This window comes from Microbaculum marinum, from assembly GCF_037855135.1.
GTDB lineage: Bacteria > Pseudomonadota > Alphaproteobacteria > Rhizobiales > Tepidamorphaceae > Microbaculum > Microbaculum marinum.
Window position 1 is genome coordinate 114667 of the sequence record NZ_JAZHOF010000005.1, and the last position, 57547, is coordinate 172213.

Genomic DNA, 57547 nt, shown 5'->3' on the forward strand with positions numbered 1-57547 from the left:
AAGAAGTACTGGCGCAATCTGCCGGAGGCGACGCTCATCGACGGCCTGGTGCGCTCGGCTCGGGGCCGCACGGGCGAGATGATCGCCGCCCCACGCCTGCAGCCGCGATGCGCGCAGGGGAACGGACCGGAGATGCCGATGAGACCGAATTCGCCGGATCCGGACGCGAACGCGCCGCCGGAACCGACACTCGCCGCGATCGCCCGCGATCTGCAGTCGTGCCGGCGCTGTCCTCTCTACCGGAACGCCACCCAGGCCGTGCCCGGCGAAGGTCCGGCCGACGCGCGGCTGATGCTCGTCGGCGAGCAGCCGGGCGACCAGGAGGACCTGGCCGGACGTCCGTTCGTCGGCCCGGCGGGCCGGGTGCTCGACGCCGCGCTTGAGGAGGCCGGCATCGACCGGTCCGCCGTCTACGCCACCAATACGGTGAAGCACTTCAAGCACGAGCTGCGCGGCAAGCGGCGCCTGCACAAGCGGCCGAACGCCTCCGAGATCGATCATTGCCGGTGGTGGCTAGACCTGGAACTGAAGCTGGTCAGGCCCCGCCTCGTCGTCGCGCTCGGCGCGTCGGCCGCGCGCGGGGTGCTGGGACGCACCGTGGCGGTCAACGCCTCGCGCGGCCTGCCGATCGAGAGCCCGGACACCCCGCCGGTGCTGGTGACCGTCCACCCGTCCTATCTGCTGCGGATTCGCGACCGCGACGATGCGGAGCGCGAGCGCAGGCGCTTCGTCGAGGACCTGCAGCGCGCCGGCGCCTGGGTCGCGAAGGCGGCCTGACCGGCGACGGCGCGGCGGAGCTACTGGGCGGCCGTCATCTCCAGCCGGTCGGGCTGCCCGATGTCGTTCAGGTCGAACGGCGTCGTCTGGTAGACCTCGTTGATCCAGTTGCCGAACAGCAGGTGCGCGTGGCTGCGCCAGCGGTTCTCCGGCCGCAGCGAGGGATCGTCGCCGGGAAAGTAGTTCGCCGGCAGCCGCCCTTCGCCGTCGCGGGCATATTCCTCCGCCAGCGTGTCGGTGTCGTATTCGACGTGGTTGAACATGTGCAGCGTGCGGTGGCGGGGATCGTGAACCAGGCAGAGCCCGGTCTCGACGCTTTCGGCCAGCACGGTCAGGCCGCTGTCCGGGGGAATGTCTTCGCGCCGGGTCTCCGTCCAGCGCGAGACGGGAACGCGAAAGTCGTCCGAGAAGCCCCGCAGGTAGGGCGACGAGGGATCGAGGTTGCGGTGCTGGAACACGCCGAACGCCTTGGCGGGCAGCTCGTGCTTCGGCATGCCGTGGAAATGGTGCAGGGCCGCCTGCGCCGCCCAACAGATGGTGAGGGAGTTGTGCACGTTCGTCTGCGTCCAGTCGAACACCTCGCACAGCTCGTCCCAGTAGCGCACCTCCTCGAAGGGCAGCCGCTCGACCGGGGCGCCGGTGGTGACGAAGCCGTCGAAGCGCTCGTGCCGGATGTCGGCCCACGGCCGGTAGAACGCCTCCATGTGCTCCGACGGCGTGTTGATCGGCACGTGATCGGTCATCCGCACCAGCGTCAGCTCGACCTGCAGCGGGGTCGCGCCGAGCAGGCGGGCGAGCTGGGTTTCCGTCTTGATCTTGTTGGGCATCAGGTTGAGCAGCCCGATCCGCATCGGCCGGATGTCCTGGCGCACGGCGTCCGTCTCGCGCATCACCATGACGCCCTCGGTCTCGAGGGTACGGCGGGCGGGCAGGTCGTCGGGAATCTTGATGGGCACTTGCGTCAGTCCTCTGTTCGGGGACGACGCTGTGGCTTGATCCGCTTCGTTGCCGGTCGGCCACATCCTCCTCTCGGAGTGCCACCTTGCCCGGACCGGCAGGTTGGCGTTGGGCGTCGTACCCAACTCACGATGCATGCCTCTATTTATGGGGGGCGGCGGCGATTGGCAATCCCGAAGTGCCGCCATCCGGCCGGCATACCGATTGCGTTATGGAATCGGTTATGGCACAACCGAACCGGTTTCAGAATGCAATCACGTGAGGAAACGCGATGTCCAGGGTGCGTGTGGCGGGGTTCACGATCTCTATCGACGGGTTCGGCGCCGGGCCGGACCAGAGCCTTCGGGAACCGCTCGGCAAGCGGGGCGAGGAGATGCACGGCTGGATCGTCGGCACCCGCACCTTTCGCACCCTGTTCGGCCGGGAGGGCGGCGCGACCGGCATCGACGACGACTTCACCGCCCGCTCGCTCGACGGTTTCGGCGCCCACATCATGGGCCGCAACATGTTCGGACCGGTCCGCGGCGGCTGGCCGGACGAGTCCTGGAAGGGCTGGTGGGGCGACAACCCGCCCTATCACACTCCCGTCTTCGTGCTGACCCACCATCCCCGCGATCGCGTCGAGATGGAGGGCGGAACCACCTTCCACTTCGTCACCGGCGGCATCGCGGAGGCGCTCGACAGGGCCAGGGCGGCGGCCGGCGACAGGGACGTCAAGATCGGCGGCGGCGTCGCCACGGTGCGACAGTACCTGCAGGCCGGCCTGATCGACGAGCTGCACCTGGCCATCTCCCCCGTGGTGCTCGGGCGCGGCGAGGCGCTGTTTGCCGGCATCGACCTGCCGGGCCTCGGCTTCACGGTGACCAGCCACGTGTCGAGCGAGCTCGCGCAGCACGTCATCCTGCGCAAGGACGCCGGATGAGCGATCCCGTCGACATCGCGAAGCGTGCGTTCCGCGCCTACGTGGACGACGATCGCGCGGCCATCGAGGCGCTGGTCGCCGAGGACTTCCGGTTCACCAGTCCCTACGACAACGGCATCGACCGGCAAACCTATTTCGCCCGCTGCTGGCCGAACCACGAGGCGATGGCGAAGGTGGATTTCGTCCGCGCGCTTTGCTGCGACGACGAGGTGGCGCTCACCTACGAGGCGACGATGCTGACCGGCCGGGTCGTTCGCAACACCGAGCTGTTCACGATCCGCGACGGCCTGATCGTCGCGGTGGAGGTCTATTTCGGCTGGAACGTCCCCCACGACGCCGAACCGGGCGGCTTCCTCGACCCCGGTTGAGGCGGGCCGGGCGGCTGGCACTTCACTGCTGGCGGACCAGTTTCTGCAGTTCCTGCTTCACCAGCCGCGGGATGAAGATGTAGCCGTCGTCCCAGCATTTGCCCTTGACCAGCCCGTCGAAGATCTCCCGCGACAGGATGACGGGAAGGTATTCCGGCGCGATCTGCGACAGGAGCTGGTGTTCCGTCTCCAGGTCGGAGATGTCGTAGCCGATGATGAGGATGCCGTCCCCGGTCGGCTTGTATCCGAACGAGGCGAGCCGCCGGTAGAACTCCCGGCTGTACTTCTCGACGCCCCGGTCGGACGAGCGGAAGTAGATCCGCCGCCCGTCCGCTGCGTTGGCGATCGTGCGGATCGTTGTCTCGGTCGGGTCGAGGATGGTGATGTTCTCGTACTTCCGCGCAATCGTCGCCAGACTGATCTCGTCGGCCTCGGTGGCGATGCGGCCGGTCTCCGATTCCATGACGAAGTTGCTCTTCTGGTCCTTGTCGCCGACGATGATGATGCGCTTCGGGTCCCAGCCCCGGTCCTTCTCGAACTCGCGGATGCGCCGCACGGCGACGTCGACGCGGTGCGGGGCGATGTCGTAGTCGTGCGGACCGGGCAGGAACAGGTGCTCGTCGCGGACCGGGAACAGCACGAATTCGCCGGCCTCCTCGGCGTTGACCTGGTCGAGCGCCCGGATGAACCCCTCGTCGCCCTCGCCGGTCACGTATTTCCCCCACAGGTTCGTGTAGGCCGGCCGCTTCGAGGAGATCGTCACGCCGATCGCCGGGTCGTCGGCGACGATGCTGCGGGCGATCTGGTCGCCGTCGCCGACGAACAATAGCGAGAAGCCCGGCGGGAACCGGAACCGGGCCGTTCCCTCCTCGATCATGCCGCGCAGCTTGTCCTGCGAGCCGCGCACCAGGTCCTTCCAGTTGTTCCTGTTGACCTTCTTCCAGACCTGGCGGATGCCGACGACGCCGAACGCATACACGATGATGTTCGGCAGATGATACATCAGGTGCTGCTTCTCGACGGGCTCGCCGACGAGACCCCACACGTAGTCGAGCGCCTTGGCCAGCCGCTCCGGCAGCAGGAAGAAGCCCGGCAGGATCTCGATCAGCTTGTCGCCGACCTCCGGAAAGATCACCAGCACCGAGGCGAAGAACAGCGACAGCGCGGCCGCCACCTTGAGCATGAACTTGCTGAACGGCGACAGTTCCTCGAACGTGTGCGCCAGGAACGGCTCGACGGCGGCAATTTCGACCCGCTCGCCGTTCCGGATCGCGGTCGCCACCTGGATCAGGCGGTGCTTGGAGAGGCTGTTGTCCATGGGCGGGTGTCGGCGTGCATGAAAAGACCGCGCGGCGCGCTGTTCAATGGGAAAACCTGAAAAACGGACGGTGGAGCCGGGAGGCCGCTCCGAATGTACGCCGACACAGTGCAGCGGTTCGCGCATTCGGGCAAGGGGCGGTTGGGTTCGGCATCCGCCGCTGAAGACGCGACGCCGGCGAAGCCGAACGAGCACGCCGGCATCCGGACCGCGCAGGCACGAAGTGGCCGCTGCGACTCGGATTGGCAGCTTTTGACGGTTAAATGTCATTGCTGCCAGGCCCGTCAGCGCGGAAACTGCGTTCCATGACGGCCTCGGAAGACCCTGCCGGTATCGCTCCATCGTCGCCCAGGCGGGTCGTCATGCTGACCTTCGACGGCGCCAGTTCGCTCGATACCGTGGGGCCGGTGGACGTGCTGGCCGGGGCGCAGGTGGCGGTGCGATCGCCGCACCCGGTCTATGCGGTCGAATTGGTCTCGCTGGAAGGAGGACTGGTCAGGACGAGCCCGGCCGGCGTGAGGATCGACACCGTTGCCCTCGACGCGCTTCCCGACGGACCGATCGACATCCTGCTCGTCGCCGGCGGCGAAACCGCCGCCGAGGTCGCCCGGGAGGCGCGCGTCCGCGCTGCGGTCCGCGACCTTGCCGAACGGTCCGGACGCGTCGCCAGCATCTGCACCGGTGCGTTCCTGCTGGCGGAAGCGGGCCTCCTGAACCGTCGCAAGGCCACGACCCACTGGAACTGGTCGGAGCAGCTGCAGCGCGACTATCCGGAGATCGACGTCGATGCCGATCGGATCTTCGTGCAGGACGGACACGTGTATTCATCGGCGGGGATCACGGCCGGGCTGGACCTCGCCCTGGCGCTGGTCGAACGCGACTTCGGGTCGCGGATCGCCCTCGCCGTGGCGCAGATGTGGGTGATGTTCCTCAAGCGTCCCGGCGGGCAGTCGCAGTTCAGTTCCTTCCTGCCGCCGAGCGACGCGGCGGCCGATCCGATTCTCGAGATCCTCGACTGGGCGCAGTGCCATCTGGACCAGGAGCTGAGCGTCGAGAGGATGGCCGAGTTCTGCCGGATGAGCCCGCGCACCTTTGCCCGCCGCTTCGTCGAGAGGGTCGGCAGGACGCCGTCGAAATACATCGAGAAGCTCCGCGTGCAGGCCGCGAAGGGCTATCTGGAGTCCACCGATCTGCCGATGGATCTGATCGCCTCCGCCACCGGCTTCCGCAGCGCGGATCGCATGCGCCGGAGCTTCAACAGGGCGCTGAACGTGAACCCGCACGAATACCGGGACCGCTTTCGCATCCGCGACTGAACCAGGGGAGGGCCATATGGCCGGGAACAGGAAAGTCGGAATCTACATCTTCGAGAACATGACCATGATCGACGGCTACGCGCCGCTGCAGTTCTTTGCACTGGCGCCGGGCGTCGACGTGTTCACCTTCGCCAGGACCTCCGAGCCGCTGATGTGCGACGCCGGCGTCCTGCTGACCCCGCACTACGGATTCGCCGATTGCCCCGACATCGACGTGCTGGTGGTGCCCGGCGGCGGCAACGTGCTGGCGCAGATGCAGGACCCGGAGGTCATCGCCTTCATCAAGGCCGCCGGAGAGAAGGCCGACTACGTGACGTCGGTCTGCACCGGATCGCTCATCCTGGCCGAGGCGGGCCTGCTCGACGGGCACAAGGCCGCCACCCATTGGGCGTTCACGGAGGCGCTCGCGAACTACCCGAACGTCGAGCAGGTGGACGAACGGGTCTGCATCTCCGGCAACCGGATCACCGGCGGCGGCATGACCGCCGGCCTCGACTTCGCCCTGACCGTGATCTCCGAGGTGATCGAGGAGCCCGCGGCCCACGTCATGCAGCTCCTGTTCGAGTACCGCCCCGCGCCGCCCTTCGCGTCGGGCGGCCCCGAGACGGCGCCGCAGTTCGCGGTCGAGGCCGTGCGCGGCCAGGTCGGCCAGCTGGCCGGCGACCTGTTCGCCTACACGGCGACCAAGAAAGCCGCCGCATGAGACGCAGCCCCGGCGACGCACGCGCTGCGCCGCCGGTCCATCCATCGGAGAGACGGACATGAACAGAACCGACGAGACCGCCGCGGTCAGGGCGGTGGTGAGCGACTACATCAGGGGCACCGCGGAGTCCGACCCCGCGCTGCTGAGATCGGTCTTCCACGAGGCCGCAGTGATGTCCGGCTATCTCGGCCCCGACCTGTTGCTGGGCGGCCCGGAGCCGTTCTTCGAGGCCGTCGGCGCGCGCAAGGTGGGGCCCGACTACAGCGCCGAGATAACCGAGATTTCCGTTCTCGGACGGACGGCCACCGCCACGGTCGTGGAGGACAACCTGTACGATCTGTCCTTCGTCAACGCCTTCCACCTGCTGAAGGTCGACGGCGCCTGGACGATCACCTCGAAGCTCTTCCATCACGATTGATCGCGTCGTGTTGCATTTGCAGGCGCCCCTCACCCCCGAGGCGAAAACCGCCCCACCAGCTGCCGCGTCGTGCCGGGGTTCAGCAGTTCCACCCAGGTGATCGGCATCCGGTCGCTCCAGGTGCGCCGCTCGACCAGCAGGCAGGCGGCGCGTTCCTCGATCTCCAGCAGGCCGGCGGTCGCCGCATCCGCGTTGACGGCGCGGATCAGGTGCTCGGCGTCGGTCCAGGCGACGTGGTCGAGCAGCCAGCGGCCCGGCGGGACGGCGGCGAAGTCGGCGTGTTCTGCCTCGGGCGCCGCCTCGAGGCTGACCAGCCGGCGCTCGATCTGGATCGGCACGCCGTCGGCCAGGTGGCGGACTGTCAGGTCCAGCACCGGCGCGCCGGCACCGACCCCGAACAGCTCGGCCGTCCGGGTGTCGGCGCGCAGGCCCCGGCGCTCCAGCAGCTCGTGGGCATAGACCTGGCCGGTCCGCGTCACCTCGGCGCCGATGTCCCAGATCTCCATGACCGCGCGCTCGGGCGTGCGGTGCGCGACGAACGAGCCGAGCCGCCGCCGGCGCACGATCAGGCCCTCGTCGGCAAGCGACGACAGCGCCTTGTTGACGGTCATCCGCGAGGCGCCGAACATCTCCATCATCTCGTGTTCGGAGGGGATCCGCGAGCCCGGCATCCATTCGCCGCGCAGGATCGGCCGGGCGACGGCGCGGCGGATCTGCTGGTAGACCGCGCCAGACCCGTCGAGGACGGGCGGACGGTCGCGGGCGGTCACGCGAGGCCCCGCATGGTGGCGGCGAAGCGGGAGGCGATCGCCTCCGCCGCGACGTGCCGGCCGCCGGCGACGACATGCTCGCCGGCCGCCCAGACGTCGGCGACGCAGCCGTTGCCGCCGGCGAAGATCCAGCCGTCGAGCCAGCCGTCGTCGCGCGCCGCCGCGAGCGCCGGATCGGCGGGGTCGAGACGCACCAGATCGGCCGGCGCGCCCTCGACAAGCCCAGTGGCACCTTGCCCGGCCGGCCCGCGCCCCAGCGCCTGCGCGCCGCCGGCGACCGCTGCCTCGAAGACCTGCCGTCCCGTCGAGCCCTCTTCGAGCGCCAGGCAGTTGCGCGCCCTGTCGCGCAGCCGCTGGCCGTATTCGAGCGTGCGCAGTTCCTCGGCGGCCGAGATGCGGACGTTCGAATCCGATCCGACGCCGAAGCGGCCGCCGGCCCGGCGGTAGGCGACGCCCTCGAAGATGCCGTCGCCGAGATTGGCCTCGGTGATCGGGCAGAGCCCCGCCACCGCGCCGCTCGCCGCCATGTCGCGCACCTCGCCCGGCAGCATGTGGGTGGCGTGGATCAGGCACCAGCGGCCGTCGACCGGCTGGTGCTCGAGCAGGAATTCCACCGGCCGCTGCCCCGACCAGGCCAGGCAGTCCTCGACCTCGCGGACCTGCTCGGCGACGTGGATGTGGATCGGCCCGTCCGGGGAGGCGGCGACAACCTCGCCGAGCGCTTCCGGCGTCACTGCCCGAAGCGAGTGCGGCGCGATGCCGACGACCGCGCCGGGAAGATGCCGCGTGGCGGCGCGGGAGCGGTCGACCAGGTCCATGAACCGGTCGGCATCGTTGACGAAGCGGCGCTGCCCGGCGCCGGCCGGCTGACCGCCGAAGCCGCCGGTCTGGTAGAATACCGGCAGCAGCGTCAGCCCGATCCCTGTCGCGCGCGCCGCAGCGGCGATCCGCGTCGCCATCTCGGCAGGGTCATCATAGGTCGATCCGTCGGGGGCGTGGTGCAGGTAGTGGAACTCGCCGACCGAGGTGAAGCCCGCCTCCAGCATCTCGACATAGAGCTGGCCGGCGATCGCCTCGACGTCCTCGGGGCCGAGGCGCGCCAGGAACGCGTACATGGTCTCGCGCCAGGTCCAGAAGCTGTCGGCACCCGTCCCGTCCCTTGCCGGCCCGCGCCGCTCGGTCAGCCCGGCCATGCCGCGCTGGAAGGCGTGCGAATGCAGGTTGGCAAGGCCGGGAACGACGGCGCCGTCGAAGGCGTCCGCGCCGCTGCGTCCGGCATCCGGCGTGACCGAGGCGATCCGCCCGTCGTCGATGCCGATTGCCACTGACCGGGCCCAGCCGTCGGGAAGCAGTGCGTGTTCGAACCAGAGTCGCCTCATGTCCTCCTCCGCGACAATCGAATGCCGCCAATATCGTCGTTTCGTATAGACATAGCCCCGGCTCCGCCGATATGTATAGACAAATTCGCCGCATGGGTATCGCTAGGAGGGAGGCGAGCGGGGATGCAGGTCGACCGTCTGTGGACGAATGGCCGGCTGATGACGATGGCCGAAGGCGCGCCGGGGCTCGGTGCCGTCGAGCGCGGCGCCATCGCCTGCCGCGACGGCCGGATCGTCTTCGCCGGGCCGCTGGCCGACCTGCCGGCCGGCATCGACGCTGCCGACCACATCGACCTCGACGGCCGCTGGGTCGGCCCCGGCCTGATCGACTGCCACACCCATCTCGTTTACGGCGGCAATCGCGCGAAGGAATTCGAGCTGCGGCTTGCCGGCGCCAGCTACGAGGAGATCGCGCGTGCCGGCGGCGGCATCCGCTCGACCGTGGCCGCGACCCGCGCGGCCAGCGAGGACGATCTGGTCGCCTCGGCGCTGCCGCGGCTCGACGCGCTGCTTGCCGAGGGCCTCACCACGATCGAGATCAAGTCGGGCTACGGGCTTGAGACCGACGCCGAGGCCCGCATGCTGCGCGCCGCTCGGCGGCTCGGCGGCGAGCGCCCCGTCTCCGTGACGACGACCTTCCTTGGCGCCCATGCCGTCCCGCCCGAATTCGAGGGCGACGCCGACGGCTACATCCATTCCGTCTGCCGCGAGCAGTTGCCGGCGGTCGCCGCCGAGGGGCTCGCCGACGCCGTCGACGGATTCTGCGAGACCATCGCCTTCTCGCCCGACCAGATGGCGCTGGTCTTCGACGCCGCGCAGGCGCACGGGCTGCCCGTCAAGCTGCACGCCGAGCAGCTCTCCAACCTCGGCGGCGCCAGGCTCGCCGCCCGCTACGGGGCGCTGTCGGCCGATCACCTGGAATATCTCGACGAGGACGGCGCCGACGCGATGGCCCGTGCCGGCACGGTCGCGACGCTGCTGCCCGGCGCCTTCTACTTCCTGCGCGAGACGCAGAAGCCCCCGGTGGAGGCGCTGCGGCTTGCCGGCGTCCCGATCGCCCTTGCCACCGACGCCAACCCCGGCTCCTCGCCGCTGACCTCGCTGCTGCTTACCATGAACATGGCCGCGACCCTGTTCCGGCTGACCGTCGAGGAGTGCCTCGCCGGCGTCACCCGCAACGCCGCAAAGGCGCTCGGCCGCCTCGACGAGATCGGCACGCTGGAGGCCGCCAAGTCCTGCGACCTCGCGATCTGGGACATCGAGGAGCCCGCCGAACTGGTCTACCGGATCGGCTTCAACCCCCTGCACGCACGCGTCTGGAGGGGGAAATGAGCAAGTCCGGTACTCTCCTTTCCCTGTCCCTCTCCCACGTCCTCCCGGACGGCCGTCAGGCCGAGCCGGGATCGCCAAGGGCCGCAGCGCACGTGGTCGCGGCGATTACGGCTCTCCGCTTCGCGAAGCCTGTCCTCGGGCCGGCCCGAGGCCGCACCCGTGGGGCCGGGTTGACGAACGAGAGGCTCGCAGCGCCGTCTCCCTCCCCCCTCGTGGGGGAGGGTCGGGGTGGGGGGCACGTCCGGGCGATCCTCGATGGATCGACCGGACGTCCTGCACCGGTTCCAATGCGACGAACCCGGCCATCGGGGCCGGTCTCGCCGTATTCCCCACCGCCGACCCCTCCCCTCAAGGGGGAGAGGGGTGTCGCACCGGGGTGCACGGCATGACCGACGCCATCGTCCTCACGCCCGGCTCCGTCGGCCTCGCCGCACTGGAACGCATCTACCGGTCCGACGCGCCGGTCCGGCTCGACCCGTCCTGCCGGCAGGCGGTGGAGCATGCCCGGCAGGTCATCGCGGCGGCGGCGGCCGGCGGGGCGGCGGTCTACGGCGTCAACACCGGCTTCGGCAAGCTCGCCTCGACCCGCATCGCGCCCGAGGATACGGCGCGCCTGCAGCGCAACCTGATCCTGTCGCATTCCGCCGGCGTCGGCGAGCCGCTGCCGCCTTCGGTCGTGCGGCTGACGATGGCGCTGAAGCTCCTGTCGCTCGGCCGCGGCGCCTCGGGCGTGCGCTGGCAGCTGATCGAACTGCTCGAAGGAATGATCGGCGAGGCGGTGGTGCCGGTCGTTCCCGCCCAGGGATCGGTCGGCGCGTCGGGCGACCTCGCCCCGCTTGCCCACCTGACCGCCGTGATGATCGGCGAGGGCGAGGCGACCTTCAGGGGCCGCCGCATGGCCGGCGCCGAGGCGCTGCGGCTGGCCGGCCTGGAGCCGATCGCGCTTGGTCCCAAGGAAGGCCTCGCCATGATCAACGGCACCCAGTGCTCGACCGCGCTGGCGCTGGCCGGCCTGTTCGAGACCTGGCGGCTCGGCCTGACCTCGCTGGTCACCGGCGCCCTGTCGACGGATGCCTGCATGGGCTCGGCGGCGCCGTTCCGGCCGGAGGTCCAGGCGCTGCGCGGCCATGCCGGCCAGTCCGACGCGGCCGCCGCCCTGCATGCCCTGATCGCCGGCTCCGAGATCCGCGAATCCCACCGCGACGACGACGAGCGCGTCCAGGACCCCTACTGCATCCGCTGCCAGCCGCAGGTCGCAGGCGCCTGCCTCGACCTGCTGCGCCAGGCCGGCGCGACGCTCAGGATCGAGGCGAACGCTGCGACCGACAACCCGCTCGTCATCGCCGCCGACGGCTCGATCGTGTCGGGCGGCAACTTCCACGCCGAGCCGGTCGCCTTCGCCGCCGACCAGATCGCGCTCGCGATCGCCGAGATCGGCGCGATCGCCCAGCGACGCATCGCCATGCTGGTCAACCCCGCGCTGTCCTACGGCCTGCCGGCCTTCCTGGCGCCGCATCCCGGGCTCAACTCCGGCTTCATGATCGCCGAGGTGACGTCGGCGGCGCTGATGGCGGAGAACAGGCAGCGCGCCAATCCCTGCTCGATCGATTCGACGCCGACCAGCGCCGACCAGGAGGACCACGTCTCGATGGCCTGCCACGCGGCGCGCCGGCTCGGCGACATGAACGCCAATCTCGGCCGCATCCTCGGCATCGAATGGCTGGTCGCCGCGCAGGGCATCGACCTGCGCGCCCCGCTGACGACGAGCGCGCCCCTGCAGCAGGCGATGCGGGCGCTGCGCGCCGAGGTCGCGACCCTGAACGACGACCGCTACCTCGCCCCCGATCTCGAGGCATCGGCCCGGCTGGTCGGGGAGGGCGCGGCGCTCGCCGCCGTCTCCGGCATCGCGATGCCCGATCTGGAGCAGGCCGCATGAGCGACTTCATCGACGTCCGCGAGGGTTCGAGCCCGCTGATCCTGTCGATCCCGCACGGCGGCACCGACCTCGCGCCCGAGGTCGCGGCGCGGCTGAACGAGACCGGGCTTGCGGTGCCGGACACCGACTGGTGGATGGCGAGGCTCTACGACTTCGCCGACGACCTCGATCCGACGATCGTGCAGACGCGGCTGTCGCGCTACGTCATTGACGTCAACCGCGATCCCTCCGGCGCCTCGCTCTATCCCGGCCAGGCGACCACCGGCCTGTGTCCGACTACGACCTTCGACGGCGAGCCGATCTACAGGGCCGGCATGGAACCCGACGAGGCCGAGATCGCGCGCCGCCGCGCCGCCTACTTCGTCCCCTACCACGACACGCTCCAGGCCGAGATCGACCGGGTGCGCAAGCGCCACGGCTACGCGCTGCTCTACGACTGCCACTCGATCCGCTCGGTGGTGCCGCGCCTGTTCGAGGGCACCCTGCCGGTCTTCAACATCGGCACCAACGCCGGCAAGGCCTGCGCGAGAGAGATCGAAGCGGGCGTCGAGGCGGCCTGCGCCGCCGCCAGCCTCAGCCACACCCCCCAACCTCATCCTGAGGAGGCCGCGCCAGCGGCCGTCTCGAAGGATGGGCAGCAGGCCGGGGCCGATCCCACGCCCCTGAGCTACTCCCACGTCCTCAACGGCCGCTTCAAGGGCGGCTGGATCACCCGCCGCTACGGTCGGCCGGAGCACGGCGTGCACGCCGTCCAGATGGAACTCGCGATCCGGGCCTACGCCCAGGAGGCGCCGCCGTGGACCTACGAGCCGGGCCGGGCAGATCCGACCCGGGCGGTGCTGCGGCAGGCGCTTGAAAACATGCTCGCGGCCGCAGCCCGGCTGTACGGAGGAGACCGATGACCCTGCAGTCCCGCATCGACAACGCCCGCGACATCCGCTCGCCGCGCGGCCCGGAGCTCTCCGCGAAGAGCTGGCTGACCGAGGCGCCGCTCCGGATGCTGATGAACAATCTCGATCCCGACGTCGCCGAGAACCCGCACGAGCTGGTGGTCTATGGCGGCATCGGCCGCGCCGCGCGCGACTGGCGCTCCTTCGACCGCATCGTCAAGGCGCTGCAAACACTGGAAGGCGACGAGTCGCTCCTGATCCAGTCGGGCAAGCCGGTCGGCGTGTTCCGCACCCATCCCGACGCGCCGCGGGTGCTGATCGCCAATTCGAACCTCGTCGGACACTGGGCCGACTGGGAGCACTTCAACGAGCTCGATCGCAAGGGCCTGATGATGTACGGCCAGATGACGGCCGGCTCGTGGATCTATATCGGCTCGCAGGGCATCGTCCAGGGCACCTACGAGACCTTCGTCGAGATGGGCCGCCAGCACTTCGGCGGCGACCTCACAGGAAAGTGGATCCTGACCGGCGGCCTCGGCGGCATGGGCGGCGCGCAGCCGCTGGCCGCCACCATGGCGGGGGCCTCGATGCTCGCCGTCGAATGCCGGCCCTCGCGCATCGAGATGCGGCTCAGGACCGGCTATCTCGACGTGCAGGCCGACAGCCTCGACCACGCGCTCGAGCTGATCGATCAGGCCCGCAGGGGCGGCAAGGCCGTCTCCGTCGGCGTGCTCGGCAACGCCGCGCTGGTGTTCCCGGAACTGGTGCGCCGCGGCGTCGTGCCGGACGCCGTCACCGACCAGACCTCGGCGCACGATCCGCTGAACGGCTACCTGCCCGCGGGCTGGACGCTGGAGGAATGGGACGAGAAGCGGGCGAGCGATCCGGAGCTGACGATCCGCGAGGCCAAGCTCTCGATGAAGGACCAGGTCGAGGCGATGCTCTGGTTCCACCGCGAGGGCGTGCCGACCTTCGACTACGGCAACAACATCCGCCAGATGGCGCAGGAGGCGGGCCTCGCCGACGCCTTCGAGTTTCCCGGATTCGTGCCGGCCTACATTCGGCCGCTGTTCTGCCGCGGCGTCGGGCCGTTCCGTTGGGCGGCGCTGTCGGGCGACCCGGAGGACATCTACAGGACCGACGCGAAGGTGAAGGAGTTGATCCCCGACGATCCGCACCTGCACACCTGGCTCGACATGGCCCGCGAGCGCATCCACTTCCAGGGCCTGCCCGCCCGCATCTGCTGGGTGGGGCTCGGCCAGCGCCACCGGCTCGGCCTCGCCTTCAACGAGATGGTGGCGAAGGGCGAGCTCAAGGCGCCGATCGTCATCGGCCGCGACCATCTCGATTCGGGCTCGGTCGCGAGCCCCAACCGCGAGACCGAGGCGATGCGCGACGGCACCGACGCGGTCGCCGACTGGCCGCTCCTGAATGCGCTCCTGAACTGTGCGTCGGGTGCGACCTGGGTGTCGATCCACCACGGCGGCGGCGTCGGCATCGGCTATTCGCAGCATTCCGGCATGGTGATCGTCGCCGACGGCACCAAGGAAGCGGCGGCGAGGCTCTCCCGCGTGCTGTGGAACGACCCGGCCTCCGGCGTCATGCGCCACGCCGACGCGGGCTACGACATCGCCGTCGACTGCGCCCGCGAAAACCATCTCAACCTGCCCTCGCTGGAGGACGAATGATCGAGCTCGACGGCCAGTCCCTGTCGATTTCCGACGTCGCGCAGATCGCCCGCGACGATGCGCCGGTCGGCCTGTCGCCGGCGGCCCGGAAGGCGGTCGCCGAGGGGCACGACTTCCTGCAGTCGCTGATTTCCGAGGGCCGGCCGATCTACGGCATCACCACCGGCTTCGGCGCGCTCGACGGCCATGCGGTCAGTCGCGAGCAGAACCGGGCGCTGCAGCACAATCTTCTCAAGAGCCATTCCGCCGGCGTCGGCGCGCCGATGGCGGGCGACGCGGTGCGCGCGTTGATGGCGATCCGCGCCAACGTGCTGGCGAGCGGCGCGACCGGCGTCTCGCCGGAGACGGTCGATGCGCTGATCGCGATGATCAACGCCGGCGTGATCCCGCACGTGCCTGAGCGCGGCTCGGTCGGCGCCTGCGGCGACCTCGCCCCGCTCGCCCACATGGCGCTGCCGCTGATCGGGCTCGGCCAGGCCCGCCTGCACGACGGCCCGTGGGAGCCCGGCCAGATCGCCATGAAGCGGGCCGGCATCGCCCATCCCGCCGTCGAGGGCCGCGACGGCATCGCCCTGATCAACGGCACCGAGCAGACCACCGGCATCGGCTGCCTCGCCGTCCACGACGCGCGGCGGCTGGTCGAGGTGGGCGAGGCGGTCAGCGCGCTGACCATGGAGGCGCTCGGCGCCGTCGACGACGCCTTCGACCGGCATGTCGCGCTGTGGAAGCCGCATCCCGGCCAGATCGCCACCTCCGACAATCTGCGCCGCCTCACCGAGGGCTCCACCGCCGTCCTGCCGCCGCGGCCGAGCCGCCTGCGCGATGCGCTCAGCCTGAGATGCATCCCGCAGGTAATGGGCGCCGCGCGCGACGCCGTCGAGCACGCCGCGACGGCGCTGGAGATCGAGATCAACTCGGTCAACGACAATCCGCTGTTCGGCGTCGCCGACGATTTCGTCACCTCGAACTCCGGCAACTTCCATGGCCAGCGCGCGGCGGAAGTGCTCGACTATCTGGCCAACGCCATGACCTCCGTCGCGGTGATGAGCGAGCGCCGCTCGGCCCGCCTCATCGACCCGCACCACAATGGCGGCCTGCCGGCCTTCCTGATCCATCCGGCCGCTGCGGCGGGAGCCAATTCCGGCTTCATGATCGCGCAGTACACGGCCGCCTCGCTGGTCGCCGAACTCAGGATGCGGTCCGTTCCGGCCTCGATCCAGTCGGTGCCGACCTGCATCAACACCGAGGACCACGTGCCGATGGCGCCGCTCGCCGCGCGCCGGGCTGCGTTCGCGGTCGACACGGCCTGCACGATCCTGGCGATCGAGGCGCTGCTCGCCGCCCAGGCCGCCGACCTGCGCGGCCTGACGCCGGCGCCGGCGCTTGCGCCGCTCCATTCGGCGATCCGCGACGCCGTCCCGGCCATGGTCGGCGACCGCGTCGTCGGCGCCGACATTGATGCGGTGCAACAAGTGCTTGCCAGGTCGGTCGAAGTCTTGCTGAACTGAGGGGGAAACGCGGGGCATCGTCCGCCGGCGAACGGCGGCCTCCCGGGGGTGGATTTCATCAGAAGGGAACGGCGGTCAGGCAGCTGGAGCCTGCCGCATCAACAGGAGAAATATCATGATCACGCGCAGACAGACACTGAAGGGCATGGCGCTCGGCGCCGGCGTACTGGCGATGCCGAACATCGTCCGCGCCCAGGACATGCCGAAGGTCAAGATCGGCATGAGCGGCTGGACCGGCTTCGCGCCGCTGACGCTGGCCGAGAAGGCCGGCCTGTTCAAGGAGAAGGGCGTCGACGTCGAGACCGTCTTCATCTCCCAGAAGGACCGCCTGGCGGCGCTGGCGGCCGGCTCCGTCGACGGCGTGGCCACGACCGTCGACACCCAGATCCTCTGGGCGACCACCGTCCCGCTGACGCAGATCCTGATCCTCGACAAGTCGAAGGGCGGCGACGGCATCGCGGTGCGCAAGGACATCGATTCCTTCGAGGCGCTGAAGGGCAAGTCGATCGCCTGCGACGCGGCCGGCACCACGCCGTACTTCATGCTGGCGGCGATGCTTCAGGAGAACGGCATGTCGATCAAGGACATGAACCTCTCCGTGCTGTCGCCCAAGGACGCGGCCAACGCCTTCGTCGCCGGCCAGTTCGATGCCGCGGCGACCTACGAGCCCTACCTTTCGACGGTGCGCAACGATCCCGACGCCGGCAAGATCCTGGCGACCACCGTCGACTATCCCGTCGTCGTCGACACGCTGGCCTTCCCCACCGAGACCATTTCCGGGAACTCGGAGACCTACCAGAAGATCGTCGACGGGTTCTTCGCCGCTCTGCAGATGATCGCCGACAAGCCCGAGGAGTCGTTCGGCATCATGGGCGAGCGCGTGAACATGGACGCCAAGCAGTTCGAAGGCTCCGCCCAGTTCATCGACTGGCAGGACCAGGCCGAGAACAAGGCCTACTTCGCCGACGGCCTGGCCCAGTTCATGGAGATGGCGGTCGCCATCCAGTTCGACAACGGCGTCATCCGCGAGAAGCCGGACCTGTCGACGCTGACCGACGCGAGCTTCGTGTCCTGACGTCGATGGCGTCCTCCTTCGATCCGCTCACGCCGGTTGCCCCCAGGACGCGTCTCGTCCTGGGGGCCGCCTTTTTCGTCCTGTTCGTCGCCGTCTGGGCGGTGGCGACGCTCGGCGGCTTCATCAAGCCGCTGTTTCTCGCCGATCCGGTGAAGACCTTCGCGGCCGGCTGGAAGCTGTTTACCCAGCACGGCTTCCTCGGCGATGTCGGCATCACCATCTACCGGGTCATGGGCGGCTTCGTGCTGGCCACCGTGGTCGGCGTGCCGCTCGGCATCGCCATGGGCGCGTTCAAGCCGATCGAGGCGTTCTTCGGTCCGTTCGTCTCGTTTGCCCGCTACCTGCCGGCCTCCGCCTTCATTCCGCTCTTGATCCTGTGGGCCGGCGTCGGCGAGGCGCAGAAGCTGCTGGTCATCTTCATCGGCTCGGTCTTCCAGATCACCCTGATGGTCGCCGTCATCATCGGCGAGACGCGGCGCGACCTGATGGAGGCGGCCTATACGCTGGGTGCCGACTCGCGCGGCATCGTCGTGCGGGTGCTGCTGCCGAACGCCGCCCCGCAGATCGCCGAGACGCTCAGGCTGGTGCTCGGCTGGGCCTGGACCTACGTCATCGTCGCCGAACTGGTCGGCGCCGACTCCGGCATCGGCCACATGATCATGGATTCCCAGCGCTTCCTCGACACCGGCCAGATGATCTTCGGCATCTTCATCATCGGCGTCATCGGCCTGAACACCGACTTCGCCTTCCGGGCGGTCAATCTGGGGCTGTTCCCCTGGTACGCGGGGCGTTAGGGCATGGCGCTGTCGATACTGCGAGAAATGGGAGGAATGCCGCAGGTGCCGGATCCCCTCACCCGGACCGCTGATGCGGTCCGACCTCTCCCCATGGGAGAGGTGTCGACCGCTGAACCGACCTCACTTCATCGCCGGCGCGGGCTGTCTGTTTTCGGCAACGCATCTCGCACCCACCTCTCCCCGGCGGGGAGAGAGCTTGCCCCGGACCGGATCCGGGGTCGGCCCGCAGGGCCGGGTGAGGGGGCGGAGCGGCAGCGATCGCGCACCCGAACCGCCAGCGCGCCCCAGCCTCTCCCTGTGGAAGAGGTATTCTCCATCGCGACCACCCGCCATCATCTCCGGGATCGGGTGATTGCCTTCAGCGGCACGGCGCGCACTCACCTCTCCCCGGCGCGGAGAGGTCGCCGCGAAGCGGCGGGTGAGGGGGTGAGGCGGTTCCGTCCGTGCACTGACTCCCGGCACATTGCGAATTCGGATTCCATTCGATGGCCAAGCTGAGCATCTCCGGCGTCGGCCGGATCTTCCCCGGGGTCCAGGGCGGACCGCCCACGAAGGCGCTGGAGCCGATCGATCTGTCCGTCGAGGACAACGACTTCATCACCATCCTCGGCCCGTCGGGCTGCGGCAAGTCGACCCTGCTGCGGATCATCGCCGGCCTCGACCAGCCGACCTCCGGCACCGTCGAGCTGGACGGCCAGCGGGTCAGCCGGCCCGGCGCCGACCGCGGCATGGTGTTCCAGTCCTACACGCTGTTCCCCTGGCTGACGGTGAAGCAGAACATCTGCTTCGGCCTGCGCGAGAAGGGCATGGCGAAGGCCGAGCAGGACCACATCGCCGCCCGCTTCATGGAGGAGGTCGGCCTGACCGCCTTCGCCTCGCATTTCCCGCGCATGCTGTCGGGCGGCATGCAGCAGCGCACCGCGCTCGCCCGGGCGCTCGCCAACGACCCGAAGATCCTGCTGCTCGACGAGCCGTTCGGCGCGCTCGACCACCAGACCCGCTCGCTGATGCAGGAGCTGCTGCTGTCGATCTGGGAGCAGCACCGCAAGACCGTGCTGTTCGTCACCCACGACATCGAGGAGGCGATCTTCATGGCCAACCGGGTGCTGGTGATGACGGCGCGTCCCGGCCGCATCAAGGCCGACGTCCGCGTGCCGCTCGAGCATCCTCGCGACTACCGCATGAAGACCAGCCCCGCCTTCGCCGAACTGAAGGAACAGCTGACCGAGGACATCCGCGCCGAGACCCTGCGCGCCGCCGAAATGGCGACCGCATAGGGCAAGCGCCTCGTGGTTCGAGACGATCGCTGTCGCGATCCCTCACCATGAGGCTCCATTTTGCGTGGAGTGGGTGCGGAGGCAGTCTTCGACCCAAAGAAGCCCTCATGGTGAGGAGCGGCGGAGCCGCGTCTCGAACCACGAGGGCGGGCGGGCCGTCCCTCCCGGTGCCTCACGCCGTGCCCCCCCCACCCTTCAGCCCGCCCCCGCAATCGGCTATTGCTGTGCGGGCCTCACGCCGCGTCACTAAGGAGGACTACGGATGCGACAGTTTGCGCTCTCCCATGGTTTCATCTGCAACCTTAAATGCCCCGCACCATTCGCAGGTGCAGAGGAACACGGTGATGCGCAACGGCAGGATGTTCGGAATCGCCCGGTTCGGGGACCGCGCCATCGCGGTCTGCCTGTTCGTCGCGCTCGTCTCGCCGTTCGTGCTGTCGCGCCTCTGACGCCCGGCGGCGGCGGCACACGCGGTAAGGCCCGGTGAACGCGCGGGAGCCCGAGCCCGGCCTCGTTCCCGTCGGACCGAGTCCGGCCGGGTCGGACGCCTACAAGCCCTCCGAGATCATCCGGCTGGTCGAGGCCTCGGGTGTCGCCAAGACGCAGCTGACGACCACCCAGGTGATGGCGCTGGCGATCCTCGCCGGTGCCTTCATCGGCTTCGGCGCGGCCTTCTATACCGGCGTCATGACCGGCGTCGATCCGGGCTTCGGCCCGAACCGGGTGCTCGGCGGCTTCGCCTTCTGCCTCGGCCTGATCCTCGTCGTCGTCGGCGGCGCCGAGCTGTTCACCGGCAACGCGCTGATCGTCATGGCGTGGGTCGACCGGCAGATCTCCACGCGGGCGCTGTTGCGCAACTGGGGCCTGGTGCTGGTCGGCAACGTAATCGGCGCGGCGATCCTGGCGGTTGCGGTCGATGCCTCCGGCCTGCTCAGCGGAGCGACGGCGGCAACGGCGGTGAAGATCGCCGAGGCGAAGATGGCGCTGCCCTTCACCGAGGCCTTCGTGCGCGGCGCCCTGTGCAACGCCCTCGTCTGCCTCGCGGTGTGGCTCTCCGTCGCGGCACGCACCGCGACCGGCAAGATCCTCGCGATCCTGTGGCCGATCACCGCCTTCGTGGCACTCGGCTTCGAGCACTCGGTGGCGAACTTCTACTTCCTCGCCGCCGGCTTCCTTGCCGGGGCGCAGGGCGGTCTCCTCGACATCCTCGGCAATCTGGTGCCGGTGACGCTCGGCAACATCGTCGGGGGAACCGGCGGCGTGGCGCTCGCCTACTGGGCGGCCTACCGGCGGCGCGCCCCGGCCGAATGAGCCCGGCCGGATCGTGCCGGCCGGCTTGCGCCAGGGCCGCTTGCCCGGGCGCGGCTTGAGCCGGAGCGGCACTTGGCTTAGAGCCTGACCCGATCACCCAACCCGGACCGACCGCCATGACCATCGCCGTACACGACCTGGCCCAGCTCGACGCCGCCGGCCGCGCGGCGCTGATTGCACGCAGCGAGGCCGACATCTCCGATTTCGTCGGCCGGGTCGGCCCGATCATCGATGCCGTGCGGTCGCGGGGCGACGACGCGCTCGCCGAGTTCGGCCGGCAGTTCGACAGGGCCGACGTCCAGGCCGGCGCGCTTGCCGCCCGCCCGGAGGATTTCGATGCCGCCGAGACGGCGCTCGACGACGAGATCAGGGAGGCGATGCAATTCGCCGCCGACCGCATCCGCAGGTTCCACCAGCGCCAGATGCCGGAGGACCTGTGGATGGAGGAGATGGCGCCCGGCGTGATGGCCGGCGAGCGCTCACTGCCGATCCCCTCGGTCGCCTGCTACGTGCCGCGCGGCAAGGGTGCATTTCCTTCCGTCGCGCTGATGACCACGATCCCCGCCGTCGTCGCCGGGGTGCCCCGCGTCATCGTCCTGACCCCGCCGACGGAACGCGGCGGCATCGACGATGCCACGCTCCACGCCTGCCGGCTGGCCGGCGTCACGGAGGTCTACAAGTGCGGCGGCGCCCAGGCCGTCGCCGCGGCCGCCTACGGGACGGAGACGGTGCCGAAGGTCGCCAAGATCGTCGGCCCGGGCTCGTCCTGGGTGGTGGCGGCGATGCAGGCGCTCGCGGGCGTCATCGACGTCGGGCCGCCGGCGGGACCGAGCGAATCGATCGTGCTCGCCGATTCAAGCGCCGATCCGCGCCGCACCGCGCTCGACCTGCTCAACGAGGCCGAACACGGAGACGATTCCTCCGCCTTCCTCGTCACCGACGATCGCCAGCTTGCGGGCAAGGTCGCCGAGGAGGTCGCGTTCCTGTGGGGCCACATGGGCGCCGAGCGGGTCGGCTACAGCCGCGCGGTGCTGGGCGGCAGCAACGGCGGCATCGTCATCGCCGCCGACATGGACGAGGCCTGCGGGTTCGTCAACGACTTCGCGCCCGAGCACCTGATGGTCGAGAGCGCCGATCCGTGGTCCTACGTGTCGCGGCTCACGCATGCCGGCGAGATCCTGCTCGGCCCCAGTACCGCGATCTCGGTGGCGAACTACGTGCTGGGTCCCAACCACGTGCTGCCGACCGGCGGCTGGGCGCGCACCCGCTCGCCGCTGTCGGTGTTCGACTACCTGAAGCGCCAGACGGTCGGCTACGTGACGGCGCAGGGGCTGCCCGGGCTCGCCGGCCACACCCGCGCCTTCGCCCGCTACGAGGGCTTCGACGCGCACGCCAACGCCGTGTCCAGGCTCCGCGACGGCGGCGACGCCCCGTAGTCCGCCCCTCCGGCCGCAGCCCTACTCCGCGGCCTCGGCGCGCGGCAGCAACGCCAGGTGGTCGAGCCCCTCCGGGTTGGCCAGCACCGCGAGCTTCTCGCGCGGCGACAGGTAGCGCACGGCGTCCTCCAGCGATTGGGCGTTTTCCAGCCGGGCCAGGCCGAGCACCAGCGTCTCGTCGATGCCGCCGCGCCCGTGCGGCGTGTCGGGGACCAGGCTCGCCCGGTGGAAGGCGAGCAGCGCCGGATCGGCGGACAGCCGCATGCAGGCTTCCCGCGGCGGCCCCATCGCCTCGGCCAGGTCGGCCGCGGCGGCCTCGGCGCGGCGCAGGATGTCGGGCTCGCTGCGCTCCTCGGGAATGGTCAGGATCCCGATCCGCCGCAGCGCCAGGCCGACGTCGCGGCGGGCGGTCAGCGCCGACAGCGCCGCCGCCAGCACCAGGCCGGCGACCGCCGGGCTCATCCAGGCGAACACCTGCGGCGACACCGCCCAGGCGCTGCCGCCCAGCACGATGCCGAGGCCCATGTGGGCGCGGTGGCGGCGGAACACCTCGGAGAACGGCACGCTGCCGTCGTCGCGCCGCTGCGGCTGCCAGCCGGCGTCGCGGCCCATCAGGGTGTCGGCCACCGCACCCGACTGGATCGCCATCATGATCGGCGCCAGCAGCGCCGAGACGACCGATTCGGTCAGCACGCCGGCGACCGCCCGCGCCGGGCCGCCGAGGCCGCGCCTCAGCGCGCCGTTGCACAGCGCCACGGCCAGTCCGAACAGCTTCGGCAGGAACAGGATCGTCATCGTCATCAGGAACAGCCCGATGGCGCGCTCGGAGTCGATCGACGGCCAGGTCGGAAACAGCTGGAACTCGTCGGTGAAGTATTCCGGCCGGATGAACTGCGCCTGCAGGGCGAGCAGCAGGCCGGCGATCAGGAAGATCAGCCAGACCGGCGAGGCGACGTAGCTCATGATGCCCATCGCCATGTGGGCGCGGCTCGGCCACCTGAGGCCGCGCGCGAACAGCACCTTGGCGTGCTGCAGATTGCCCTGGCACCAGCGCCGGTCGCGGGTGGCGAGGTCGATCAGGCTCGGCGGGCTCTCCTCGTAGGAGCCGCCCAGCGTCGGCGCCAGCACCACGTCCCAGCCGGCCCGGCGCATCAGCGCCGCCTCGACGAAGTCGTGGCTGAGGATGTGGCCGCCGAACGGCGGCCGCCCGCGCAGGTGCGGCAGGCCAGCGGACTCGGCGAAGGCCCGGGTGCGGATGATAGCGTTGTGGCCCCAGTAGTTGCCGTCGCGGCGGGCCCAGGCGGCAAGGCCGGCCGACATGACCGGGCCGTAGACGCGGCCGGCGAACTGCTGCAGGCGGGCGAACAGCGTGTTGCGGTTGACGACCGCCGGCACCGTCTGCAGCAGGCCGAGCGCCGGGTCGGCCTCCATCGCCAGCGCCATGCGCACCAGCGTGTCGGCCTCCATCAGGCTGTCGGCGTCGAGCACCACGAAGCAGGGATAGGCGGCCCCGAAGCGCTTGCACCAGTCGGCGACGTTGCCCGCCTTGCGCTCGGTGTTGCGGTGGCGGCGGCGATAGAAGACGCGGGCCCGCTTGCCCGGCCGGCGCAGCACCGCCCGGAACGCCGCCTCCTCGGCGATCCACGCGTCCGGATCGGTGGTGTCCGACAGGACGAAGATGTCGAAGCAGTCGGCGGCATCCGCCTCGGCCAGCGATTCGCCGATCGCCGCGGCGGCGGCGAAGACCTGCGCGGCGTTCTCGTTGTAGGCGGGGATCAGGATCGCCGTGCGCTCGTTCGGCAGGCGGCCGTCCTGCGGCGGCACGTCGGCGACGTGGCGGCCGCTCAGCAGCGTCGCCATGCCGGCCAGCGCGGTCGTGAAGGCGAGCGCGATCCAGGAGATGTTGATCGCAAACAGCGCCAGCATCACCGCCTCGATCGGCGTCATCCGGGCAACCGTCAGCACGGCGTACATCTCGTGGATCAGCAGGCCGGCGACGAGCGCTGCGCCCCCGAACACGAACAGTCTCGGCATCCAGGCATGCGGGTCGCGCCGCCGCGTCCGGGCTGTGTCCGGCAGCGACCGGAGATCCTGGACCGGCATCTGCATGCCGGCCTCGCGCGGCAGCGCCGCCTCGGGCAGTGGGATAGGCTCGTTGGGTCGAAAACCGGTTACTCCGACCATCTGAACACCCACACCTCCGAGATCCGGTTGCCGTTCTGCATGAGCGCGCAGCGCAGGTCGATATTGGTGGCGCCTTCCGGATCGAGGCCGAAGGCGACGCGCCGTCCGCCGGTTTCCGGATTGAACTGGATCGTGCCGGGCACCAGCTTGCCGCCGCTGGCTGAGACGTCCGGCACGGGCTGGTCCTCGGTGGCGATACCGTCGAGCGGCCCGCCGACGAAGTCCACGACGATCCAGCGGCGGTCGGCCGGGGCATTGCCGTTGTTGGCGGCCGGCCCGCCGATCATCGTCCCAGTGACGCGGGCGAGGCCCGACTCCGCGGGCACCTCCGCGCACCATGTCAGGCGATAGGTGAACTGGCTGTCCTCGCCCGCCCTGAGCGGCTCCTTCGGCCGCCAGAAGGCGACGATGTTGTCGTGGATCTCCGAATCGGTGGGGATCTCGACCAGCATCACGGCGCCCTCGCCCCAGTCGCCGATCGGCTCGACCCACAGGCTCGGCCGGCGTTCGTAGTGCGCCTCCAGATCCTGGTACTTGGCGAACTCGCGCGACCGCTGCATCAGGCCGAAGGCCTGCGGATGCTCGTCGAGGAAGGCGCTGATCTGCAGGCGGGCCGGGTTGATCAGCGGCCGCCACAGCCACTCGCCGCGTCCGTTCCAGATCAGCAGGCCGTCGGAATCGTGGACGGCGGGGCGGAAATCGTCGATGCCGAGCCGGTCCTGGGGACCGAAGTAGTACATGCTCGTCAGCGTTGCCAGGCCCACCTTCTGGATGTCGACGCGCGGGTAGAGGGTCGCCTCCACGTCGATCACCGTGTCCAGTCCCGGCCGGATTGTGAAGCGGTAGGACCCCGACGTGCTCGGGCTGTCGAGCAGCGCATGCACGACGATCGATCCGGCGCCGGGCCGCGGCTCCTCGATCCAGAACTCCCGGAAGGCGGGGAACTCCTCGCCCTCGGGTTCGGCGGTGCGCAGCGACAGGCCGCGCGCCGACAGGCCGTACACCTGGTCGCGGCCGACCGCGCGGAAGTAGCTGGCGCCCTGGAACACCGCGAACTCGTCGTTGTAGTCGGTGCGATTGAGCGGGCCGTGCAGGCGAAAGCCGGAAAAGCCCACGTCCTCGGGCGGCATCGGCATCGGCACCAGCGGACCGTAGTCGAACAGGTCGGGAGAGAAGACGACGTGCCGGGCGTTGCCGCCGGAGACGATGTTCACCTGGACGGGCTGCTCGAAGACGTGGCCGAGATGGAACATCTGGACCTCGGCCGGCAGGTTCCTGCCGCGCCAGATGGCCATGTCCGGGCGGAACCGGATGTCGCGGTACTGGTCGTAGTTGAGGTCGCGGATCTCGGCGGAGACGTTGTCCGGCGGCGGCTCATAGGGGCGCGAGGCGAGATCCCGCGCCTTGGCCCGCACCTGGGATGGCGCGAAGGGCTGGGGATCGCCGAGGCGAAGAACGCTGCCGCTGTCGGATTGCGCGAAGGCCGCTGGCACTTTTCCGGCCAGCCCGCTCAGTGCCGCCACCATACACAGATCCCGGCGGTTCAGCGCCATTAGACAATACTCCAGACATCACCTGCCCCTCGGCTGCCGCTCAGGGGCAAGCGGTGCCGCAGGCTGCCACGCCACTGTCCAATCGGGAAGAAACCACCGACGCGCGATTGGGTTCCAAATTATCCGCCGGACCCCCCGGTCCGTCGCGCTCGATCCGCGAAAGCGGTCGACCCCCGAATAGGATCAGGATGGCGATATCTCGGGACGATTTTATGGCAAGATCAACTAAAATATTGCTATGCAACACGTTATTTCCGCGAAGCCCTACAGATCCTCGGTTTCCCGGGCGGTCACCTTGACCCCGTCGGCCACGCGGTCGCTGGGATGGAGGATCACCCGCTCGCCCTCCGAAAGGCCTTCCAGGGCCGCGGCGCTGCGGTTGTTGCGCGCGCCCAGGACGACCTCCCGGCGGCGGGCGCGGTGGTCGGCGTCGACGGTGAACACCGCCCAGGAATCGCCACGCCGGAACAGCGCCCCGAGCGGCACCAGCAGCGCCTCCTGCCGGTCGACGACGATGTGGACGACGACCCGGTAGCCGTGACCGAGACCCGACCACGCCGACGGCGGATCGATCAGGTCGAGGATCGCCTTGACCCGCTGTTCCTCGATGCCGAGCGCCGAGATCTTGGTGAACCCGGCGGATTCGATGCGGCGGACCCTGGCCTGCAGCGTATCGCCGCCCCAGCCGTCGATGCGCGCCTGCGCGGCGGACGGCACCCGGACCGCGTCGGACGACAGCAGGTCGACGACGATCTCCAGGTTGTGCGGGTCGCCGATCTCCACCAGCGGCGTCCCGGCGGGAACCACCTGCTCGCTTTCGGTGACCAGCTTCAGCACCTCGCCGGTCTCCGGGGCGGTGACGTTGACGCAGCAGCTCTCGCCGCCGCCGGCCTCCTGCGGGCTCTCCGGGCCGATCAGCCGCGCCCGGGCGCTTTCCAGTTCGCGCTTGCGCACGTCGAGGGTCGCCCTGGCGCTGGCGAGCCGCGCCTTGGCGGTATCGACTTCCATCACCGCCTGTTCGTGGGCCCGTTCGGAGATGATCTGCCGCCGCGCCAGTTCCTCGGAGCGCTGCATCTGGCTCTGCGCGAAGGTGAGCTGCGATTCGGCCTCCGCGACCTGCGCTTCGCCGAGCGCCACCGCCGATTCGGCGGCGAGCGCGGCGGCCTCCGCGGCGCGGCGGGCGCGCGCGTCGAGGAACTCCGGCGCGGTCGGCTGGATCACGGCGACGACGGTATCGTGCGCCGTCACCGGGTCGCCGACCTCGAGCGGCGACCGCAGCACCTTGCCGGAGACCGGCGCCGACACCGAATAGATGTCGCGGATCCGCGTCATCCCCTCGTCGTCGACGGTGACCTCCAGCGTTCCCGGCACGATTTCGGCGATGTCGACGGGGACCGGCTGCGGCCAGAACGCCCAGGCGACTGCCGCCGCCGCGCCGGCGGCGACGGCGCCCAGGAGCACAGGTCGAACCCATTTGATGGCCATGGCGGATCCTATTCGCGGGTCTTCAGGACGTCGATCAGGTCGAGGCGGTCGATGCGGCGCTTGACGATCAGCGCCGAGGCGAGGGCGGCGCCGATCACCACCAGGCTCGACATCGCATAGGTCTGGCGGCTGATCACCAGCGGCACCCTGTAGAGCTCGCTCTGCAGGCCGGCCACCGTCACCCAGGCGATCGCGTAGCCGAGCCCCCATCCAAGCGGCAGCGAGGCGAGCATCAGGATCGCCAGTTCGCCGAGCAGGATCCAGGCGACCTCGTTGCGCGTGAAGCCGAGCACCCGAAGGCTCGCCAGTTCGCGGCCGCGCTCCGACAGCTGGATGCGGGCGGAGTTGTAGACGACACCGAACGCGATCACCATCGCCAGGCCGGTGTAGACGCTGATCATCACCGAGATGTTCTCCGCCAGCGTCCGCCGGAACGTCTCCAGCGACATCTTCTGCAGCGCGATCGAGCCCACCATCGGCATGTCCTTGACGGCGGCGAACAGGTCGTCGGCCCGGCCTTCATCGATCGACAGGTGGACGCCGGTGACCATCGGCCCCTCCAGCATCAGCTGGTTCAGCGCATCGATGTCCATGTAGGACATCAGCCCCAGATAGCCTTGGATGATGGCGGTCACGGGCATGTCGACGACGCGCTTGCGCCCCTCCAGCGTCTCGATCCGGACGATGTCGCCGACGCCGACGCCGAGGATCTCGGCCAGCGCCTCGCTCGGGGCGAAGCCCGATTCCGGCAGCGTCACCGGCTGGAAGTCCACGTCGATGACGCGGCTGAGGTCGGTTCCCCGGGGCTTGCCGACGATCGCGACGCGCCGCTCGACATGGCCGTGTCGGACCTTGACGGCGACCGCGCGGGTCGGTTCGGCGGCCAGCACACCCGGCAGCCGGCGCACGTCGTTGACCACCGACACCGGCCGCTCCTGGATGAACGAGACGGTGGCGTCCTGCCGGTCGGACTGGAAGTAGGTGAAGTCGATCATGACCTCCACCGAATCGAACGAGAACAGCGAGGCCAGCAGGACGGCCGCCGACAGCGAGATGCCGAACACCGTCAGCGCCGCCCGCACCGGCCGCCGGATCAGGTGGCGGCCGATCATCACCGTGGTCTGCGACACCATCCGCGTCCGGCCGCTGCAGAACAGGCGCCGGTAGCGGGTCGGCGCCGGCGCGTGCATGGCGACCGCCGGCGGCAGCCGCACCACCGACCACACCGCCCGCGCCGCGCCGAGCATCGCCGCGCCCACGGTGACGAACACCGCCGTCGCGTAGATGTCTGCTCCCCACAGGAACACCAGGAACGGGAAATGGTAGAAGCTGCCGTACAGCCTGGTCAGCCCGAAGCCGAGCCAGGTTCCGGCGATGCCGCCGATGACGACGCCGATCGCCGCGATCGCGGCGACGAACTTCAGGTAGTGGCTGCCGATCGCCATCGAGCGGTAGCCGAGCGCCTTCATCAGGCCGATCTGCTCGCGCTCCAGCGCGACGAGGCGCGACAGGATCATGTTGATCAGGAATGCCGACACGAACAGGAAGATCGGCGGCAGGATCCGCGCCATCGCCTGCAGCTGCTTCAGTTCGGCGTCCAGGAAGGCGTGGCTCTGCTGGTCCTTGCGGCCGTAGGCGCCGCGCCCGCCGTAGCGCTCCAGCAGCGAATCGATCCGCGCGATCACCTCGGCCTCGGAGGCCCCGCGCAGCAGCTTGACGGAGACCTGAGAGAACGCCCCGTCGAGGTCGAATGCGGCCTCCATCGCCTTGCGGGACATCCAGCCGACGGCGAACCGCTCGTCGTCCGGCATCAGGTCCCAGGGCCCGAGCGCGTAGATGAACTCCGGCGACAGCGCCACCCCGACGATCGACAGGCGGCGCTTGCGCCCCTCCAGGATCGCCTCGAACGTGTCGCCGGGACCGAACCCGTGCGCCCTGGCGAACGCCTCGTTGACCACCACCTCGTCGGGATGGGCCGGATCGGGCGCGCGGCCCTGGCGCAGGTAGAGCCGGTTGAGCAGTTGCTCGCCGATCTCCGGCATCGAGACCAGCATCGAGGTGGCCGGCGCCGACATTCCCTCGATGTCGAGGATCGCGGTCTTGACGATCCGCGTCTCGACCGCCGCCACGCCCGGGATCTCGGCGATCTCGCCGGCGATGCGCTCGGGCGCCCGGGTCGCCTGCGCGAACACGTCGGCGAAGCGGTAGCGCTCGTAGTAGGTCTCGCGGGTCTCGTGGAGCGAGCGGTAGGCGCCCACCGCCAGCACCAGCGTGGCGACGCCGGCCGCCATCACCAGGGCGATCGCGATCACCTGCGCCTTCAGCCGCCACAGGTCGCGCAGGAGCTTGCGATCGAGGGCCCGCATCGCGCTACCAGCTGATCTCCGAGGCGGGCCGCCTCGTCTCGTTGACGTCGACGCGGGCGACCCTGCCGTCGGCGAAATGGACGACCCGGTGGGCGATGTCGCCGATCGCCACGTTGTGCGTGATCACCGCCGTCGTCGTGCCGATGTCCCTGTTGACGGAGACCAGCGCCTCGAGGACGCGCACGCCGGTCTTCGAATCGAGCGCCCCGGTCGGCTCGTCGCAGAACATCACCTCCGGGCGCTTGGCGATGGCGCGGGCGATGGCGACCCGCTGCTGCTCGCCGCCCGACAGCTGGGCGGGGAAATGGTCCATGCGGGCGCCCAGCCCGACCATCTCCAGCGCCTCCTCCGGCCGCATCGGGTCCGTCGATATCTCGGTCACCAGCGAGACGTTCTCGCGCGCCGTCAGGCTCGGCACCAGGTTGTAGAACTGGAACACGAAGCCGACATTCTCGCGCCGGTAGAGGGTCAGCCGCCGCTCGTCGAGGCCGGTCAGGTCGCCGCCGCGGAACCGCACCCGGCCCGCCGTCGCCTGGTCGAGGCCGCCGAGGATGTTGAGCAGCGTCGACTTGCCGCTGCCGGACGGGCCCAGCAGCACCAGGAACTCGCCCTCGTCGATCTCGAGGTCGACGCCGCGCAGCGCGTGCACCTCGACCTCGCCGGTCCGGTAGACCTTGGTCAGTCCCTCGATGGTGAAGACCGGTTCGTGCATCTCGTCTCGCTCCGGGCACCCCGCTCTACCCCGTTCCGGCGGCCGGGCGGCATGATCCGTATCAACCCCGCGCGGCGAAACCCGGGCGGGCATCGGACCGCGGCTCGCAGCCATGCGCCCGCGCGACACCTGCTGACCCGCCTGCGCACGCCAGGTCGATTGCGCGCGGGCCGTGCGGCGGCTACAAACGCGGCGACCATCTGATCCGCACCGACGCCATGACCTCGCGCATCCTCATAACCGGCGCCGGCGGCTTTATCGGCCGCCATTGCCTCGCCCCGCTCGTCGACAGCGGCGCGGAGGTGCACGCCGTCGGGCGCTCGGTGCCGGACCGGACATCCGATGCCGGTGCCGGCGTGCGTTGGCACCGCCTCGACCTGCTCGACGACGGCGCCCGCGCCCGGCTGGTCGAGGAGGTCAGGCCGGACATGATCGTCCACTTCGCCTGGAACGTCGAGCACGGCCGCTTCTGGACGACGCCGCAGAACCTCGCCTGGGCGGGCGCGACGCTCGACATGCTGCGCCGCGCAGCCGAGACCGGCCTGCGCCGGTTCGTCGGGCTCGGCACCTGCTACGAGTACGCCCCGCAGACGACCGACGACTGCAACGAGGCGACGACGCCGATCGAGCCGTTCAAGCTCTACGGCACCGCCAAGGACGGCACCCGCCGGATCGTCGCGGAATTCGCCCGCGAGACCGGCCTGTCCTGGGCCTGGGGCCGGTTCTTCCTGCTCTACGGCCCCGGCGAGACGCCGACGCGGCTGGTGCCGCAGGTCGCCCGCAAGCTGATCGCCGGCGAGCCGGCGCCGATCGGCGCCGCCGCACGGCCGCGCGACTTCATGGACAGCCGCGACGCCGGCGCCGCCACCGCCGCGCTTGCCCTGTCGGCCGTCGAGGGCCCGGTGAACATCGCCTCGGGCCGCGCCTCCTCGGTGCGCGAGGTGGCCGAGACGCTCGGCCGGCTGGCCGGCCGCCCGGAGCTGATCCAGGTCGGCGGCTATCCCGACCGCGACGAGCCGGAGCGGATCGTCGCCGATGTCGGCCGGCTGACCGGCGAGGTCGGCTTCACCGCCATCCGGCCGCTCGAGCAGGGCCTCGCCGAGGCGCTGGACTGGTGGCGGGAGAACCCGTCGTGAGCTGTCCGGTCTGCGGCTCGAGCGCCGTCGTCACCTTCGACCGCCGCCTGCGCGTGCCGGTGCACCAGAACAAGCTGTGCCGCAGCCGCGCCGAGGCGCTGCACACGCCGACCGGCAGGCTGGAGATGACCGGCTGCCGCACCTGCGGCTTCGTCTGGAACGACGCCTTCGATCCCGACCTGCTCGTCTATGACGACACCTACGAGAACGACCAGACCTGCTCGCCGGCCTTCCGCGGCCATTTCGACGGCCGGGCGGCCCGGGTCGCCGAAGCGCTCGGCGACCTCGACGGCGCCCGCGTCGTCGAGGTCGGCTGCGGCCAGGGCGACTTCCTGGCCCGGATCGCCGATCTCGGCGGCGACGCGATCGTCGGAGCGACCGGGTTCGACCCGGCCTGGCGCGGCGACGACGGCGACGGCCCGGGCGGAACGCGCATCTTCCGCTCCTACTACGAGCCGGCGACCGCCGCGCTGGCCGGCGGACCGCCCGACGCCATCGTCGCCCGGCACACGATCGAGCACGTCCCGGACCCGGTCGGCTTCCTGAAGACGCTGCGCGCGGCGGCCGGCGCCGGCACCCCGGCGCGGATCTTTTTGGAGACGCCCTGCGTCGCCTGGATCGTCGCCAACGACCAGATCCAGGACTTCTTCTACGAGCACTGCTCGATCTTCACCGCCTCCAGCCTCGCCCGCGCCCTGCGCGAGGCGGGCTTCGGACCGGCGCGCGCCACCCACGTCTTCGACGGCCAGTACCTGTGGGCGGAAGGCGGCTTCGGCGAGGACGACCCGTCCGGCCCCGAGATCCCGGATTTCGACCGCTGGGCCGACGAGAAGCGGCGCTACGTCGACCGCTGGCGCGCGGTGATCGCCGCCGCCGAGGCCGAGGGGCCCGTCTATCTGTGGGGCGGCGGCTCGAAGGGCGTCACCTTCACGCTGCTGATCGATCCGGACGGGGCGCACCTGTCGGGCGCCGTCGACATCAACCCGAAGAAGCAGGGCGGCTACCTGCCGGTCACCGGCCTGCCGATCCTGGCGCCCGAGGCGCTGCCCGAGCGCGGTGCGACCGTGATCGTCATGAATCCCGCCTATCGCGGCGAAATCGAAGCCCAGGCCAAGGCCCTCGGCCGCTCCGCCCGGTTCATTCCGCTGGTCGAGCAGGCCACCCGGGCCGAAGACGGGCCAGAAGAAGGGCCAGAAGAAGGGACGGCATGAAACTCGAAATCGATACCGACCGCGCCGAGATCCTCGTCGACGGCGACAGGCGCGTCAGCATGTGGAGCGACGAGGGCTTCGAGCTCGTCTCCTCGCTGTGGGTGAAGTCCGGCTGGAACCAGAAGCACAACTACACCTTCTCCTGGTTCGGCGTGCCGATCATCCAGCTGCCCGAGGACATGATCCGCTACCAGGAGGTGGTCGCCGCCGTGCAGCCCGACGTGATCGTCGAGACCGGCATCGCCCATGGCGGCTCGCTGGTCTATTCGGCGACGCTGTGCAGAATGCTCGGCAAGGGCCGCGTCATCGGCATCGACATCGACATCCGCCCGCACAACCGCAAGCGGCTCGAGGAACACCCGCTGATCGACATGATCACCATGCTGGAAGGCTCCTCTGTCGACCCGGAAATGGTCGGCCGCATCGCCGGCGAGATCAGGGAAGGCGAGAGCGTCCTGGTGGTGCTCGATTCAAACCACACCTACGAGCATGTCGCAGCCGAGCTGGAGGCCTACGCGCCGATGGTGACGCCGGGTTCCTATATCGTGGCGACCGACGGCATCATGCGCGACCTCGCCGACACGCCGCGCGGCGCGCCGGGCTGGACGACCGACAATCCCGCCAACGCGGCGCAGGATTTCGTCGCGAGGAACCCCGACTTCGTCATCGAGCAGCCCGGATGGGCGTTCAACGAGAGTACGCTGTCGAAGAACATCACTCATTGGCCCGATGCCTGGGTTCGGCGTATTCGCTGAGGCCGCGGCTCTGAAGGCCGTAGCGTTCGGCGACCGACCAGCGCGCCAGGTCGGTCAGCCGCATGCAGCGCTTGTCGGCGAACTTCACGACATAGGCCTTCAGCAGCGCCTTCGCGGCGGCGGAATGGCCGGTCCGGTCGATCTCCTCGCGGCAGAAGCGCGTGAACGCGGCGAAGACCTCTCGCCGCCCCGCCGCGGTCGCCGGCAGGTCGTACATCTTCTGCTCACCGACGCGCTGGGTGAACGTCGCCGCCTCCGTGCCCGTGACCGCGCAGCGCAGCAGCGCCGGCAGCACCACCAGCGTGTCGTGCACGTAGACCACGGGATAGTCGTTCAGCACCCGCTCGTAGGCGTCCAGCAGGAAGTCGCGCCGCCACATGCCGTAGAGCCAGGCCGAGCGCGACTTTTCCATCAGGTGGAGCGCGCGCGCGAGCCTGGGGGTGAAGCGGCGCCGCGGAAACGGGATCGGCCGCCGCTTGGTCCTGCCGGCAACCGTCGATTCGACGATCTGCCCCGGCACCGCCAGCACCGCCGAGGGATCGGCGCGCAGCAGCTCCCTGAGTTCCGGCACGTAGTTGTCCGACCACAAATCGTCGACGGCGTGCCAGGCGATGAATTCGGAGCGCGTGTCGCGCACCGCCGTGATGAAGTTCGACACGAGGCCGATATTGGTGTCGTGGCGCACGTGCCTGATGCGCGAATCCTCGCGCGCGTGCCTGGCGACGATCTCCGGCGTCCTGTCGGTGGAGGCGTTGTCGTAGACGACGATCGAGAAATCGACCGCGCTCTGCCGGCGGACGTTCATGAGCGTCCCGTCGAGCTCGGCATCGCCATTGAAGACGGGAACGGCGACGGTCAGGTCGTACATGGATCGGGTTTGCCGCGCTTGAGAACCGGAAGGCCGCAGGCGATTGCCGGTCGGCCGCTCCCAGTATAGGGCAGGTCCGGCATAATGCGATCCGGCACACAACGAACCGCGACCGGCACCGGCTCCATGCGCATCGCCGTCGTCCTGCCCCGCCACATGCACTACGCCCCCGACAGGGCGACCTCGGTGGACCTGTGCGCGCGCGACTTCGTGCTGCATTCGCGCTTCCGGGGATCGATGACCGTCATCGGTTCGGCCGTGCCGATGCCGTTCCGCGACGTGCCCTTCACCGGGATCGTCGACATCGGCGGGAAGTTCGGCCCGTTCGGCTTCGGCCCGGTGCGCGAGGCGATCGAGAAGGCGCGCCCCGACGTCATCCTGGTCCACCAGTATCCGCCCGCCGCCGCCCGCGTCGCCGCCGGCTTTCCCGGCATTCCCGTCGTCCTGCAGCGGCACAACCCGATGCCGCGGCGCTGGCTCGGCCACCGGATCTGGCGCGACCGGTCGTTCCGCAACCTCGCCGGCGTCGCCTTCGTGTCGGAAAACGCCCGGGCGAGCTACACCGGCCGCGCGCCGTCGGCCGTCGTCTACAACGGCATCGACACCGAGCGCTTCGTGCCGGCCGAAGCGAAGGAGCCGGTCGTCATGTTCGCCGGCCGGGCGGTGCCGGAGAAGGGCGTCGAGCAGTTCGCGCTGGCCGCCGCCGCCGCGCTCGCCGATCGTCCCGGCTGGCGCGCCGTGCTGGCGCTCGGCGGCGGCGCCGCGGCCGCCGACACGGTCGCCCGGGTGCGCCGCCATCTCGGCCCGCTCGGCCCGCGCGCCGAGATCCACACCGGCATTCCCCACGACCGGGTCATGGACCTGTTCGCCCGCGCCGCGATCGCCGTCGTGCCCAGCGTCTGGGCCGAACCGTTCGGCCGCACCGCGCTCGAAGCCATGACGTCCGGCGCCGCCGTCATCACGTCGGGCCGCGGCGGCCTGCCCGAGGTCACCGGCGATGCCGGCGTCACCACCAACTCGGTCGACCCCGCCGACTTCGCCCGCGAGATCGCCCGCCTCATCGACGACGACGGTGACCGAAAGCGCCTCCAGGCCGCCGGCCGCGAGCGGGCCGTCGCCCTCTACGACATCCGCACGGTAACCGCGGCCTTCGACGACCTGCTGGAGCAAGCGGCGCGCCGATAGGGAGGAATTTGGACGCCGGCCCGGCCCATCGAGGGCCGGCCCGCCGCTGGACCCCCTCCCCGACCCTCCCCCACAAGGGGGGAGGGGGTAACTGTCTTACCGCCTGCAATCCGATCGGAACTCACCGTTGGCAGGAACGCCTGCCCGTCCGGCAGCCTCCTCTTCCGGTGCCTGGTCTGCACGCGGCGGGTCCCCGGGCGGCTGCCGCACCCGCCCCCTCCCCCCCTCGTGGGGGAGGGGGCCAGATGGTAATCCGTTTTCCAAATCGGAAGGCAGAAGATCCAGCGCATTCCGCGGTTCGATCTGATCGACGATCGTGCACCAGACACCTCCCTCCCCCCTCGTGGGGGAGGGTCGGGGAGGGGGCGCGCTGCCGCAGGCAGCGCGTGCCGCCGCCGCGCCGGAATACGGCGGCCTCGACACGTACCGCGCCCGCCGCACGCTTCGCTCGCCAAAGCTCGCTGCGCGCCCCACCCCCGACCCCTCCCCACGAGGGGGAGGGGAGCTTGCGGAGCTTCGGGCGGTTGGTCTGCGGGGGGACCGGTGTCCGGCCGCCCGGTCTTCCTGTGCCCAACCTTCCGGTGCCCGGTCTACCTGTGCCTGGTCCCGGGGCGGCTGCCGCACCCGCCCCCTCCCCCCTCGTGGGGGAGGGGGGCGCGCTGCCGCAGGCAGCGCGTGCCGCCGCCGCGCCGGAGTACGGCAACCTCGACATGTGTTGCGACCGCCGCACGCTCCGCTCGCCAAAGCTCGCTGCGCGCGCCACCCCCGACCCCTCCCCCTTCGTTGGCGAGGGGAGCTTGCGGAGGTTCGGCCGGCTGATATACGGGCGCTGCCGCACTGTCGCCCTCCTCCTGATGGGGAGGAATGCGAAGAGGTTCGGCACGAACCGGCAGAAAAGCCAATCTATCTCGGTGCAAACCAACGACGTCACGACGCCGAGTCGTACCCGCCCCCTCCCCCTTCGGGAGGGAGCCAGATGGTAATCCGTTTTCAGAATCGGAAGGCAGAAGATCCAGCCCATTCCGCGGTTCGGTCTGATCGAGGAGCGTGCACCAAACACCCTCCCTCCCCCCTCGTGGGGGAGGGTTGGGGAGGGGGCGCGCTGCCGCAGGCAGCGCGTGCCGCCGCCGCGCCGGAGTACGGCAGCCTCGACTTGTGCCGCGCCCGCCGCACGCTCCGCTCGCCAAAGCTCGCTGCGCGCCCCACCCCCGACCCCTCCCCACGAGGGGGAGGGGAGCTTGCGGAGGTTCGGCCGGCTGATATACGGGCGCTGCCGCGCTGTCGCCTCCTCTGATGGGGAGGAATGCGAAAAGGTTCGGCACGAACCGGCAGAAAAGCCAATCTGTCTCGGTGCAAACCAACGACGTCACGACGCCGAGTCGTATCCGCCCCCTCCCCCCTTGCGGGGGAGGGTCGGGGAGGGGGGTCGCCGCGAAGCGGCGGCAAAGAACCGGCGCTGCCTCGGCTTGTGTGCGGTGCCGAAAACGCCGACACGCCGCCCCGTCCCGCGGCCCCGGCGCCTCACCCGAACAGCGGGCTCGCCCTCCGCCGCAGCTGGGTCCAGTGCCAGAAGTGCCTTGCCGGCGACATGACGCCGCGGCGGCCGATCGTGTAGCCGGTCGAGGTCAGGCGGTTCAGCGTCTCCGCCGCCGTCCAGGCATCGTCGCGGCCGTCGATGCTCGTCGGCACGTCGAGCTTGCGGAACGAGCGGCGCGTGCCGTGCGTCTCGACGCGGGCGCGCTGGCGCGAGGCGGCGGCGTCGGGGGGCGGCGGCAGCCGGTCGAGCAGCATCCGGTCGTAAGGCCAGACCTCCTCGGCGCGGTGGGCCTCGGCGAGGAACTGCGGGTCGGCGACCGTCTCGGCGACCGCCTTGTCGATCCAGCCCTCGACGTTGATCTCGCGCCCCGCGCCGAGCAGCTCGTTGGCGATGTGCAGGCAGACCAGCGTGTGGTAGTTGATCGAGCGGATGTGCGGGTTGTAGGGCTGCGCGCCCGTGTCCGACTTCACCTCGCTGACGAAGCGTCCGTAGGGCGTCTCGGTCGGCACCTCGCCCTCGGCGCTCTTGGTCTCGCTGAACGACATGCCGGTCGAGCTCGACGAATGGCCGGTGATCGACAGCGGATGGCGCACGTGCAGGATCGTCCTGACCACGAACAGGTTGGCGACCGTCGCGTAGACGTCGGGGATCGTGTAGGCGAAGTACTCGCCGGTCTTCGGCCGGATCTGCTCGATCACCGAGCGGGCGACGCAGCCGTGATAGATGTCCGGCCCGTTCATGTAGTTGCGCACCTGGGCGGCGCACATCAGGTCGAGCGTCGCCGGCCCGTCATAGGTCGAGTAGTCCCAGAAGAGCTTGGGATCCTTGAGCGTCAGGTAGCCGGCCCCGGACACCGCCCGGTCGGGCCAGATGTAGTGGGGCAGCGCCCACTTGACGACTTCGGCGCCGGTCTCGACCAAAAGGTCGGCGAGGCGGGCGATGCCGTCGATGGCGAGCGCGTCGTCGTCGCCGATGAACACCACGTAGTCGCCGGTGGTCCTGGCGAGCGCCGCCTCGAAGTTCGCCCGCATCGACAGGCGTTCCTCGGAGCGGAAGTATTTCAGCCGCCTGTCGTCGAACTTCGCCACCGCCTCGGCCGTCGCCGGGCTGGAGGCGTTGTCGTGCACGACGATCTCGAGTTCCGGATAGCTCTGCGCGACGCAGGTCGACAGCGTGGCGGGCAGGGTGCGGTCCCGCTCGCGGGTCGGGACGACGACGCTGATGCGCGGTCGCGATGAGGATGCGGCCATGCCGTTTGTTCCGCCGATTGTTCGTCAGCAACGGCGTGCTACAAAGCATGCTGCCGTAATCGAGGCAAGCACGAGAGTGGAATGAAAGCAGTCATCCTGGCCGGCGGCCTGGGAACCCGCATTTCCGAGGAATCGCACCTTCGGCCGAAGCCCATGATCGAGATCGGCGGCCGGCCGATCCTGTGGCACATCATGAAGATCTACGCCTACCACGGCATCTCCGACTTCGTCGTGTGCCTGGGCTATCGCGGCTACATGATCAAGGAGTTCTTCGCCAACTACCTGCTGCACAATTCCGACGTGACGATCGATGCGGGCACCGGCGAGATCTCCTACCACCAGACCAGCGCCGAGCCGTGGCGGGTGACGCTGGTGGAGACCGGCGAGGCGACGATGACCGGCGGCCGGCTGAAGCGGGTCGGCACCTATCTCGACCCCGACGAGCCGTTCTGCATGACCTATGGCGACGGCGTCGCCGACGTCGACGTGTCCGCCCTGGTGAGGTTCCATTCCTCGCACGGCGGGCTCGCCACCGTCACCGCCGTGGTGCCGCCGGGCCGCTACGGCGCGCTGGCGCTCGACGGCGACCGGGTCGACCACTTCATCGAGAAGCCGCCCGGCGACAACGCGCTGATCAACGGCGGCTTCTTCGTTCTCTCGCCGCAGGTGCTGTCGCGGATCGCCGGCGACGACACGCCCTGGGAGCTGGAGCCGCTGGAAAGCCTCGCCCGCGACGGCGAACTGTCGGCGTTCCGGCACCGCGGCTTCTGGCACGCCATGGACACGCTGCGCGACAAGACGCAGCTCGAGGCGATGTGGAGTTCCGGCCGGGCGCCGTGGAAGGTGTGGAGCTGAGGCGGCGATGACCGGGGCGGAACGATGAGCGCGGCGGGGCCGCTAAAGTCGCGCATCGTCGCCTTCGACGGCCTGCGCGGCGTCGCCGCCTTCATCGTCATCGTCTCGCACTTCGTGCTGGTCTTCACCCCGGTCTGGTTCACCGGCTCGGCCGGCCTCGACTGGTCGGCGCCCGACATCTTCGCCAAGACGCCGCTGTTCCTGCTGCAGAGCGGCACCTTCGCGGTGTTCGTGTTCTTCGCGCTGTCGGGCTTCGTCATGGCCCAGTCGGCGGCCCTGTCGCGGGCCCCGCTGCTGGCGCTCGCCGTCACCCGCTACCTGCGGCTCAACGTGCCGGTGCTGGCCAGCATCGGCTTCGCGCTTGTCCTCATCGCCCTGTTCCCCGGCGCCGTCGTCGCGGTCGCCGAAAAGGTCGGCCACGGCTGGGTGGCGAGCTGGTACCGGCCCGACGGCCCCTCCGTCGGCGCCGCCGTCTTCGACGCGCTGCGGGTCAACTACAAGACGACGCTCTACTACAATCCGGTGGTCTGGACGATGAAGGTCGAGCTGATCGGCTCGCTGGTCGTCTACGTCGTCTACAAGGCCGTGCCGCCGCGCTGGCGTGTGCCGGTGCTGGCCGCGGGCCTGCTGTTTGCCTTCGTCGAGAACGGCACCGAGGGCTACCTGTTCGGCTTCTTTGGCGGCGCGCTCGTCTACGAGCACTGGGTGCGCGGGCGCGGGTTTCCGGTACCGCTGCTGTGGGCCGCTCTCGCCGCCGGGCTGCTGCTCGGCGGTGTCCCGGTCGCGGCGCCGCGCGGACCCGCCTACGAGTGGCTCTACGTCGCCCTCGACCCGGTCTCCGACCCCGACCTGTCGATCCGCAACATCGGCGCGCTGCTGCTGCTCGTCGGCGTCCTCTACCTGCCGGCGCCGCGCGCGCTGCTCGCCACCATGGCGCCGCGCTTCCTCGGGCGCATCTCGTTTGCCCTCTACCTCGTGCACTTCCCGATCCTGTGCACGCTCGTCGCGGCGGTGTGGCTGAGGATCGGCCCCGATCACCAGTGGCTGCTGTTTGCCGGATATGCCGCGGTGACGCTCGCCGCCGCCTGGCTGCTGACGGTCGCCGTCGACGAGCCGGCGATCCGGCTGCTGGCGCGGGCGCGCAAGTGGTCGCAGGGCTGGACCGGCGCCCTCGCCTACGGCACCGGACAGCATCCGAGCGGCACCGTCGGCCAGCCATCCCTCGAGCCGGCCGGCCCGGCGAAGGCACCGCCGGCGGAACGGGCATCTGGAACTCCGTAGCCCGGATGGAGTGCAACGCAATCCGGGGCTGAGCGTCCGGCAGCCGCGACTGGTGCGAGCGGCACATCCGCCCCCGGATTACGCTGACGCTCCATCCGGGCTGCGGGCTCCCTTTATACTCGGCCCTCATGGTGAGGAGCCTTGCGACAGCAAGGCGTCTCGAACCATGGCGGCACGCTCGAGCGCCGCTATCCCTCGAAATCCGGATAGGTCGCGTCGCGCCTGTTGATCATCGCCGGCGCGGCGGGCCATCTGATGCCGAATGCCGGATCGTCCCAGCGCACGCCGCGGTCGCCCTCGGGATTGAACGGCCGGCTCATCTGGTAGAGCACGTCGGTGTCGGGGGCCAGCGTTAGGTAGCCGTGCGAGCAGCCTTCCGGGATGAACAGCCCGCGCATCGACGAATGGTCGAGCAGCACCCCGGTCCAGCGCCGGTAGGTCGGGCTGTCGGGCCGCAGGTCCACCGCCACGTCGAAGATCGCGCCGCGCGTGCAGCGCACGAACTTCGCCTCCTCCATCCCCGGCGCCTTGTGGTGCATGCCGCGCAGCGTGTGCAGGTGGGTGCTGCGGGCGATGTTGATCTGGGTCGAGGTGAAATCGATGCCCGCGGCGGCGAACTCGTCGGGGCAGTAGGCGCGGTTGAATGCGCCGCGTTCGTCCTTGCGCGGCTCGGGATCGACGATCAGGACGCCCGGAATCTCGGTCTTCGTGAAGCGCATCGGCGACGGCTCTCCTTGTTTCGGAGGTCTCATATCCGGTTTCGCCGCCGGACGCGACCGTGCCCGCGCGGCTCTTGGCGGGGTGGCCGGTCGGTTAAACCGCGCTACAATCGGGCCATGACCTACGAAGAGTTCCGCGAATCGCTCGGCTTCGACCGGCCGCCGCCTGCGCTGGCGCCGCTTCTCCAGGCGCTGTGGCATCTGGACAAGGGCGACTGGCACCGCAGCCACGAGATCGCCCAGGCGATCGAGAGCCCCGACGCGGCCTGGGTGCACGCCCACCTGCACCGCGTCGAGGGCGACGTCTGGAATGCCGACTACTGGTACCGCCGGGCCGGCCGGCAGCGGCCGGAGGTCCCCCTCGAAGACGAGCGCGCCGAACTCGTCACCGCGCTGCTTCGGACCTCCTGAGGCCGCCGGCGGCGGGCCTGCAGGCCCGCCGCCATGTAGCCCCTGTCGGCGCCGCCGCTACCGCACCTGTTGCGGCGCCGGCGCGATCACGTAGTTGGTCGTCTCGAACTTGCCGACCAGCGTGTAGGCGAAGACGCCCTCGCACCAGTCCTTGGCGTACTGTTCCGTGTTGCGGCTGCAGTCGATCTCGGCATGGGTCGCCGGCGTCCGCTTGTTGTCGGTCGGATAGGGCGGCTGCGACTTGATGTCGAACGTGTAGGTCCTGTTGAAGTTGTCCAGGAACGTCAGGTGGCAGTCGCCGATGCTGGTGATCGACACGTCGAAGCTTGCATAGGACGGATTGACGTCGTGATCCGGCACCGTGGTGCACACGCCGTAGTGGGTGAAGCGCACCAGGTCGGTCGGGGCGTAGCCAAAGCTGACATGGATCGGCGGCGTCGCCGGGTTCTTGTTGGGCAGGCCGCGCTTGCCGCCCACCGCGATGATCAGGCCGGTGCCCTCCGCCTGCATGTTGCCGACCGCGTCGTCGACGGAGTAGGCGTAGACGTTCGGCGCGCCGATGTACTTCTTGCTGTGGATCAGCTTCGAGTACGGGTTGAAGCGGCCGCTCTTCAGGTACTGGAGCTTGTCGAAGATCCCCTTGAGATTGTGGTACTTGCGGCTGTTGTTCGCGGTGTAGCCGGGGGTATCGGCGAGCAGGTTGATGTCCGCCTTGCCGCAGAACTGGTTGAACGGCGTCCAGCCCTGGACGTGGGTCCGCATCAGTTCCTCGTCGAGCTCGACCGGCCCGAGCTTCGGATCGCAGCCGAAAGGCGTGATGTAGTTCTTGATGTAGTTGTCGTAGTTGTCCTGGAACATCCGGCGGATCTTGCGGAGCCGGATGCAGTACTTGGACTTGTCGCTCTTGTCCAGGCAGCTGTCCCAGTCCTTGTTCAGCGCGGTGATCGGCGCCCACGGGGCCGGCGTCAGGTCCGGCGTGTTGGGCCCGGCGCCGTAGACGTGCAGCGTCGAGGGGACCTTCAGGATCTTGTCGCCGAACTGGTCGACGAACTGGGGCCAGCCGTAATAGGGCGAATCCTTGGCGAGGAACTTGTTCAGCGCCGCGCGGAACTTCTGGATGGAATTGACCATCCCGACATAGCCGACCTGCTTGTTGCCGAACGGCTCCATGGCGACCGGAAGATAGGCGTCGTCGACGTAGGATACGTCGAAGTCGACGTTCTCCAGGTTCATGCTGTAGGGATCGGTGTCGAAGTTGAGGGCGCCGAGCGTGTATTCGGTGAGCTGGCTCGGTTCGTTGTGCTTCAGCCCCGCGGCATCCTTGAAGAACTTGAAGGGCTGGCAGCCGGTGCAGGTGGGAACCGCGGCATCGGCGATCGGATCGACCTCGACCTGCCCCATTCGGTTCCGGTAGGCCTCGCGCAGCGCCCGCGGCGGACGTCCGGTCTCCGCCGGCGCGTCGAAGATCTCGATGCGCCCGCCGCCCCACCAGTCGATGAACTGGTCGGGCTTCTTCGGATCGACCAGGTGGTCGGGCACCAGCTGCGTGTAGAGCGGCAGCCTGATCGTCACCTTGCCCTTCGGCGGAATGCCGTCGCCGTTCGGATTGATGTAGAAGCGGAACTGGTTCGGTTTGGGGAAGGGATAGTCCGGAAAGTCGGCCTTCTTGATCTTGAAGGCCGACTGCAGCCAGGAATCCGTGGTGCTCGTGCCGGTCGACAGCACCGGATAGATGTTGTGGTCCGGCGAGTTGTTGAAGATCTTGATGATCATCACCGGCACCGGCTCCCGGTCGTCGCTGTCGAAGACGTCGGCCGACGCAGCCGCTGGCGCCCCGGCAAGTACGGCGGACCCCATCAGGAGCCCCGACAGCAGTCCGGCAGCGCCGCGCCGGAAGAAGTTCTTCTCACTATTTCCGATCATGAAGCAAATCCCCAATTTGAGTCGCCGATTGCTTGGCGCGAATCCGGATGTCGAACATGGATCAACCTGCACCTGCATGCGCGGCGGCTGCCTGCGCATTGGCCAGACGTTCAGCGCAATACTGACTGGAAAAACACTGCTGCCCCGCCGAATGCAATGAATGCCTTCGGCATACTGGCGTACACCGAAGCCTCGCTCCCCTCCGGGCAATGTAGTCAATTGCTTCCGGAAAGGGAACTGCGCCTACCGCCCCAGCAGTCCGTCGTAGATCTCGGCGTCGCCGACCTTGCCCATGACCTTGCCGTCGGCGACGACCAGGATCGGCAGGCCGGTGACGAGGCGGGCGTGCATCAGGTCGCGCACGGTCGTCTCGGGCTCGCAGGCGCAGACCTCGCCCGGCCGCGGCTCGCCCTCGCCGAGCCGCGCCGGGGTGACCGCCTGGTCGTCCAGCCGGATCGTCCCGTCGGCGGCGAGCACCAGGCTGCCGCTGGTGTTCAGCTGCCGGCCCCCGTCGGCCGGCGGGCAGTCCTCGATCGCCTGCATCAGCTCGACGGCGCGCAGCACGGAGAGCGGGTTCATGTGGGCGACGAAGTCGGCCACGTACTCGTTGGCGGGATTGAGGACGATGTCGTGCGGGGTGCCGAACTGGACCACCCTGCCGCCCTCCATGATGGCGATCTTGTTGCCGATCTTCAGCGCCTCGTCGAGGTCGTGGCTGACGAAGATGATGGTGCGCCTCAGGCTCTGCTGCAGTTCCAGGAGCTCGTCCTGCAGGCGCGAGCGGATCAGCGGATCCAGCGCCGAGAACGGCTCGTCCATCAGGAGGATCGGCGCGTCGGTTGCGAACGCCCGGGCGAGCCCGACGCGCTGCTGCATGCCCCCCGACAGTTCGTGCACGTATTTCTGCGCCCAGTCCTTCAGGCCGACGAGTTCGAGCTGCGCCGCCACCCGCTCCCGGCGCTTGTCGGCCGGCATCCCGGCCAGTTCCAGGCCGAAGCCGACATTGTCCTCCACCGTGCGCCACGGCAGCAGGCCGAACTGCTGGAACACCATGGCGACGCGGTAGCGCCGCAGGCGGCGCAGCTCTTCGGCCGAACAGGTGTTGGGGTCGATGTAGCGGTCGCCGTCGCGCACCAGCACCTCGCCGCGGATCACCCGGTTGAGGCCGTTCACCGCCCGCAGAAGGGTCGACTTGCCGGAGCCCGACAGGCCCATCAGCACGACGATCTCGCCCTCCTCGACGTCGAGCGTGCAGCCGCAGGCGCCGAGGATCTGGCCCGTCGCCTCCTGGATCTGGGCGCGGGTCCTGCCCTCGTCGATCAGCGGCAGGGCGCGGTCGGGCGCCTTGCCGAAGACGATGTCGACATCGGTGAACCGCACGGCCGGTCCGTGTTTCGCGGCGGCCTCGCCGCTTGCGGCTTGATCTGTGACAGCCTGGTCCGCCATCTGCCTACCTCCCCCCGCTCGAGGGTTCCCTGCGGAAGAACCGGTCGAGCACGATGGCCACCAGCACGATCGCCACGCCCACCTCGAAGCCGCGCGCGATGTTGACCTGGTTCAGCGCCCTCAGCGTCGGCACGCCGAGCCCGTCGGCGCCGACCAGCGCGGCGATCACCACCATCGACAGCGACAGCATGATGGTCTGCGTCAGGCCGGCCATGATGTTGGGCAGCGCATAGGGCAGTTCCACCTTCCAGAGCAGCTGGCGCTTGGTCGCGCCGAACGCCTCGCCCGCCTCGATCAGCGCCTTCGGCGTCGAGGAGATGCCGAGCTGGGTCAGCCGGATCGGCGAGGGCACGGCGAAGATCACCGTGGCGATCAGGCCCGGCACCATGCCGAGGCCGAACAGGATCAGCGCCGGGATCAGATAGACGAAGGTCGGGATCGTCTGCATCAGGTCGAGGATCGGCCGGAGCGCCTCGTAGAGCCAGGGCCGGTGCGCCGCGGCGACGCCGATCGGCACGCCGACGATCATGCACACCATCGTCGAGGAGATGACCAGCGCCAGCGTCTCGGTCGTCTCCTCCCAGTAGCCCTGGTTGATGATCAGCAGCATCGCCAGCAGCACGAAGACGGCGAACGAGACCTTCCGGCGCACCACATAGGCGAGAACGACGGTGACGGCGACGACGATCAGCGGATGGGGAGTCTGCAGCACCCAGAGAATGGCGTCGATGACGTGTTCCAGGACGATGGCGATCGCATCGAACAGCCAGGCCGCGTGGGCCGTCAGCCAGTCGACGAAGGCCTTGGCCCACTGTCCTATCGGGATCTTGTGATCTTCCAGCCAATCCATCGAGTGCCCCATCTGGTGGTCCGGCTCCGGCGTTCGCATCCAGCCGAGGCGAGCCCGGGAGCAGGTGTCGGCCTCCGGGCAAAGACCGGCACCGACGCGATTCCGGTGCGCGGGCCGGCTCCCGGGGATGCGGCGATCGGGACGAGCCGGCCGTCCGATCGGGTCTCTGCTAGGCGCCCGTCCCGGCGCGCCTACATCGCCAGGTGCTTGCTGACGGCTTCCTTGCCGTTTCCGCCTTCGAAGGTCGTGACGTTCTCGACCCAGGCTTCCCACATCTGCGGGTTGGCCTTCAGCCACTTCCTGGCGGCGTCCTCGGCCTCCATGCCGTCGTCGAGGATCGAGCCCATGATCTCGTTCTCCATCGCCAGCGTGAACTGCTGGTTCTTCAGCAGCGCGCCGACGTTCGGGCATTCCTCCACGAAGCCCGCCGCCACGTTGGTGTAGACGGTGGCGCCGCCGAGGTCGGCGCCGAAATAGTCGTCGCCGCCGGGCAGGTAGACGATGTCGAAATTGGCGTTCATCGGGTGCGGCTCCCAGGCCAGGAAGACGATGTCCTCCTTGCGCTGCACCGCGCGGGCGACCTGCGACAGCATGCCCTGCTCGGAGGATTCGACCAGCTCGAACTCCTTCAGGTTGTAGGCGTCCTTGTCGATCATATCGAGGATCAGCCGGTTGCCGTCGTTGCCCGGCTCGATGCCGTAGATCTTGTTGTCGAGGTCGGAGCGGAAGTCGGCGATATGGGCGAAGTCGGTCAGGCCCTTGTCGTAGGTGTACTGCGGCACGGCCAGCGTGTACTTGGCGCCTTCCAGGTTGACCCCGAGGCTGACCACCGAGCCGTCCTCCAGGTAGGGCCGCACGTCGCCTTCCATGGTCGGCATCCAGTTGCCGAGGAACACGTCGATGTCCTTGTTCTTCATCGAGGCGTAGGTCACCGGCACCGACAGCACCTTGACGTCGGTCTCGTAGCCGAGGCCCTCCAGGATCACCGAGGTCGCCGCCGTGGTCGCGGTGATGTCGGTCCAGCCGACGTCGGAGAACGTCACGACCTTGCAGGACTCCGGGTCCTTGGCCAGTGCCGGCGAGGAGACGATGGCGGCCAGAGCGATGCCGCCCAGCACGCTTCGAAGACAGGATTTCATCCCGGGTACCCTCCCGTGTGAGTCGCAGGAAAGCCGGCCGCACCCCCCTGGCGCCGGCCGACAAGATGACGCGATGGAAACACTTTACCTCGGCTTTGGCAAGTTTTATTGATTGACTGATCAGTCAACAAAAATAACGCCGGGCCGGACGCGATGCCGAAGACAGGAATGGAGCCGATACGACGCCGCGCTTTGATCAGCGCGGCCATCGAAACCATTCACGATCGCGGATTCTGCGACGTGACGGTCGGCCAGATCGCGCGGCGCGCCGGCGTTTCCACGGCGCTGGCCCACCACTATTTCGGCTCCAAGGACCAGTTGCTTGCCGAGACCATGCGGCACCTGCTCCGCGAGCTCGGCCGCACCATCGTCGCCCGGCTGCGCAGGGCCGCCACGCCGCGCCAGCGCATATCCGCGGTGATTTCCGGCAACTTCGCCCCGACCCAGTTCAGGCCCGCCACGATCTCCGCCTGGCTCGCCTTCTACGTCCAGGCCCAGACCGCACCCGAGGCGCGCCGTCTGCACCGCATCTACGCCCGCCGCCTGAAGAGCAACCTCGTTCACGACCTGAAGGCGCTGATGCCCGACGACCTGGCGGCCGGGACCGCCGAGGGCGCCGCCGCCCTGATCGACGGGCTGTGGATCCGTTACGCGCTCGCCGACGGCACGCCGGACCCGGGGTCGGCCATCCGCCTGGTCGAGGACTACGTCGAATCGAAGATCGCGAGGGGACGGCAATGAGCGAGGCACTCGAGGCCGATTTCGTCATCGTCGGCGCCGGTTCCGCCGGCTGCGCACTCGCCTGGCGCCTCAGCGAGGACCCGGCCAACTCGGTGATCGTGCTGGAGAAGGGCGGCACCGATTTCGGCCCGCTGATCCAGATGCCCGCCGCCTTCTCGATCCCGATGAACCTGAACCGCTACGACTGGGGCTACCGCACCGAGCCGGAGCCGCATCTGGGCGGCCGCCGGCTGGCGGTGCCGCGCGGCAAGGTGATCGGCGGCTCGTCGTCGATCAACGGCATGGTCTACGTGCGCGGCCACGCGCTCGACTTCGACACCTGGGAGGAGATGGGCGCCCGCGGCTGGGGCTATCGCCACGTGCTGCCCTATTTCAAGCGGATGGAGACCAGCCACGGCGGCGAGCCGGGCTGGCGCGGCACCGACGGTCCGCTGCACGTGACCCGGGGCACGCTGCGGAACCCGCTCTACGGCGCCTTCGTCGAGGCTGGCGTCCAGGCTGGCTATCCGCGCACCGCGGACTACAACGGCCGCGCCCAGGAAGGCTTCGGCGCCATGGAGATGACGGTGTGGCGGGGCAAGCGCTGGTCGGCCGCCAACGCCTACCTGCGTCCGGCGCTGAAGCGCGGCAACGTCCGCCTCGTCACCGGCGTCGACGTCGAGAGGGTCGCCTTCGAGGGCGCCCGCGCCGTCGGCGTCGAAACGGTCCGCGGCGGCCGCCGGCAGACGGTCCGGGCGCGCCGCGAGGTGATTCTGGCTGCGTCCTCGATCAACTCGCCGAAGCTCTTGATGCTGTCGGGGATCGGCCCGGCCGAAGACCTGAGGTCGCTCGGCATCGAGGTGCGCGCCGACCGGCCCGGCGTCGGCGCCAACCTGCAGGACCATCTCGAGGTCTACGTGCAGTACGCCTCGCGCCAGCCGATCACGCTGAACGCCCACCTGAACGTGTTCTCGAAGGCCTGGATCGGGGCGATGTGGATGTTTCTCGGCCGCGGCCTCGGCACCTCGAACCAGTTCGAGTCCTGCGCCTTCATCCGCTCGGCCGCCGGCGTCGCCTATCCCGACATCCAGTACCACTTCCTGCCTGCCGCGGTGCGCTACGACGGCAAGGCGGCGGCGGCCCGGCACGGCTTCCAAGTCCATGTCGGCCCGATGCGGTCGCGCTCGCGCGGATCGGTCAGGCTGCGCTCCGCCGATCCCGCCGAGGCGCCGCGGATCCTGTTCAACTACATGTCGGTTCCGCAGGACTGGGAGGAGTTCCGCACCTGCATCCGCCTGACCCGCGAGATCATGGCCCAGCCGGCGATGGAACCCTACGTCGAGGCCGAGATCGCGCCCGGCGCCGGCGCGGTCGCCGACGCGGCGATCGACGACTTCATCCGCGACAACGTCGAGAGCGCCTACCACCCCTGCGGCACCTGCCGGATGGGCGCGGAGGACGATCCCGGCGCCGTCATCGATCCGCACTGCCGGGTGATCGGCTTTCAGGGCCTGCGCGTGGTCGACTCCTCGATCTTCCCGCAGATCACCAACGGCAACCTCAACGCCCCCTCGATCATGGTCGGCGAACGGGCCGCCGACCTGATCCTCGGAAGGGATCCGCTGGCCGCCTCCAACCAGGAGCCCTGGATCAATCCGGACTGGCAGGTCAGCCAGCGCTGACGGCGCCGGCCTGGCACCTTCCTGGCGCAGGGACGGCAGAGCGACGGCACGGTGTCGGCAGCGCGACGGCAGGGTTTGGACACCCCCATCGCAGTTACGCCAGATGCGGATATCCCGCCTCGCGCGTCTTGCTGTCCATCGCCAGGATCGCCTCGTAGGCGGTGTCCTCGACCACCTCTGCGCCGCCCAGCAGCAGCGCCCGCCGGGTATCGGCGGTCCGCGGGTCGTTCACCACAGTAAACAGCGCCTCACGCAGCGCGTCGACCTCCGCGTCGCTGCGGCCGAAGGCCGTCACGAACGGCAGCGCCGGCGCCGGCGGCGACCAGGCGAGCACCCTGAGCCGCGACGCAAGGTCGAAGCGGTAGTGTTCGGCCAGCGCCCAACAGACGCAGTCGATCGCCGCGCAGTCGGCGCTTCCCTCGATCACCGCGCGCATCGAGGCGACGTGCGCGCCGGTCTCGACGGTCTCGGAAAAATACGTCCCGCCCTGGGCCAGCGGCGCGATCGCGGCGCGGAAGGCGTTGTAGCCGGACTGCGAATCGCGCGCGTTGAAGGCCGCCCGCCGTCCGCGCAGATCGTGCAGCGTGCGGGCGCTATCGTCGGCGCGAACGACGATGACGCTGCAATAGGCCGGCCCCGCGCACCCCTCGGCGACGTAGAGCGGGGCGGCGACGAGCCTCACCGACTCCTTCAGCGCCGTGGCAAAGGGAAATCCGCAGGTCTGCGAGAGCAGCAGCTCCGGATCGCGCCACTGCTCGTCGCGGTCGCGATGCCGCTCCAGCCCGTCGGGTGCGTCCAGGCCGCGGTCGCGCAGCGCATCGCGCAGCGACGTCCACAGCGCGTCGGTGGCATGCCGGAGTTCCGGCCAGTCATACATGGGAAGCGAGGCGATCACGCAGCGATATCTAGCGCCTCATGAACGGATGGGCCACCGGCTCCTTGGCCTTGAGCAGATGCCGCCGGGCAAGCTCGAGATATCCGTCGAACCCGTAGCCGCCGTTCTCGGCGACATATCGCTCCCGCTCGGCGCGGAACAGCGCCGGCAGTTCATACCATGGCACCCGCGGCCGACTGTGATGCACGTAGTGCAGGTTGTTGTTGAGAAACAGGAAGGAAATCAGAGGGTTGGCCTCGATGATCGCGGTCCGAGAGGCGACCTCGGGATGGGCGCGATGCTCGGCGAAGGTGCGCAGCATCAGCAACGACAGTCCCGGCCACGAGGCGAGCAGCAGGTAGGCCCACAGGCTCATTCCGGAAAACAGGATCCACCCGACGACCGGCACGCAGCCGGCGACGTGCAGCGCCCAGGCGCGCGCCACCTCCCGGTCTCCCGATGCCACCGCTGCCAGATCATGCCGAAGCAAACCGAATGCCGTCAGCGGCGGCCCGATGAGCAGCCGCCCGGCCAGAGTCTGATTGATGCGCAGGAACAGTCGCATGGGCGCCGACAGCGCCTCGTAGTCGCGCTCGGCCAGATACCAGGACTCCGGGTCGTCGTAGGGATCGGTCAACCGGGCGTCGTGGTGGTGCTTCAGGTGCGTATCCCGGAACCGCCGGTAGGGAATGATCAGGCACAGAGGCGGAAATACCAGCGCCTCGTTGATGGTCAGCGAGCGGGTCGGGTGCCCGTGCAGGGCCTCGTGGCGGAGCGAGGAGTGCAGGGCCACACAGTAGGCGGCAAGCGGCACGAACACGACGATCGGCAGCGCCTGATTGAAATGGACGACAGCCGCCCACGCCGCGTAGCAGCAGATCAGGGCCAGAAAGGTCGGCCATTCGACCTTCCGCTTCTTCCGACGCCGCGCCGATGCCGCGATCGCGACCGAAACGGCCAGTTCTTCGTTCGAAAAGTCCCCCATGCCGGGAAAACTCGATGATTTGCGGCCGGGTATGCAATGTGGAAATAGTTACTATCTGTTGTTATTGATGCACTTCTTCGGAGCTTGTTGTGCTTGATAAACATATGGTGACGTGAATGGACAAGCGTGATCTCGGCAGCGTGTTCCGCGACCGTCTCGGCGAGGTAATGCGGCGGTATGGCGGTCCGCAGTCACGATTCGCCGAATCGATCGGGCTCGACCGATCGGCGCTCTCGCAACTGCTGTCGGGAAAGACCGTGCGCCTGCCTCGTGCGGAGACCCTGGTGGCGATCGCCGAAGCCCACGGGGTCAGCCTCGACTGGCTGATGGGAGTGAGCCAGAGCGAGCGGCTTGCCGCCGAGATCGCGCCGCACCTGGCCCTCGAACTCGGCGCCTCCGGGCCGGACGATTCCCGCCTGCAGGAGTGGCGGCGCGAGGCAGCCGGCTACAAGATCCGCCACGTGCCGGCGACGCTGCCGGACCTGCTTCGGACCGAGGCGGTCATCCGTCACGAACTTGGGCGCGAGCCGCAGCAGCGCGTCGAGGCCTCGATAGCCGATGCCGACCGCTATCTCGCCTATACCCGCCGCCCGGAGACGGACATGGAAGTCTGCATGCCGGTGCAGCGGCTGACCGGCTTCGCCCGGGGCGAAGGGATGTGGGCGACGCTGGACCGGGAGGTCCGGCACGAGCAACTCGCTCACATGGCACGGCTTCTGGAGGAGTTGTACCCGACCTTCCGCCTGTTTCTCTACGACGCCCGCCGGACCTTCTCGGCGCCGATCACCATTTTCGGCCCGATGCGCGCGGCGATCTATCTCGGCGACATGTACCTGGTGCTGACGACGACGGAGCACATCCGGGTGCTGATCGACCGGTTCGACGGCCTGATCCGGCAGGCGGTGATCAATCCCCACGAAGTCGCAGCGCGCGTCTCGCGTCTGACGGACGAGGTTTGAGCGGCCGGATCCCTACAGGGTGTGCTGCTGCAGCCAGGCGTGGTGGATGGCGCCGGCGGTCATCAGGTCGAGATGGGCGCCGCCGCCGTTCTTGTAGACCGTGACCTCTTCCGGCGAGGCTCGCCCGGCGGATCCCGGAACCATCTCGAACAGGTCGCCTTGGATGTCGTCTTCCGAGATCACGCCCGCCGCCAGGGGGATCATCAGTTCGCCGATCTCGTGCACGGTGGTCTCGCGCGCATCGACGAACAGACGGCCGCGTCGAAACACCTCGTCGTCGGCCTCGCGCATGTCCGGCGTATAGGCACCGACAAGGTCGAGATGGGCGCCGGGCCTCAGCAGTTCGCCGCGGATGATCGGCTCGCGTGTCATGGTCGCCACGGACACGACGTCGCCCGCGGCCACCGCCGTGTCGATCGAGGCGGTGGTCTTAATCTCGCAACCGGTATCGGCGAGCCGCTCCTTCAGCGCCTCGGCGCGTCCAACCGTCCGGTTGGCGATGACGATCCTGCGCAGCGACGGGCGCACCGACAGATGGGCACGGATCAGCGGTTCGGCCATCGCGCCGGCGCCGACCATCGCCAGTGTCTCGACATCGCGACGCGACAGCAGGTCCGACCCCAGGGCTGAATCTCCCGCCGTCTTCAGCGCGGTGATGGCTGCCCCGTCGATCGCCGCGGTAACGGCGCCCGTGTCGCCGTCGAACAGCAGGAACTGGCCCTGGACGGCCGGCAGCGGCGGCTCGCGGTTCGGATTGCCGGGAAACACGGTGACGGCCTTCAGCCCGACCGCCCCGCCGGGAACCCACGACGCGCGAATCAGGAACGCCGAGCCCTCGTTGCGCATCAGCAGGTCGTCGATGCTCGGGCGCGGGCCGCGATGGCCGTCGCGCAGGGCCTCGACCACCCGGTGCCAGTCCATCAGGCCGTGCACGGTTTCGGCGTCGATCGCGATCATGTTGGTCTCCCCGGACTGTCTCGAACCCGGGCGGAGCATACGGCCTGTCGGCGCCGGCACAAGCCGTCCGCCGCGACCTGCCGGCGCGGCTACTGGCAGGCGGGGACAGACAGCCCGTCGGGCAACTTCGTCGAAGCATCGCCGCAGGCGGTCGACAGCACCGCCTCCGTCAGGCCGCTGGCCGCGGAGAGGTCCGCCCCCGACAGGTCCGAGCGCTGGAGCGAGGCGCGCGCGAGTTTCGCCTCGCCGAACACCGCCGAAGACAGATTGGCGTGCGAGATCCTCGCCCCCGTCAGGTCGGCGTCGATGAACGAGGCGTTCACCGCCTCGATGCGGTCGAGATCGGCGGTGGTCAGGTTTGCGCCGGAAAGATCGCTTCCCTGCAGCTTCGTCCGCTCCAGCCGGGCGCCGCCCAGCTGGACGTCCTCCAGCACCGCACCCGACAGGTCGGCGCGCTTCAACGTCGCGTCACGCATGTCGGCTCCGGTGAAGTTGGCGTTGGTGGCGTCGATCTCGTCCAGGTCGGCGTTGCGAAGATCGGCGTCGGAGAAGTTCGCACCCGAGGCACGGCTCTTCTCCAGGTCTGCATTGCGAAGCTTGGCGCCGGAGAAATTGGCGCCAGACAGATCGGATTCCTCCATCTGGATGCGCTGCATGTCAGCTCCGGCGAAGTTGGCGTCGGGCATGCTTGCGTATTTCAGGTCGGCGTCGACCAGTTGCGCTCCAGACAGGTCGGCGTTCGGCAGGTCGAGGTTGCGGATGTAGGCGGTCCTGAGGTCGCAGTCGCGGCACGAGCCGGTGGAACTGAGCTGCCGGGCGGCGCTCGAGGGGTCGGGCGGCGTCGCCGACCATTCCGGCAGGACGAAGAATACCGCACCGACGACGACGATCACCAGCGGAGTACCGAGCAGCAGCGTTGTCTTCAGGGGCGACATCTGTTGGTTGCCTTGCAGCCGCGGGGAGCCGAACACGTTTCGAACTATGGTGCCTATCGATCTGATTGGCCAGCGCAACGGTCAGGTTCGCCGCCTCCGGCGCATCCGGCTGCAGGGCTCCCCAAGTGGTCGGCGGCCGCCGACATGGAGGAAATTTAACCTCGTCAACGCACAGGCGGCTCGAATTCCACCACAAAACTTGCCATGCTGAGCGTGCGCCGGCCGCTCCGGCCGCACCCCGCCTCTGACCTTCATTCACGGAGTGATCGATGTCCTTCCAGGCCGCTACGGTCCCGTCGCATGGCGGCAGGGTCGACTGGGTCGATATCGCCAAGGGCTTCTGCATCATCATGGTGGTGATGATGCATTCGACGCTCGGCGTGGAGAAGGCGGCCGGGGTGGATGGCTGGATGCATCCGCTCGTGGAATTCGCCAGGCCGTTCCGGATGCCCGACTTCTTTCTGGTGGCCGGCCTATTCCTGGCGCGACGAATCGACCGCCCCTGGCCCGAATATATGGACCGGAAGGTGCTGCATTTCGCCTACTTCTACGTGCTGTGGATGGCGATCCAGATCTTCCTGAAGACCGGCCTCAACGGCGACGGCGGCTTCCGCGCGATCCCCGGCGACCTCCTGTTCGGCCTGGTGCAGCCCTACGGGACCCTCTGGTTCATCTACCTGCTGCCGGTCTTCTTCGTCGTGACGAAGTGTGTCCGGCGTGTCCCTCCCGCAATCGTGCTGGTGATCGGGGCGCTGCTGCAGGTCGCGCAGGTCGAGACGGGCTGGATCGTCGCCGACGAGTTCGCCAGCCGGTTCGTGTTCTTCTACGCGGGTTATGCGCTGGCGCCCTGGATCTTCTCGTTTGCCTCCCGCGTGCGCGAGAACCCGCGGATTGCCCTGGGAGGCCTGATCCTCTGGGCGCTGCTGAACGGCTGGCTGGTGGCCGAGGGCCTGGCGGATCTTCCCGTCGTGAGCCTGGCGCTGGCGGGGCTCGGGGCGATGGCGGTGGTGTCCGGCTCGGCGCTGCTGGCGGGCACGTTCGCCGCCAGGCCGCTGCGCTACTGCGGCGAGAACTCGATCGTGATCTATCTTGCCTTCTTCCTGCCGATGGCGGTGACGCGCATCGTGCTGCTCAAGCTCGAGCTGGTCCCGGATATCGGCACGGTCTCGCTGATCGTGACGGCCGCCGGCGTCGTGGGGCCGCTGATCCTGTACAGGATCGTGCGCGGCACCTGGTTCGGGTTCCTGTTCCGGCGGCCCGGCTGGGCGCGCCATCGGGCCGCCCGGGGCTTAGCGCCGGCGGAGTAGACCGCCGCTGCCGAAAAGCAGCGAAAGGGGTCGCCAAGGCGGGCATGGCGCGGCATATTCCGGCCCATGCCGTCCTCATCGATATCCGGCGCGAGCCGCCCCATCCAGTCCGGCGACCATCTCTATCTGGTCGACGGCTCGTCCTACATATTTCGCGCGTACCACGCGCTGCCGCCGCTGACGCGCAAGTCGGACGGCCTGCCGATCGGCGCCGTGCACGGCTTCTGCCAGATGCTGTGGAAGCTGGTGCGCGAGGCGGACGGCGAAGGCGACGGCGCTGGGCCGACGCACCTGGCGGTCATCTTCGACTATTCGGCCCGGTCGTTCCGCAACGACCTCTACGACCAGTACAAGGCGCACCGGCCCGAGCCGCCGGAGGATCTCCGCCCGCAGTTCGGACTGATCCGCCAGGCGGTCGCCGCCTTCAACATCGCCTGCGTCGAGCAGGAGGGCTACGAGGCCGACGACCTGATCGCGACCTATGCCCGCGAGGCCGCCGGCAAGGGCGCGACGGTGACGATCGTCGCCTCGGACAAGGACCTGATGCAGCTCGTCGGCGACGGCATCGAGATGCTGGACCCGATGAAGGAGAAACGCATCGGCGTCGCCGAGGTCGAGGAGAAGTTCGGCGTCCGGCCCGATCGCGTCGTCGACGTCCAGGCGTTGGCCGGCGACTCGGTCGACAACATTCCGGGCGTCCCGGGAATCGGCGTGAAGACGGCCGCGCAACTCATCACCGAGTACGGCGACCTGGAGGCGCTTTTGCAGCGCGCAGACGAGATCAAGCAGCCGAAGCGCCGGCAGAACCTGCTCGATCACGCCCAGAACGCACGCATCTCCCGGCAGCTCGCCGAACTCAAGTGCGACGTGCCCGTCGAGGTCGCGGCCGACGAGCTCGGCGTGCGCGATCCCGATCCCGAGCGGCTGATCGCCTTCTGCAAGGCGATGGAGTTCACCACCATCACCAGGCGGGTCGCCGACGCGACCGGCTTCGATCCGGCCAAGGTCGAGCCCGGCGAGGTGACGGTGAAGTACTGGCCGCCGGAAGGCGCCACCGCCACTCCCGTTTCGCCGGCCGCCCCTGCCGCCGCGCCCGCCGCCACGCTGGCTACCGACGCCGAACCGGCGGCGCCGGAGGTGAGGTCGAACGGCGCCCACGGTCCCGGAACGCCTGCCGCGGCAGCCGCCGCAGCGGCCGCGGCGCTGGAAGGCGTGTCGGTCGACAGGTCGGCCTACGAGACGGTCGACACGATCGAGCGGCTCGATGCGTGGATCGCCGAAGCCTACGAGGCCGGCGTGTTCTCCATCGACACGGAGACCACGTCGCTGTTTCCGATGCAGGCCGAGCTGGTCGGCCTGTCAATCGCGACGGCGCCGGGGAAGGCCTGCTACGTGCCGCTGGCCCATCGCAATTCCGACGGTCTGGATCTCGCCGGCGAACCGCCGCGGCAGATTCCGCTGGCCGACGGGCTGCAGCGTCTGAAGCCCCTGCTGGAGGATCGCGGCACGCTGAAGATCGCCCAGAACATGAAGTACGACTGGCTGGTCTTCCTGCGCTACGGCATCGACGTGCGTCCGTTCGACGACACCATGCTGCTGTCCTACGCCCTCGACGCGGGGCTCGGCGGCAACGGCATGGACGAGCTCTCGGAGCGATGGTTCGGCCACAAGCCGATCAAGTTCGCCGAGGTCGCCGGCTCCGGCCGCAACAAGGTGACCTTCGACCTCGTGCCGCTCGACAAGGCCACCGAATACGCCGCCGAGGATGCCGACGTGACGCTGCGGCTGTGGCGGGTCCTGAAGCCGCGGCTGGCCGCCGACCATTCCGCCACGGTCTACGAGACCCTGGAGCGGCCGATGGTGACCGTGCTCGCCGGCATGGAGCGCCGCGGCATCATGGTCGACCGGGCGATGCTTTCGCGGCTGTCGGGCGACTTCGCCCAGTCGGCGGCGGCGCTCGAAGCGGAGATCTACGAACTCGCCGGCGAGACCTTCAACGTCGGCTCGCCCAAGCAGCTCGGCGACATCCTGTTCGGCAAGATGGGCCTGCCCGGCGCCAAGAAGACCAAGACCGGCGCCTGGAC

General features: G+C 69.3%; 48 protein-coding genes and 1 riboswitch (2 of these 49 running past the window's edge). Of the genes, 28 read left to right on the forward strand and 20 right to left on the reverse strand.

Annotated features, from left to right (window positions below):
- Nucleotides 1–777, forward strand: partial view of a UdgX family uracil-DNA binding protein gene (locus tag V3328_RS13325; protein WP_340330167.1) — the 3' portion only. 693 nt of this gene lie to the left of the window's left edge; the window shows 777 of its 1470 coding nt (coding positions 694–1470); its start codon lies beyond the left edge, outside the window; its stop codon occupies nt 775–777.
- 20 nt (nt 778–797) lie between these two features.
- On the opposite strand, the gene V3328_RS13330 is transcribed toward V3328_RS13325, so the two are convergent.
- Complete coding sequence (locus V3328_RS13330; protein ID WP_340330168.1) at nt 798–1733, reverse strand: homoserine O-succinyltransferase; 936 nt, start codon at nt 1731–1733, stop codon at nt 798–800.
- 35 nt (nt 1734–1768) lie between these two features.
- A riboswitch (SAM-I-IV-variant riboswitch) is annotated at nt 1769–1874 on the reverse strand.
- A 131-nt stretch (nt 1875–2005) separates the two neighbouring features.
- Here V3328_RS13330 and V3328_RS13335 point away from each other — a divergent pair.
- Nucleotides 2006–2656 (forward strand): dihydrofolate reductase family protein, encoded by a 651-nt coding sequence (locus tag V3328_RS13335; protein ID WP_340330169.1) that lies wholly within the window; start codon nt 2006–2008, stop codon nt 2654–2656.
- Nucleotides 2653–3024, forward strand: a complete 372-nt coding sequence (locus tag V3328_RS13340) for a nuclear transport factor 2 family protein (RefSeq protein WP_340330170.1) — start codon at nt 2653–2655, stop codon at nt 3022–3024. Before V3328_RS13335 ends, V3328_RS13340 begins: the two co-directional genes overlap by 4 nt.
- Nucleotides 3025–3046: 22 nt before the next feature.
- Here V3328_RS13340 and V3328_RS13345 read toward each other — a convergent pair whose 3' ends face one another.
- Nucleotides 3047–4342 (reverse strand): hypothetical protein, encoded by a 1296-nt coding sequence (locus V3328_RS13345; protein WP_340330171.1) that lies wholly within the window; start codon nt 4340–4342, stop codon nt 3047–3049.
- A gap of 305 nt (nt 4343–4647) precedes the next feature.
- On the opposite strand from V3328_RS13345, the gene V3328_RS13350 reads away from it, so the two are divergent.
- The 3 genes from V3328_RS13350 to V3328_RS13360 are packed head-to-tail and all read left to right on the forward strand — an operon-like array spanning nt 4648 to nt 6779.
- Nucleotides 4648–5658 (forward strand): GlxA family transcriptional regulator, encoded by a 1011-nt coding sequence (locus V3328_RS13350; RefSeq protein WP_340330172.1) that lies wholly within the window; start codon nt 4648–4650, stop codon nt 5656–5658.
- A 16-nt stretch (nt 5659–5674) separates the two neighbouring features.
- Nucleotides 5675–6361: a DJ-1/PfpI family protein gene (locus V3328_RS13355; protein WP_340330173.1), complete on the forward strand. Its 687-nt coding sequence runs from the start codon at nt 5675–5677 to the stop codon at nt 6359–6361.
- A 58-nt stretch (nt 6362–6419) separates the two neighbouring features.
- Complete coding sequence (locus V3328_RS13360; RefSeq protein WP_340330174.1) at nt 6420–6779, forward strand: nuclear transport factor 2 family protein; 360 nt, start codon at nt 6420–6422, stop codon at nt 6777–6779.
- A gap of 29 nt (nt 6780–6808) precedes the next feature.
- Here V3328_RS13360 and hutC read toward each other — a convergent pair whose 3' ends face one another.
- Both hutC and V3328_RS13370 read right to left on the reverse strand, forming a co-directional pair.
- Nucleotides 6809–7549, reverse strand: a complete 741-nt coding sequence (gene hutC, locus V3328_RS13365; RefSeq protein ID WP_340330175.1) for a histidine utilization repressor — start codon at nt 7547–7549, stop codon at nt 6809–6811.
- Complete coding sequence (locus V3328_RS13370) at nt 7546–8928, reverse strand: formimidoylglutamate deiminase (RefSeq protein WP_340330176.1); 1383 nt, start codon at nt 8926–8928, stop codon at nt 7546–7548. The genes hutC and V3328_RS13370 overlap by 4 nt, the downstream gene beginning before the upstream one ends.
- Before the next feature lie 123 nt (nt 8929–9051).
- On the opposite strand from V3328_RS13370, the gene hutI reads away from it, so the two are divergent.
- From hutI to hisD, 10 genes are all read left to right on the forward strand, one after another.
- On the forward strand, nt 9052–10260 hold the full coding sequence (hutI, locus tag V3328_RS13375) for an imidazolonepropionase (protein ID WP_340330177.1): 1209 nt from the start codon (nt 9052–9054) through the stop codon (nt 10258–10260).
- A gap of 385 nt (nt 10261–10645) precedes the next feature.
- A complete protein-coding gene (hutH, locus tag V3328_RS13380) occupies nt 10646–12196 on the forward strand; it encodes a histidine ammonia-lyase (protein ID WP_340330178.1) in 1551 nt (516 codons plus the stop codon).
- Complete coding sequence (gene hutG, locus V3328_RS13385; RefSeq protein ID WP_340330179.1) at nt 12193–13098, forward strand: N-formylglutamate deformylase; 906 nt, start codon at nt 12193–12195, stop codon at nt 13096–13098. Before hutH ends, hutG begins: the two co-directional genes overlap by 4 nt.
- Before the next feature lie 2 nt (nt 13099–13100).
- The gene (gene hutU, locus V3328_RS13390) at nt 13101–14774 is read left to right on the forward strand and encodes a urocanate hydratase (protein ID WP_340330441.1); all 1674 of its coding nucleotides are present in this window, start codon (nt 13101–13103) and stop codon (nt 14772–14774) included.
- On the forward strand, nt 14771–16282 hold the full coding sequence (locus V3328_RS13395) for an HAL/PAL/TAL family ammonia-lyase (RefSeq protein WP_340330180.1): 1512 nt from the start codon (nt 14771–14773) through the stop codon (nt 16280–16282). Before hutU ends, V3328_RS13395 begins: the two co-directional genes overlap by 4 nt.
- A gap of 115 nt (nt 16283–16397) precedes the next feature.
- Entirely contained in the window at nt 16398–17357 is a 960-nt protein-coding gene (locus tag V3328_RS13400) for an ABC transporter substrate-binding protein (protein WP_340330181.1), read from the forward strand.
- Between the two features lie 5 nt (nt 17358–17362).
- Nucleotides 17363–18151 (forward strand): ABC transporter permease, encoded by a 789-nt coding sequence (locus V3328_RS13405; protein ID WP_340330182.1) that lies wholly within the window; start codon nt 17363–17365, stop codon nt 18149–18151.
- 488 nt (nt 18152–18639) lie between these two features.
- On the forward strand, nt 18640–19431 hold the full coding sequence (locus V3328_RS13410; protein WP_340330183.1) for an ABC transporter ATP-binding protein: 792 nt from the start codon (nt 18640–18642) through the stop codon (nt 19429–19431).
- A 483-nt stretch (nt 19432–19914) separates the two neighbouring features.
- Nucleotides 19915–20742: a formate/nitrite transporter family protein gene (locus V3328_RS13415; RefSeq protein ID WP_340330184.1), complete on the forward strand. Its 828-nt coding sequence runs from the start codon at nt 19915–19917 to the stop codon at nt 20740–20742.
- A gap of 116 nt (nt 20743–20858) precedes the next feature.
- On the forward strand, nt 20859–22178 hold the full coding sequence (hisD, locus tag V3328_RS13420) for a histidinol dehydrogenase (RefSeq protein WP_340330185.1): 1320 nt from the start codon (nt 20859–20861) through the stop codon (nt 22176–22178).
- Nucleotides 22179–22199: 21 nt separating this feature from the next.
- On the opposite strand, the gene mdoH is transcribed toward hisD, so the two are convergent.
- From mdoH to V3328_RS13445, 5 genes are all read right to left on the reverse strand, one after another.
- Nucleotides 22200–24362: a glucans biosynthesis glucosyltransferase MdoH gene (mdoH, locus tag V3328_RS13425; RefSeq protein WP_340330186.1), complete on the reverse strand. Its 2163-nt coding sequence runs from the start codon at nt 24360–24362 to the stop codon at nt 22200–22202.
- A complete protein-coding gene (locus tag V3328_RS13430; protein WP_340330187.1) occupies nt 24350–25888 on the reverse strand; it encodes an OpgD/OpgG family glucan biosynthesis protein in 1539 nt (512 codons plus the stop codon). Before V3328_RS13430 ends, mdoH begins: the two co-directional genes overlap by 13 nt.
- A 291-nt stretch (nt 25889–26179) precedes the next feature.
- The gene (locus tag V3328_RS13435) at nt 26180–27400 is read right to left on the reverse strand and encodes an efflux RND transporter periplasmic adaptor subunit (RefSeq protein WP_340330188.1); all 1221 of its coding nucleotides are present in this window, start codon (nt 27398–27400) and stop codon (nt 26180–26182) included.
- An 8-nt stretch (nt 27401–27408) separates the two neighbouring features.
- Entirely contained in the window at nt 27409–29766 is a 2358-nt protein-coding gene (locus V3328_RS13440; protein ID WP_340330189.1) for an ABC transporter permease, read from the reverse strand.
- Between the two features lie 4 nt (nt 29767–29770).
- Complete coding sequence (locus V3328_RS13445) at nt 29771–30478, reverse strand: ABC transporter ATP-binding protein (RefSeq protein WP_340330190.1); 708 nt, start codon at nt 30476–30478, stop codon at nt 29771–29773.
- A 218-nt stretch (nt 30479–30696) separates the two neighbouring features.
- Here V3328_RS13445 and V3328_RS13450 point away from each other — a divergent pair, with 218 nt between their 5' ends.
- Genes V3328_RS13450 through V3328_RS13460 form a run of 3 tightly spaced genes read left to right on the forward strand, consistent with a single transcriptional unit; the run spans nt 30697 to nt 33580 of the window.
- Nucleotides 30697–31614, forward strand: coding sequence for an NAD-dependent epimerase/dehydratase family protein (locus tag V3328_RS13450; RefSeq protein WP_340330191.1), 918 nt, complete (start codon nt 30697–30699; stop codon nt 31612–31614).
- Nucleotides 31611–32825, forward strand: coding sequence for a class I SAM-dependent methyltransferase (locus V3328_RS13455; RefSeq protein ID WP_340330192.1), 1215 nt, complete (start codon nt 31611–31613; stop codon nt 32823–32825). Before V3328_RS13450 ends, V3328_RS13455 begins: the two co-directional genes overlap by 4 nt.
- Nucleotides 32822–33580, forward strand: a complete 759-nt coding sequence (locus V3328_RS13460; protein ID WP_340330193.1) for a cephalosporin hydroxylase family protein — start codon at nt 32822–32824, stop codon at nt 33578–33580. The genes V3328_RS13455 and V3328_RS13460 overlap by 4 nt, the downstream gene beginning before the upstream one ends.
- On the opposite strand, the gene V3328_RS13465 is transcribed toward V3328_RS13460, so the two are convergent.
- A complete protein-coding gene (locus V3328_RS13465; RefSeq protein ID WP_340330194.1) occupies nt 33540–34448 on the reverse strand; it encodes a glycosyltransferase family 2 protein in 909 nt (302 codons plus the stop codon). The two genes, V3328_RS13460 and V3328_RS13465, sit on opposite strands and share 41 nt — an antisense overlap.
- A gap of 126 nt (nt 34449–34574) precedes the next feature.
- Here V3328_RS13465 and V3328_RS13470 point away from each other — a divergent pair, with 126 nt between their 5' ends.
- Nucleotides 34575–35633 carry a glycosyltransferase family 4 protein gene (locus tag V3328_RS13470; RefSeq protein ID WP_340330195.1) on the forward strand — a complete coding sequence of 353 codons (1059 nt, stop codon included), beginning with the start codon at nt 34575–34577 and terminating at the stop codon, nt 35631–35633.
- A gap of 1521 nt (nt 35634–37154) precedes the next feature.
- Here V3328_RS13470 and V3328_RS13475 read toward each other — a convergent pair.
- Nucleotides 37155–38420 carry a glycosyltransferase family 2 protein gene (locus tag V3328_RS13475; RefSeq protein ID WP_340330196.1) on the reverse strand — a complete coding sequence of 422 codons (1266 nt, stop codon included), beginning with the start codon at nt 38418–38420 and terminating at the stop codon, nt 37155–37157.
- Nucleotides 38421–38501: 81 nt separating this feature from the next.
- Here V3328_RS13475 and rfbF point away from each other — a divergent pair, with 81 nt between their 5' ends.
- Complete coding sequence (gene rfbF, locus V3328_RS13480; protein WP_340330197.1) at nt 38502–39275, forward strand: glucose-1-phosphate cytidylyltransferase; 774 nt, start codon at nt 38502–38504, stop codon at nt 39273–39275.
- A 24-nt stretch (nt 39276–39299) separates the two neighbouring features.
- Nucleotides 39300–40556 (forward strand): acyltransferase family protein, encoded by a 1257-nt coding sequence (locus tag V3328_RS13485; RefSeq protein ID WP_340330198.1) that lies wholly within the window; start codon nt 39300–39302, stop codon nt 40554–40556.
- 188 nt (nt 40557–40744) lie between these two features.
- On the opposite strand, the gene V3328_RS13490 is transcribed toward V3328_RS13485, so the two are convergent.
- Nucleotides 40745–41275 (reverse strand): dTDP-4-dehydrorhamnose 3,5-epimerase family protein, encoded by a 531-nt coding sequence (locus tag V3328_RS13490; protein ID WP_340330199.1) that lies wholly within the window; start codon nt 41273–41275, stop codon nt 40745–40747.
- Nucleotides 41276–41392: 117 nt separating this feature from the next.
- Between V3328_RS13490 and V3328_RS13495 the strand changes: the two genes are divergently transcribed.
- A complete protein-coding gene (locus V3328_RS13495) occupies nt 41393–41686 on the forward strand; it encodes a hypothetical protein (RefSeq protein ID WP_340330200.1) in 294 nt (97 codons plus the stop codon).
- Nucleotides 41687–41743: 57 nt separating this feature from the next.
- Here V3328_RS13495 and V3328_RS13500 read toward each other — a convergent pair whose 3' ends face one another.
- The 4 genes from V3328_RS13500 to V3328_RS13515 all read right to left on the reverse strand — a co-directional run bounded on the left by V3328_RS13500 (nt 41744) and on the right by V3328_RS13515 (nt 47044).
- Nucleotides 41744–43609 (reverse strand): hypothetical protein, encoded by a 1866-nt coding sequence (locus V3328_RS13500; RefSeq protein ID WP_340330201.1) that lies wholly within the window; start codon nt 43607–43609, stop codon nt 41744–41746.
- Between the two features lie 243 nt (nt 43610–43852).
- Entirely contained in the window at nt 43853–45055 is a 1203-nt protein-coding gene (gene choV / locus V3328_RS13505) for a choline ABC transporter ATP-binding protein (protein ID WP_340330202.1), read from the reverse strand.
- A gap of 4 nt (nt 45056–45059) precedes the next feature.
- Nucleotides 45060–45905, reverse strand: coding sequence for a choline ABC transporter permease subunit (choW, locus tag V3328_RS13510; protein WP_340330442.1), 846 nt, complete (start codon nt 45903–45905; stop codon nt 45060–45062).
- A 191-nt stretch (nt 45906–46096) separates the two neighbouring features.
- Nucleotides 46097–47044, reverse strand: a complete 948-nt coding sequence (locus V3328_RS13515; protein WP_340330203.1) for a choline ABC transporter substrate-binding protein — start codon at nt 47042–47044, stop codon at nt 46097–46099.
- 153 nt (nt 47045–47197) lie between these two features.
- Here V3328_RS13515 and betI point away from each other — a divergent pair, with 153 nt between their 5' ends.
- Both betI and betA read left to right on the forward strand, forming a co-directional pair.
- Entirely contained in the window at nt 47198–47785 is a 588-nt protein-coding gene (gene betI / locus V3328_RS13520) for a choline-binding transcriptional repressor BetI (RefSeq protein ID WP_340330204.1), read from the forward strand.
- Complete coding sequence (gene betA, locus V3328_RS13525; RefSeq protein WP_340330205.1) at nt 47782–49446, forward strand: choline dehydrogenase; 1665 nt, start codon at nt 47782–47784, stop codon at nt 49444–49446. Before betI ends, betA begins: the two co-directional genes overlap by 4 nt.
- A 94-nt stretch (nt 49447–49540) precedes the next feature.
- Here the strand turns inward: betA and V3328_RS13530 are convergent, their stop codons facing one another.
- Nucleotides 49541–50341 carry a phosphate/phosphite/phosphonate ABC transporter substrate-binding protein gene (locus V3328_RS13530; protein WP_340330206.1) on the reverse strand — a complete coding sequence of 267 codons (801 nt, stop codon included), beginning with the start codon at nt 50339–50341 and terminating at the stop codon, nt 49541–49543.
- A 10-nt stretch (nt 50342–50351) separates the two neighbouring features.
- Nucleotides 50352–51305, reverse strand: a complete 954-nt coding sequence (locus tag V3328_RS13535) for a fatty acid desaturase (protein ID WP_340330207.1) — start codon at nt 51303–51305, stop codon at nt 50352–50354.
- A 116-nt stretch (nt 51306–51421) separates the two neighbouring features.
- Between V3328_RS13535 and V3328_RS13540 the strand changes: the two genes are divergently transcribed.
- Nucleotides 51422–52264 carry a helix-turn-helix domain-containing protein gene (locus V3328_RS13540; protein WP_340330208.1) on the forward strand — a complete coding sequence of 281 codons (843 nt, stop codon included), beginning with the start codon at nt 51422–51424 and terminating at the stop codon, nt 52262–52264.
- A 12-nt stretch (nt 52265–52276) separates the two neighbouring features.
- On the opposite strand, the gene V3328_RS13545 is transcribed toward V3328_RS13540, so the two are convergent.
- Both V3328_RS13545 and V3328_RS13550 read right to left on the reverse strand, forming a co-directional pair.
- Nucleotides 52277–53221, reverse strand: coding sequence for an ornithine cyclodeaminase family protein (locus V3328_RS13545; RefSeq protein WP_340330209.1), 945 nt, complete (start codon nt 53219–53221; stop codon nt 52277–52279).
- Between the two features lie 89 nt (nt 53222–53310).
- Nucleotides 53311–54156, reverse strand: a complete 846-nt coding sequence (locus tag V3328_RS13550) for a pentapeptide repeat-containing protein (protein WP_340330210.1) — start codon at nt 54154–54156, stop codon at nt 53311–53313.
- A gap of 269 nt (nt 54157–54425) precedes the next feature.
- On the opposite strand from V3328_RS13550, the gene V3328_RS13555 reads away from it, so the two are divergent.
- On the forward strand, nt 54426–55463 hold the full coding sequence (locus V3328_RS13555) for an acyltransferase family protein (RefSeq protein WP_340330211.1): 1038 nt from the start codon (nt 54426–54428) through the stop codon (nt 55461–55463).
- Between the two features lie 66 nt (nt 55464–55529).
- Nucleotides 55530–57547, forward strand: partial view of a DNA polymerase I gene (gene polA, locus V3328_RS13560; RefSeq protein WP_340330212.1) — the 5' portion only. It continues 979 nt past the right edge of the window; 2018 of the gene's 2997 nt are visible here — the first part of the coding sequence; the start codon lies at nt 55530–55532; its stop codon lies off the right edge, out of view.

Coding starts and splice junctions, on each gene's coding strand:
- V3328_RS13335 (WP_340330169.1), top strand. CDS start 2,006: ATGTCCAGGGTGCGTGTGGCGGGGTTCACGATCTCTATCGACGGGTTC.
- V3328_RS13340 (WP_340330170.1), top strand. CDS start 2,653: ATGAGCGATCCCGTCGACATCGCGAAGCGTGCGTTCCGCGCCTACGTG.
- V3328_RS13345 (WP_340330171.1), bottom strand. CDS start 4,342: ATGGACAACAGCCTCTCCAAGCACCGCCTGATCCAGGTGGCGACCGCG.
- V3328_RS13350 (WP_340330172.1), top strand. CDS start 4,648: ATGACGGCCTCGGAAGACCCTGCCGGTATCGCTCCATCGTCGCCCAGG.
- V3328_RS13355 (WP_340330173.1), top strand. CDS start 5,675: ATGGCCGGGAACAGGAAAGTCGGAATCTACATCTTCGAGAACATGACC.
- V3328_RS13360 (WP_340330174.1), top strand. CDS start 6,420: ATGAACAGAACCGACGAGACCGCCGCGGTCAGGGCGGTGGTGAGCGAC.
- V3328_RS13370 (WP_340330176.1), bottom strand. CDS start 8,928: ATGAGGCGACTCTGGTTCGAACACGCACTGCTTCCCGACGGCTGGGCC.
- hutI (WP_340330177.1), top strand. CDS start 9,052: ATGCAGGTCGACCGTCTGTGGACGAATGGCCGGCTGATGACGATGGCC.
- hutH (WP_340330178.1), top strand. CDS start 10,646: ATGACCGACGCCATCGTCCTCACGCCCGGCTCCGTCGGCCTCGCCGCA.
- hutG (WP_340330179.1), top strand. CDS start 12,193: ATGAGCGACTTCATCGACGTCCGCGAGGGTTCGAGCCCGCTGATCCTG.
- V3328_RS13395 (WP_340330180.1), top strand. CDS start 14,771: ATGATCGAGCTCGACGGCCAGTCCCTGTCGATTTCCGACGTCGCGCAG.
- V3328_RS13400 (WP_340330181.1), top strand. CDS start 16,398: ATGATCACGCGCAGACAGACACTGAAGGGCATGGCGCTCGGCGCCGGC.
- V3328_RS13405 (WP_340330182.1), top strand. CDS start 17,363: ATGGCGTCCTCCTTCGATCCGCTCACGCCGGTTGCCCCCAGGACGCGT.
- V3328_RS13410 (WP_340330183.1), top strand. CDS start 18,640: ATGGCCAAGCTGAGCATCTCCGGCGTCGGCCGGATCTTCCCCGGGGTC.
- hisD (WP_340330185.1), top strand. CDS start 20,859: ATGACCATCGCCGTACACGACCTGGCCCAGCTCGACGCCGCCGGCCGC.
- mdoH (WP_340330186.1), bottom strand. CDS start 24,362: ATGGTCGGAGTAACCGGTTTTCGACCCAACGAGCCTATCCCACTGCCC.
- V3328_RS13430 (WP_340330187.1), bottom strand. CDS start 25,888: ATGGTGGCGGCACTGAGCGGGCTGGCCGGAAAAGTGCCAGCGGCCTTC.
- V3328_RS13435 (WP_340330188.1), bottom strand. CDS start 27,400: ATGGCCATCAAATGGGTTCGACCTGTGCTCCTGGGCGCCGTCGCCGCC.
- V3328_RS13440 (WP_340330189.1), bottom strand. CDS start 29,766: ATGCGGGCCCTCGATCGCAAGCTCCTGCGCGACCTGTGGCGGCTGAAG.
- V3328_RS13445 (WP_340330190.1), bottom strand. CDS start 30,478: ATGCACGAACCGGTCTTCACCATCGAGGGACTGACCAAGGTCTACCGG.
- V3328_RS13450 (WP_340330191.1), top strand. CDS start 30,697: ATGACCTCGCGCATCCTCATAACCGGCGCCGGCGGCTTTATCGGCCGC.
- V3328_RS13460 (WP_340330193.1), top strand. CDS start 32,822: ATGAAACTCGAAATCGATACCGACCGCGCCGAGATCCTCGTCGACGGC.
- V3328_RS13465 (WP_340330194.1), bottom strand. CDS start 34,448: ATGTACGACCTGACCGTCGCCGTTCCCGTCTTCAATGGCGATGCCGAG.
- V3328_RS13470 (WP_340330195.1), top strand. CDS start 34,575: ATGCGCATCGCCGTCGTCCTGCCCCGCCACATGCACTACGCCCCCGAC.
- V3328_RS13475 (WP_340330196.1), bottom strand. CDS start 38,420: ATGGCCGCATCCTCATCGCGACCGCGCATCAGCGTCGTCGTCCCGACC.
- rfbF (WP_340330197.1), top strand. CDS start 38,502: ATGAAAGCAGTCATCCTGGCCGGCGGCCTGGGAACCCGCATTTCCGAG.
- V3328_RS13485 (WP_340330198.1), top strand. CDS start 39,300: ATGAGCGCGGCGGGGCCGCTAAAGTCGCGCATCGTCGCCTTCGACGGC.
- V3328_RS13490 (WP_340330199.1), bottom strand. CDS start 41,275: ATGCGCTTCACGAAGACCGAGATTCCGGGCGTCCTGATCGTCGATCCC.
- V3328_RS13495 (WP_340330200.1), top strand. CDS start 41,393: ATGACCTACGAAGAGTTCCGCGAATCGCTCGGCTTCGACCGGCCGCCG.
- V3328_RS13500 (WP_340330201.1), bottom strand. CDS start 43,609: ATGATCGGAAATAGTGAGAAGAACTTCTTCCGGCGCGGCGCTGCCGGA.
- choV (WP_340330202.1), bottom strand. CDS start 45,055: ATGGCGGACCAGGCTGTCACAGATCAAGCCGCAAGCGGCGAGGCCGCC.
- choW (WP_340330442.1), bottom strand. CDS start 45,905: ATGGATTGGCTGGAAGATCACAAGATCCCGATAGGACAGTGGGCCAAG.
- V3328_RS13515 (WP_340330203.1), bottom strand. CDS start 47,044: ATGAAATCCTGTCTTCGAAGCGTGCTGGGCGGCATCGCTCTGGCCGCC.
- betI (WP_340330204.1), top strand. CDS start 47,198: ATGCCGAAGACAGGAATGGAGCCGATACGACGCCGCGCTTTGATCAGC.
- betA (WP_340330205.1), top strand. CDS start 47,782: ATGAGCGAGGCACTCGAGGCCGATTTCGTCATCGTCGGCGCCGGTTCC.
- V3328_RS13535 (WP_340330207.1), bottom strand. CDS start 51,305: ATGGGGGACTTTTCGAACGAAGAACTGGCCGTTTCGGTCGCGATCGCG.
- V3328_RS13540 (WP_340330208.1), top strand. CDS start 51,422: ATGGACAAGCGTGATCTCGGCAGCGTGTTCCGCGACCGTCTCGGCGAG.
- V3328_RS13545 (WP_340330209.1), bottom strand. CDS start 53,221: ATGATCGCGATCGACGCCGAAACCGTGCACGGCCTGATGGACTGGCAC.
- V3328_RS13550 (WP_340330210.1), bottom strand. CDS start 54,156: ATGTCGCCCCTGAAGACAACGCTGCTGCTCGGTACTCCGCTGGTGATC.
- V3328_RS13555 (WP_340330211.1), top strand. CDS start 54,426: ATGTCCTTCCAGGCCGCTACGGTCCCGTCGCATGGCGGCAGGGTCGAC.